Origin of the sequence: Komagataeibacter melaceti, from assembly GCF_003403295.1 — a bacterium.
GTDB classification, from domain to species: domain Bacteria; phylum Pseudomonadota; class Alphaproteobacteria; order Acetobacterales; family Acetobacteraceae; genus Komagataeibacter; species Komagataeibacter melaceti.
Genome location: NZ_QUWV01000071.1, coordinates 1 through 57671 on the forward strand (window position 1 = coordinate 1; position 57671 = coordinate 57671).

The 57671-nt window shown below is 61.1% G+C and carries 53 protein-coding genes; 15 read left to right on the forward strand and 38 right to left on the reverse strand.

What is annotated here, in order from left to right:
* Positions 1-370: 370 nt before the first annotated feature.
* The 4 genes from DY926_RS09190 to DY926_RS09205 all read right to left on the reverse strand — a co-directional run bounded on the left by DY926_RS09190 (position 371) and on the right by DY926_RS09205 (position 4783).
* Positions 371-961 carry a phosphatase PAP2 family protein gene (locus DY926_RS09190; RefSeq protein WP_116703101.1) on the reverse strand — a complete coding sequence of 197 codons (591 nt, stop codon included), beginning with the start codon at positions 959-961 and terminating at the stop codon, positions 371-373.
* A 239-nt stretch (positions 962-1200) separates the two neighbouring features.
* Positions 1201-2523: a c-type cytochrome gene (locus tag DY926_RS09195; protein WP_116703102.1), complete on the reverse strand. Its 1323-nt coding sequence runs from the start codon at positions 2521-2523 to the stop codon at positions 1201-1203.
* Positions 2516-4153: a GMC family oxidoreductase gene (locus DY926_RS09200; RefSeq protein WP_116703103.1), complete on the reverse strand. Its 1638-nt coding sequence runs from the start codon at positions 4151-4153 to the stop codon at positions 2516-2518. Before DY926_RS09200 ends, DY926_RS09195 begins: the two co-directional genes overlap by 8 nt.
* Positions 4154-4168: 15 nt before the next feature.
* Positions 4169-4783, reverse strand: a complete 615-nt coding sequence (locus DY926_RS09205) for a sorbitol dehydrogenase family protein (RefSeq protein WP_116703104.1) — start codon at positions 4781-4783, stop codon at positions 4169-4171.
* A gap of 371 nt (positions 4784-5154) precedes the next feature.
* Here DY926_RS09205 and DY926_RS09210 point away from each other — a divergent pair, with 371 nt between their 5' ends.
* The 9 genes from DY926_RS09210 to DY926_RS17530 all read left to right on the forward strand — a co-directional run bounded on the left by DY926_RS09210 (position 5155) and on the right by DY926_RS17530 (position 20332).
* Positions 5155-7533 (forward strand): heavy metal translocating P-type ATPase, encoded by a 2379-nt coding sequence (locus tag DY926_RS09210; RefSeq protein WP_116703105.1) that lies wholly within the window; start codon positions 5155-5157, stop codon positions 7531-7533.
* 63 nt (positions 7534-7596) lie between these two features.
* Positions 7597-8151, forward strand: coding sequence for a hypothetical protein (locus DY926_RS17000; protein ID WP_148707754.1), 555 nt, complete (start codon positions 7597-7599; stop codon positions 8149-8151).
* Between the two features lie 224 nt (positions 8152-8375).
* The gene (locus tag DY926_RS09220; RefSeq protein ID WP_408886047.1) at positions 8376-8906 is read left to right on the forward strand and encodes a YceI family protein; all 531 of its coding nucleotides are present in this window, start codon (positions 8376-8378) and stop codon (positions 8904-8906) included.
* A 622-nt stretch (positions 8907-9528) separates the two neighbouring features.
* Complete coding sequence (locus DY926_RS09225; RefSeq protein WP_116703107.1) at positions 9529-9744, forward strand: hypothetical protein; 216 nt, start codon at positions 9529-9531, stop codon at positions 9742-9744.
* Positions 9745-10460: 716 nt separating this feature from the next.
* A complete protein-coding gene (locus DY926_RS09230) occupies positions 10461-10679 on the forward strand; it encodes a hypothetical protein (RefSeq protein WP_116703108.1) in 219 nt (72 codons plus the stop codon).
* A gap of 54 nt (positions 10680-10733) precedes the next feature.
* Complete coding sequence (locus DY926_RS09235) at positions 10734-19298, forward strand: GH36-type glycosyl hydrolase domain-containing protein (protein ID WP_116703109.1); 8565 nt, start codon at positions 10734-10736, stop codon at positions 19296-19298.
* Positions 19299-19428: 130 nt separating this feature from the next.
* Positions 19429-19665 carry a hypothetical protein gene (locus tag DY926_RS09240; RefSeq protein ID WP_116703110.1) on the forward strand — a complete coding sequence of 79 codons (237 nt, stop codon included), beginning with the start codon at positions 19429-19431 and terminating at the stop codon, positions 19663-19665.
* A gap of 109 nt (positions 19666-19774) precedes the next feature.
* Entirely contained in the window at positions 19775-20113 is a 339-nt protein-coding gene (locus DY926_RS09245; protein WP_116703111.1) for a hypothetical protein, read from the forward strand.
* Between the two features lie 72 nt (positions 20114-20185).
* Positions 20186-20332 carry a hypothetical protein gene (locus DY926_RS17530; RefSeq protein WP_186336123.1) on the forward strand — a complete coding sequence of 49 codons (147 nt, stop codon included), beginning with the start codon at positions 20186-20188 and terminating at the stop codon, positions 20330-20332.
* A gap of 103 nt (positions 20333-20435) precedes the next feature.
* On the opposite strand, the gene DY926_RS09250 is transcribed toward DY926_RS17530, so the two are convergent.
* Positions 20436-20900, reverse strand: coding sequence for a hypothetical protein (locus DY926_RS09250; RefSeq protein WP_116703112.1), 465 nt, complete (start codon positions 20898-20900; stop codon positions 20436-20438).
* A 405-nt stretch (positions 20901-21305) separates the two neighbouring features.
* Between DY926_RS09250 and DY926_RS18060 the strand changes: the two genes are divergently transcribed.
* On the forward strand, positions 21306-21632 hold the full coding sequence (locus DY926_RS18060; protein WP_116703113.1) for a con-10 family general stress protein: 327 nt from the start codon (positions 21306-21308) through the stop codon (positions 21630-21632).
* Positions 21633-21856: 224 nt separating this feature from the next.
* Positions 21857-22390, forward strand: coding sequence for a DUF4142 domain-containing protein (locus tag DY926_RS09260; protein WP_116703114.1), 534 nt, complete (start codon positions 21857-21859; stop codon positions 22388-22390).
* A 131-nt stretch (positions 22391-22521) separates the two neighbouring features.
* Here DY926_RS09260 and DY926_RS09265 read toward each other — a convergent pair whose 3' ends face one another.
* Genes DY926_RS09265 through DY926_RS09285 form a run of 5 tightly spaced genes read right to left on the reverse strand, consistent with a single transcriptional unit; the run spans position 22522 to position 28056 of the window.
* A complete protein-coding gene (locus DY926_RS09265) occupies positions 22522-23616 on the reverse strand; it encodes a sulfate/molybdate ABC transporter ATP-binding protein (RefSeq protein ID WP_116703115.1) in 1095 nt (364 codons plus the stop codon).
* Entirely contained in the window at positions 23613-24416 is an 804-nt protein-coding gene (locus DY926_RS09270; protein ID WP_116703116.1) for a sulfate ABC transporter permease, read from the reverse strand. The genes DY926_RS09265 and DY926_RS09270 overlap by 4 nt, the downstream gene beginning before the upstream one ends.
* 14 nt (positions 24417-24430) lie before the next feature.
* Positions 24431-25300 carry a sulfate ABC transporter permease subunit CysT gene (gene cysT / locus DY926_RS09275; protein WP_116703117.1) on the reverse strand — a complete coding sequence of 290 codons (870 nt, stop codon included), beginning with the start codon at positions 25298-25300 and terminating at the stop codon, positions 24431-24433.
* Positions 25297-26322 (reverse strand): sulfate ABC transporter substrate-binding protein, encoded by a 1026-nt coding sequence (locus tag DY926_RS09280; RefSeq protein ID WP_116703118.1) that lies wholly within the window; start codon positions 26320-26322, stop codon positions 25297-25299. Before DY926_RS09280 ends, cysT begins: the two co-directional genes overlap by 4 nt.
* A gap of 57 nt (positions 26323-26379) precedes the next feature.
* Positions 26380-28056, reverse strand: coding sequence for an OprO/OprP family phosphate-selective porin (locus DY926_RS09285; protein WP_186336124.1), 1677 nt, complete (start codon positions 28054-28056; stop codon positions 26380-26382).
* Between the two features lie 522 nt (positions 28057-28578).
* Between DY926_RS09285 and DY926_RS09290 the strand changes: the two genes are divergently transcribed.
* From DY926_RS09290 to nadC, 4 genes are all read left to right on the forward strand, one after another.
* Positions 28579-29481, forward strand: a complete 903-nt coding sequence (locus DY926_RS09290; RefSeq protein ID WP_196778569.1) for an NUDIX hydrolase — start codon at positions 28579-28581, stop codon at positions 29479-29481.
* Between the two features lie 138 nt (positions 29482-29619).
* The gene (gene nadA, locus DY926_RS09295; RefSeq protein WP_116703119.1) at positions 29620-30600 is read left to right on the forward strand and encodes a quinolinate synthase NadA; all 981 of its coding nucleotides are present in this window, start codon (positions 29620-29622) and stop codon (positions 30598-30600) included.
* A complete protein-coding gene (locus DY926_RS09300) occupies positions 30597-32165 on the forward strand; it encodes an L-aspartate oxidase (RefSeq protein ID WP_116703120.1) in 1569 nt (522 codons plus the stop codon). Before nadA ends, DY926_RS09300 begins: the two co-directional genes overlap by 4 nt.
* On the forward strand, positions 32162-33016 hold the full coding sequence (gene nadC, locus DY926_RS09305) for a carboxylating nicotinate-nucleotide diphosphorylase (protein ID WP_116703121.1): 855 nt from the start codon (positions 32162-32164) through the stop codon (positions 33014-33016). Before DY926_RS09300 ends, nadC begins: the two co-directional genes overlap by 4 nt.
* Before the next feature lie 100 nt (positions 33017-33116).
* Here the strand turns inward: nadC and DY926_RS09310 are convergent, their stop codons facing one another.
* The 28 genes from DY926_RS09310 to nifA all read right to left on the reverse strand — a co-directional run bounded on the left by DY926_RS09310 (position 33117) and on the right by nifA (position 57509).
* Entirely contained in the window at positions 33117-33320 is a 204-nt protein-coding gene (locus DY926_RS09310; protein ID WP_116703122.1) for a TOBE domain-containing protein, read from the reverse strand.
* 237 nt (positions 33321-33557) lie between these two features.
* On the reverse strand, positions 33558-34445 hold the full coding sequence (gene modD, locus DY926_RS09315; RefSeq protein ID WP_116703123.1) for a ModD protein: 888 nt from the start codon (positions 34443-34445) through the stop codon (positions 33558-33560).
* Positions 34420-34707 (reverse strand): ferredoxin family protein, encoded by a 288-nt coding sequence (locus DY926_RS09320; RefSeq protein ID WP_456305931.1) that lies wholly within the window; start codon positions 34705-34707, stop codon positions 34420-34422. The genes modD and DY926_RS09320 overlap by 26 nt, the downstream gene beginning before the upstream one ends.
* Positions 34704-36014: an FAD-dependent oxidoreductase gene (locus tag DY926_RS09325; protein ID WP_116703125.1), complete on the reverse strand. Its 1311-nt coding sequence runs from the start codon at positions 36012-36014 to the stop codon at positions 34704-34706. Before DY926_RS09325 ends, DY926_RS09320 begins: the two co-directional genes overlap by 4 nt.
* Positions 36015-36024: 10 nt before the next feature.
* A complete protein-coding gene (locus DY926_RS09330; protein WP_116703126.1) occupies positions 36025-37119 on the reverse strand; it encodes an electron transfer flavoprotein subunit alpha/FixB family protein in 1095 nt (364 codons plus the stop codon).
* Positions 37120-37132: 13 nt separating this feature from the next.
* Complete coding sequence (locus DY926_RS09335) at positions 37133-37987, reverse strand: electron transfer flavoprotein subunit beta/FixA family protein (RefSeq protein WP_116703127.1); 855 nt, start codon at positions 37985-37987, stop codon at positions 37133-37135.
* A gap of 143 nt (positions 37988-38130) precedes the next feature.
* Positions 38131-38457, reverse strand: coding sequence for a nitrogenase stabilizing/protective protein NifW (gene nifW / locus DY926_RS09340; protein ID WP_116703128.1), 327 nt, complete (start codon positions 38455-38457; stop codon positions 38131-38133).
* A gap of 41 nt (positions 38458-38498) precedes the next feature.
* Positions 38499-39641 (reverse strand): homocitrate synthase, encoded by a 1143-nt coding sequence (gene nifV / locus DY926_RS09345; RefSeq protein ID WP_116703129.1) that lies wholly within the window; start codon positions 39639-39641, stop codon positions 38499-38501.
* A gap of 35 nt (positions 39642-39676) precedes the next feature.
* Positions 39677-40879, reverse strand: coding sequence for a cysteine desulfurase NifS (gene nifS / locus DY926_RS09350; RefSeq protein WP_116703130.1), 1203 nt, complete (start codon positions 40877-40879; stop codon positions 39677-39679).
* 13 nt (positions 40880-40892) lie between these two features.
* Complete coding sequence (gene nifU / locus DY926_RS09355) at positions 40893-41822, reverse strand: Fe-S cluster assembly protein NifU (protein ID WP_116703131.1); 930 nt, start codon at positions 41820-41822, stop codon at positions 40893-40895.
* Positions 41823-41866: 44 nt separating this feature from the next.
* Positions 41867-42187, reverse strand: coding sequence for a HesB/IscA family protein (locus tag DY926_RS09360; protein WP_025812239.1), 321 nt, complete (start codon positions 42185-42187; stop codon positions 41867-41869).
* A 207-nt stretch (positions 42188-42394) separates the two neighbouring features.
* Positions 42395-43012 carry a nitrogen fixation protein NifQ gene (locus DY926_RS09365; protein ID WP_116703132.1) on the reverse strand — a complete coding sequence of 206 codons (618 nt, stop codon included), beginning with the start codon at positions 43010-43012 and terminating at the stop codon, positions 42395-42397.
* Positions 43013-43037: 25 nt separating this feature from the next.
* Positions 43038-43322: a ferredoxin III, nif-specific gene (fdxB, locus tag DY926_RS09370; RefSeq protein WP_116703133.1), complete on the reverse strand. Its 285-nt coding sequence runs from the start codon at positions 43320-43322 to the stop codon at positions 43038-43040.
* Positions 43323-43324: 2 nt separating this feature from the next.
* Positions 43325-43534 carry a CCE_0567 family metalloprotein gene (locus DY926_RS09375; RefSeq protein WP_116703134.1) on the reverse strand — a complete coding sequence of 70 codons (210 nt, stop codon included), beginning with the start codon at positions 43532-43534 and terminating at the stop codon, positions 43325-43327.
* A 12-nt stretch (positions 43535-43546) separates the two neighbouring features.
* Complete coding sequence (locus DY926_RS09380; RefSeq protein WP_116703135.1) at positions 43547-44014, reverse strand: NifX-associated nitrogen fixation protein; 468 nt, start codon at positions 44012-44014, stop codon at positions 43547-43549.
* Positions 44015-44016: 2 nt separating this feature from the next.
* Positions 44017-44520 (reverse strand): nitrogen fixation protein NifX, encoded by a 504-nt coding sequence (gene nifX, locus DY926_RS09385; protein ID WP_116703136.1) that lies wholly within the window; start codon positions 44518-44520, stop codon positions 44017-44019.
* Positions 44492-45889: a nitrogenase iron-molybdenum cofactor biosynthesis protein NifN gene (nifN, locus tag DY926_RS09390; protein WP_116703137.1), complete on the reverse strand. Its 1398-nt coding sequence runs from the start codon at positions 45887-45889 to the stop codon at positions 44492-44494. Before nifN ends, nifX begins: the two co-directional genes overlap by 29 nt.
* On the reverse strand, positions 45890-47341 hold the full coding sequence (gene nifE / locus DY926_RS09395) for a nitrogenase iron-molybdenum cofactor biosynthesis protein NifE (protein ID WP_116703138.1): 1452 nt from the start codon (positions 47339-47341) through the stop codon (positions 45890-45892).
* A gap of 60 nt (positions 47342-47401) precedes the next feature.
* Positions 47402-48937, reverse strand: a complete 1536-nt coding sequence (gene nifK, locus DY926_RS09400) for a nitrogenase molybdenum-iron protein subunit beta (protein WP_116703139.1) — start codon at positions 48935-48937, stop codon at positions 47402-47404.
* A gap of 62 nt (positions 48938-48999) precedes the next feature.
* The gene (gene nifD, locus DY926_RS09405; protein ID WP_116703140.1) at positions 49000-50496 is read right to left on the reverse strand and encodes a nitrogenase molybdenum-iron protein alpha chain; all 1497 of its coding nucleotides are present in this window, start codon (positions 50494-50496) and stop codon (positions 49000-49002) included.
* A gap of 66 nt (positions 50497-50562) precedes the next feature.
* Positions 50563-51462 carry a nitrogenase iron protein gene (nifH, locus tag DY926_RS09410; protein WP_116703141.1) on the reverse strand — a complete coding sequence of 300 codons (900 nt, stop codon included), beginning with the start codon at positions 51460-51462 and terminating at the stop codon, positions 50563-50565.
* Positions 51463-51737: 275 nt separating this feature from the next.
* Complete coding sequence (locus DY926_RS09415) at positions 51738-52568, reverse strand: SIR2 family NAD-dependent protein deacylase (RefSeq protein ID WP_116703142.1); 831 nt, start codon at positions 52566-52568, stop codon at positions 51738-51740.
* Positions 52565-52786, reverse strand: coding sequence for a putative nitrogen fixation protein NifT (gene nifT, locus DY926_RS09420; protein WP_116703143.1), 222 nt, complete (start codon positions 52784-52786; stop codon positions 52565-52567). The genes DY926_RS09415 and nifT overlap by 4 nt, the downstream gene beginning before the upstream one ends.
* Positions 52783-53061, reverse strand: coding sequence for a nitrogen fixation protein NifZ (locus tag DY926_RS09425; RefSeq protein ID WP_116703144.1), 279 nt, complete (start codon positions 53059-53061; stop codon positions 52783-52785). The genes nifT and DY926_RS09425 overlap by 4 nt, the downstream gene beginning before the upstream one ends.
* A complete protein-coding gene (locus DY926_RS09430) occupies positions 53045-53863 on the reverse strand; it encodes a 4Fe4S-binding leucine-rich repeat protein (protein ID WP_116703145.1) in 819 nt (272 codons plus the stop codon). Before DY926_RS09430 ends, DY926_RS09425 begins: the two co-directional genes overlap by 17 nt.
* A 21-nt stretch (positions 53864-53884) precedes the next feature.
* Positions 53885-54079, reverse strand: coding sequence for a 4Fe-4S binding protein (locus tag DY926_RS09435; protein WP_025812209.1), 195 nt, complete (start codon positions 54077-54079; stop codon positions 53885-53887).
* A gap of 40 nt (positions 54080-54119) precedes the next feature.
* On the reverse strand, positions 54120-55595 hold the full coding sequence (gene nifB, locus DY926_RS09440) for a nitrogenase cofactor biosynthesis protein NifB (RefSeq protein ID WP_116703146.1): 1476 nt from the start codon (positions 55593-55595) through the stop codon (positions 54120-54122).
* Positions 55596-55745: 150 nt separating this feature from the next.
* Positions 55746-57509 carry a nif-specific transcriptional activator NifA gene (gene nifA, locus DY926_RS09445; protein ID WP_116703147.1) on the reverse strand — a complete coding sequence of 588 codons (1764 nt, stop codon included), beginning with the start codon at positions 57507-57509 and terminating at the stop codon, positions 55746-55748.
* Between the last annotated feature and the right edge of the window lie 162 nt (positions 57510-57671).

Sequence of the window (57671 nt, forward strand, 5' to 3'; positions counted from 1 at the left end):
CCCCCGCTTCAGGCCCCCCCCCTGAGGCGGGGGAGTTTTTTTATGCGAACACCCCGGTTTCCTGCGCCGGTTCAGGGTTAGAGGCTGCTTAAAAGCAACTTATTGATAAAAAATAATAAAAGTTTCTGGGTGCTGCTTTTTTTTCAAAAAGGCAGCGTTTTCTGAAGCTTTTTGAAAAAAGCTTCACCAAAAACTTCCTTATGATTACAGGGCGTTTCTTGGATTGGTTCTATTGCTGTTTTATCCAGAAAAGCAGCTGGAAATTCCCGGTATTCCATCTGGATCAGGAACGCGGTCGCACTATCCGATAGTGCTCCATTGCCCGAAAATGACCCAGACCAGACGTTAGCCTGCTACACCAAGGCAGACGTCACACCAGCCTGTCATGCATGAAGTGGCTTGCCGAAGCCGCCTGGGACAGGACCAGATGCCGGATTGCGGCTTCCGCCCCCAGATGCCAGCCATGGAACAGAAAGGCGCTCCCCACCAGCGCAGGCAGCAGGTAAACCCATAGCGCCCTGGGCACGGGACCACATTTGAAGCCCAGCACCACCGCCGCGATCGACCCGATCATGGCCCCGGTCACCACTTCCGATACCGTATGGGCATGCAGCACAAGCCGGGTATAGGCCATGACAGCAGCCACGAACATCAGGGGCAGCATGGTCAGGGTTGGCAGGCCGATAAACGCCTCCCGCCCCATCATGATCAGCAGGCTTCCATAGACAAGGCAGGCCGAGGCTACATGGCCACTGGGGCTGAAAACGCGGGCCTGCATGAATACGGCATAATACAGGCCCATGATTTTCAGGACCAGCATGAGTGCGAGTGTCAGCACCACCGTCACGAGCCAGACGGAGGCGCCACGCCGCCATTCCCGCCAGACCATAACGGCCGCCACAGTCGCAACGACTGGCAGAATATCGCCCTGATCAGCAAAATCGGTGATGAAACGTATCATAACGAGACGTAATTTCCTGCCACCTGATCGATTCTGCATATCATATGGGCAGTTACCCGGCCAGCACTATCCCGAATACGCGACAGGAGCAGAAACTGGGCAGGCCGGGCGGAAAATCACCTGAAACACCCCTCACCACAAACCGGGGCCATCAGTGCCATGCCGCCGCATGGTCCCGACAGGCCCACCGCCGCCGTCAGGGCGGGCGCAGGCCTGTCGGGTAACAGGTTACGGGTTGATCAGGGCGTTTTGGGTGTCTGCACGCGCTGTGCACCCACCTGCTCGGCCGTGACGCCATGGTCGCCGTTGCCGAAGGTTGCGGTCACATAATTGACCACGGCCGCGATTTCCGCATTGCTCAGGCGCTGCACGTCGGACTTTCCATCAAAGCCCGGCATATAGGCATGCACGCCATTCGCCGTGCGGTTCACACCCTCCAGCACGGTCATGATCAGGTTATCCGGGTGCCCGGAACCGACAACAGCGTTGTGGAACAGGGAAGGCACGTAGTGGTCACCCGTCCCCGCCCCGTTGTCGCCATGGCAGGATGCGCAGTTGGCGTCATACACCCCCTTGCCGTCCATCGGGTTGAGGTTGTCGATGCGGGTGAGTTCGCCCGAGCGGATATCGGGCGTATCGAGGGCCTGCCCGGCACGAGCGCGCGCCGGATGCTCGCCATCATCCTCCTTGGCCGGGACCTGAAGGATATAGGCCGCCAGGGCATGCAGGTCCTCATCGGTCAGGTGGCTGGAGCTATGCTCGATCACTTCCCCCATCGGGCCGGCGGCCTGGCTCAGGCCATCCACATGGCCGGTGCGCAGGTAAGCCACCAGGTCATCTTCGCTCCAGTCCCCGATCCCGGTGGTCTTGCTGGATGTGATGTCAGGCGCATACCACCCCAGCAGCGAGGCACCGGCCAGGTAACTGTCCGTCTTCTCGCTCAGCATGACGTTGCGGGGCGTATGGCATGTGCCACAGTGTTCCAACGCATGGGCGAGGTATTTGCCACGCCGCAGCTTGTCAAACGTCGCCGCATCGCCCGTTTCCGGCTCGCTCTCCCCTGCCACAAGGTTCCAGATCGCCATGGTGATGCGCAGGTTGGCCGGGAAATTGAGTGATGTGGCGGGCGGGGTTTCGGCCACGGGTTTCACGTCGTGCATGAACCATGTGTACAATGCCGTCACATCATCATCCGTCATGCCGGAATAGGAGACATAGGGCATGGCAGGATAGAGGCGGCTGCCATCGCGGCGGACGCCGTGGCGCACGCTTTTCTCGAAATCCTGCAGCGTGTATTTACCGATCCCGTGGTCGGGATCGGGCGTGATGTTGGTTGAAATGATATCACCCATCGGCGTGGTGATGCTCAGCCCCCCGGCAAAGGGCTGGCCACCGGGCCGGGTATGACAGGCGATACAGTCCCCTGCCGTGGCGACATATTTGCCGCGCGCCAGCAGTTCGGCCGAAGGTTCATCCGCCCGGGCGGGTGCGGTGGACAGGGCGGCAAGCATCGCCCCTGCCCCCAGGGCCGGCCACAGGATCTTGCGTGCAACATCAGGCATGGGAAAGTTCTTTTTTCAGCGTATCAGCAACACGCAGGGCGAGTGCCGCGACAGTCAGGGTGATATTGCCGGTCCCAACCGAGGAGAAGACGGACGAACTCGCAATAAACAGGTTTTCGTGGTCATGCGTGCGGCAGAAGCCGTCCACCACGGAATCCTTCGGGTCGGTTCCCATGATGGTGCTGCCCGCGGGATGGTCCTGCGGGAAGTAGCCCGGCGTCCACTGCTCGTCCGTGCCATGCATAAGGCCGATCAGTTCACGGAACAGGCCGCGGGTATGTTCGCAGCTTTTCACCGTATATTCAGGCAGCTTGTAATAGACCTCGGGGTGCGGAATCCCCAGCATGTCCTTATGCGTGCTGCTGAGGGTGAGGCGGTTTTCCGGGTCGGCCAGCCCTTCGTTATGGCTGAACAGCCGGACGGTGTGGGAGGCGAGGTAGCGGATCTGCTCCTCAAGTTCACGCCCGACATAGCCCTTGGAAATGGCCAGCGCGGTGGCCAGGTCCACCTGGTTGTCATCCACCATGTGCACCAGATAGGCGCCGCGCTCGTTACGCCAGCTTCCATCACGGAAATTGTCGATCACGTTGGTTTCAAGCGGCCCCCTGCCCGGCCACAGCGCCTTGTCACCACTGATGAAGGTGACCTGCACCCCCGTATGGTCCATCATGTTACGGCCCACATGGCCCGAACTGTTGGCAATGCCGTCGGGGCTCTGCTCATCGGCTGAGACCAGCAGGAGCTTCGCAGTCTCGATACAATGTGCGGCGATAACGAAGTACTTGCCGGTTACGCGGTGCGATCCCTTGTCGGGATCGTAATAATGCACGGCGGTGACGCGCTTGTTGGCGCTGTCCCGCTCAATCTTGTACACAACCGCGTTGGGGACGAAACGCGCGCCCGCCGCCTCGGCATGATAGACGGAATAGCTGCCGTTATACATTGCCCCGATCGGGCAGATGGGCATGCAGTTGTTATGCCCCTCGCAGGTCGGGCGGTTGTCATAGGGCCGGGTGTTACGCGCCTGCGGCTCATGCACCACGCGGTAGGGCGTCTTTTCACTGATCAGCTTGCGGAACTGCTGCGCCGCATATGAAATGGGCAGCGCCTCCATCGGGTAGGGCTGGCGGCGCGGTGAGCCGAGATCCTCACGCGCGGGGTCAGGACCGCAGACCCCCATCATCACTTCGGCCTGATAGTAGAACGGTTCCAGGTCGTCGTATTTCAGCGCCCAGTCGCGTCCCTGCCCGTAGCGGGTTTTCAGCTCGAAATCCGATGGCAGGTAACGCCATGCGCACCCTGCCCAATGCCATGTCGTCCCGCCCATCATGCGCAGGTAAACCTGCTGGTAGGCCTCGGCATCGGGGCCGGTGGTGTGCAGGTAATCGTTGGGCGTGATCTGGTTGGGGGGATGCAGCGCCCACGGCACGGAAGGAAACGGCCCCTGATAGGACGGCTTGTTTTCAAGGTTGCGGAAATTCTCGACAAAATGCTGCCGGTCCACACGCGGTCCCGCTTCCAGCACGATGACGGAAATGCCCGCCCGCACCAGTTCATTGGCAATGGAACTGCCCGCGACACCGGAGCCGACGATGACGACGTCGGCCGAGAGGTCCTGTTCAGATGGCATGGGGAAGCTCCGGGTTCAGGTGGGTTCTACAACGAATTTTGAAGGCGACAGGGCAGGTTCCCCCGTTGGAACCGCCACTTCCGGCGGGGTCTTGGTCCAGTAGAACGGACCACCCGCGGCGTAGGTCTTGGGGTAGATGGCATCGCTGGTGATGTCGAACATCAGGGCCGAGCGATAGACCACGACCTTCTGGTCAGCCACGCCGCGGTACCAGCCGGTCATGATTTCATGGATCACGTCCTTGAACACCGGATCGGCATGTTCGGCGGCGGTGGCCAGTGCGCGGGCGCTGCTGAAATTCCCGCTTTCCATAAGCGCATGCAGCTTGCCTATCTGATCACGGCGCTCCGGGACCGCGTGGATGATCCCGGCATACAGGGCCTGGCTGATCTGCGGGTTGAGGGTTTCCCGGTCCGTCAGGCGCTTGGAAAGGGCGAGGAAAAGCGGGGCGACCGTGTCCTCATCAACCGTGGCGGCAAGCCCCGGGTTCGCGCCCACGGCCACCGTGGCCAGCCCCATCGCGCCAAGCAGCATATCGCGGCGCGACATGCGCAATGCCTGGGCCATGCGCATGCTGTTGGGGGTGGCCAGATGAATACGGGTGGAAGAACATGACCGGTCTGCAGCCATATGGTGTCGCCTCTCATGTCTGTCCAGCCGGGATGCCGGAAAGAACAGGCATGGCTGAGCGGGATGCAGTAATTAAGCACTATGGATACCGCTACGTAACGTGTTGTCGCAACCTCTCCGGCCCCTATATTAGCGAATGGCTGGTTCACGTCTGGTGTGCGACAGCATGGGGGCCGACTTTGACATATTACGTAATGACATAATTCCGGATATATACTTCGTACGGCAATGAAACCCGCTTCTGTATCCATCACGACAATATCATCCGGAATTCAGGCCCCGGCCTCCCGTCAGGAAAATCGGCGTGACATTCTTGATAATACCTCACGGGGGTATAAAGTCAGGGCCGGATGCATATTAGGAGCGCGGCAGTGTCCCAGACCTTTGGCTTTCCTGTCGGCGGGATGAGCTGTGCGGCCTGCGCCGCGCGGATCGAAAAGATCCTCAACCGCCAGGATGGCGTGAAAGCCACGGTCAATTTCGCCTCGGGCCGTGTCCAGGTCATGCTGGAAAACCCTGCGGCCTCCATTGGCAATGTTGTATCAGCCATACGCAAGGCCGGTTTTACGGTGGCGGAACAAAGCGTGGACCTGTCCCTGACGGGCATGAGCTGCGCCAGTTGCGCCGCGCGGATCGAGAAGGTCCTGAACCGCCTCCCCCTGACACGGGCCAGCGTGAATTTCGCGGCCGAAAGGGCGCATGTCGTTTTCGTGCCCGGCATTGTCGAGCCGGACGCCATCATCAATCGGGTGGAAAAGGCCGGGTTCGGCGCGAAGCTGCTGGATAACAGCCTGAATAAGGATGAACACGCGCAGCGCGAACAGGCATGGCGGCGCGAGCGCAACGGCTTTCTCCTGACACTGGTGCTGTCGCTGCCTTTTTTCGCACAGATGGTGGCGATGCTGCTTGGCTTTACGGCCATGATGCCCGACTGGCTGCAATGCGCGCTGGCAACGCCGGTGCAGTTCTACTGCGCGCGCCACCTGTACCAGCGCGCCTGGAACGCGGTGCGTGGCGGCTCGGCCAACATGGATGTGCTTGTGGTACTGGGCACCAGCATTACCTATTTCTTCAGCACCGCCGTTATTGTGCTGGGCCTGAAGCAGCCGGTCTATTTTGAGGCCGATGTCGCCATCATCACGCTGATCTCACTGGGCAGGCTGATGGAAACCCGCGCCCGGGACCGGACCAGCGCCGGGATTGAAAGGCTGCTCCGGCTCCAGCCCCAGATCGCGCATGTGGAAAGCGATGGCGTGGTCATTGATCGCCCGGTGGCCGATGTGCGGGTGGATGACATCCTGATTGTCCGGCCGGGAGAAAGCATCCCGGTTGATGGCGAGGTCGTGGATGGTGCCTCCGACGTGAATGAGGCCATGCTGACGGGGGAAAGCCTGCCCGTACTGAAAAAGAACGCGGACAAGGTCTTTGGCGGCACGATGAACACCACCGGCGCCCTGCGCATCCGGGCCACCGGTGTCGGGGCGGATACGGCGCTGGCGCATATCGTGAACATGGTAGAACAGGCGCAGGGGTCAAAGGCCAGCGTGCAGCGGCTGGCAGATCGGGTTTCGGCCATTTTTGTCCCGGCCGTGCTGATCCTTGCGCTGCTGACCTTCCTTGTCGGGTGGCTGGTGACAGACAACGCGACGTGGAGCCTTGTTTCAGCCGTGTCCGTTCTGGTCATCGCCTGCCCCTGCTCGCTTGGCCTGGCCACGCCCACGGCCATCATGGTTGGCACGGGACTGGGTGCGCGTGCGGGCATCCTGTTTCGCAACGCCAATGCGCTGGAACGGGCGGAAAAACTGACCACCATCATCATGGACAAGACCGGCACCCTGACCGAAGGCCACCCCAGCGTAAGCGAGGTGCAGCCCGCACCCGGTATTGAGCCCGCGCACCTGCTGGCCATCGCCTACACGCTGGAGAAGGATTCCGAACACCCGCTGGCCCGCGCCATCAGTGATTACGCCGTGGCGGCGGGAACCAGAGCCCTGCCGGTTACGCAGTTCAGGGCCCTGCCAGGCATGGGGGTTACGGCGCAGGTGGATGGGGCGCCAATCCATATCGGCTCCCCCCGTTTCATGCACGAAGCGGGCATACCGCTGGATGATGCCAGCGTTACCCGACTGGAACAGGCAGGCAGGACCGTTATTGTGGTGGCGGCGGATGCCCGCGTGCTGGGGTATATTGCCCTGTCCGACCGCCTGCGCGCTGACGCGGTTGAAACCGTTGCGGCGCTGCATAAGGCAGGTATCAGAATTGTGATGCTGACAGGCGACAACCAGCATGCGGCCGCAGTCGTGGCGCAACAGGTCGGGGTGGACGACTATCTGGCAGGCGTGCTGCCCGGTGACAAGGCCCATAATGTAGAGAAATACCGTGCCGCAGGGCAGACCGTGGGCATGGTGGGTGACGGCATAAACGACGCCCCGGCCCTGGCGGCGGCGGATGTTGGTTTTGCCATTGGCGCAGGCGCTGCCATTGCGCTGGATACGGCGGATGTCGTGCTGATGAAAAGCGAACTGACCAGTGTGCTGGACGCCATTTCACTCTCGCGCGCGACACTGGCCAAGATCCGGCAGAACCTCTTTTTTGCTTTCATCTACAATATTCTTGGCCTGCCGCTGGCCGCCTTCGGCCTGCTCAACCCGATCGTAGCCGGGGCCGCGATGGCGATGAGTTCGGTATCGGTTGTCAGCAATTCGCTGCTTCTCAACCGCTGGAAGGCGCCCTCCACCCGCCGTGGATAGGCATGTTCTCCCTACGTACGCCATGAATATTTTAGCTATATTTTGATAAATATGATAACGAACATGCATTACGGATCGTTATCGGGGTTGATGAACCGCATCAGGCAGGTCGTGCAGTGGCACGAATATTGCTTGGAATTGTGGATACGCAGCAGAATCCGCCGCTATTCATTGCACGTTCACAACGTCGTTACCTTCCGGCCATTAGCGGAAATCAAAGAGACGGACAGCAGATATTTTCATTCGCGCATAAATCCTGACCAAAGAGGATCAGACATGCTTGATAATCCGTTCAAATCCGACATTGATTACAAGGAAGCCGCTGAACGTAGGGAAACCGACTATCAGGCATGGAAACTTTACGCCAGGCGGCTGGAAAAACAGTTGGCGGATGTAACGCGCAAACTGGCTGTCATGACCGCATCAGACACCGGCCACCGCGCACAGGTCCGGGCGATAAGCGAGATGCACCCCCACAGTCCGCTCCTGGCCGCAACGGATGCCACGTTCGAAAATGGCAACCCCAAGCCCCATATCCGCCTTATATTTGAAAAGTCATTTGATAACATGCTGCGGATCTACGGTGTGCCCGATCCGCAATCACATCGCCTGAACTGATAACGCCGCCCGCCGAACATGACCGGAAAATATGGGAAACCATATGTTTCCACCATCGTTGTTTTTCACCTCCGGGCCTCACGATAATGATGTTGCCAGCAGGCCAGCCCCTGCATGATCCAGCACAGGCGGAGTATCGTTACGTGAAACACGGCATCCTTTCACTACCGCTGGCAGTTGTTGCGCTGTCCCTGCCCACACATGGTCCGGCTGCGGCACAGGCCATGACCAACCCCACGCAGGTCCAGTCCGGTACCTATCATGTTGAGCCGGAACATACGCAGGTTGCCTTTACGGTCCTGCATCTCGGGTTCACCAATTATCTGGGCCTGCTCTCCCATGCTTCCGGCACGCTGGAACTTGATGCGCATGATCCGTCACGCACGAAGCTGTCCGTCACCATTCCCGTGGACTCCGTACAGACCACAAACAGCAGACTGACCGGGGAACTGAAGGGGGAACAGTGGTTTGACGCAGCCAGATTCCCCACCGCGACATTCACTTCCACCACAATCCGCCTGACGGGACAGGACGATGCCATTGTAACCGGCAACCTGACCCTGCATGGCGTCACGAAACCTGAAACGCTGCGGGTCCATTTCATCGGTGCGGGCATAAACGCGATGGATGGAAAATATACAGCCGGTTTCGAGGCCACGGCCACGATCAGGCGCAGCGACTTTGGCATAAAGATGTATGTGCCGCAGGTCAGCGATGACGTGCAACTGCGTATGTCAGGCGCTTTTGAGCGATAGGCGTGACGTGCTGAGCAATACCCCCGATCCTGTCGGCGGGATGATGCCTTAACTATCCCGGACGGGGAGAATTTCATGGCGGGACATCTGTACTGACTTCGGGTTCCGAACAAGAATATCCCCACGGGATAAATTACGAATTTAATCGTTTATTTCCCAAATATGACGCAGTCCTACTTCATCCACAGGGTCTACCTGCTGGATTCTGCGACCATTCCCTACTCTCAAGACTGTTCGCCGCCAACATGAATGGGTAAGCCCCGCGTAGGCTACGAGGAGACGGTGACGACACATATTTTAATAACATACTGTTTTATAATTATATAATTCGGAATCCTTTCGACAGAGGATCGTAGGTCCATCAAATTTAACTAAATTTTAAGCACAATAAATCATCACACTTTTTTTTAGTTATTATAGTTGACCGAAACCAGACAGAACCTATAATCCGCCCCGAACGCCCTTTCCGGCGTTTATCCAGCAGGATGAATTCACATGATGCGATGTAGCACCCACCCCGTCGCACCCATGGTGTTGACGACCAGCAGATAGAACAACCGGCGGAAATACTGCCGGAGCAACACCCGCAATGCGTATGCGGGCAGGTAAAGGCAGAACTCCAATGCTTGAATCCCATATTGTTGAAATTGACGGTACTTTCCTTGGCACCGTGATTCTGGAAGCCGACCGTGAAACACGGCGTTTCTATGCCGCGCATGACAGCGTGCGCGCCTTTCATAACCGCACCCTGCGCGCTCAGGATGAACTGACCCGCCAGGTTGCCCGCCTGTACCGACGCGCGCATGCGGGCATGCATGGTTTTACTGGCAGTAAATGATCCCCCCGGCTTCATCTGGCCCGGTCCTGCCGCAAACGCGATAAGGCAGGCCGGGCCAATGGCCATTCCATAAAAAACGCGGCATGAACGACGGTCCCGGTTACGGAGCAGACCCGACGTTCCCGATCCGCACGCCATCAACCGTCATCCCCGCAATGGTTGCTTATGCCGAAAGGCCAGCACCATCCGTCATTCCCGGCAGGATACGCAATATTGCGCCGTTCCCATGGATGCATCCATTTTGGGCAAATGTCCTGAACCGATCCGGGCATCTGCACAGATACGCCCACAGCCGACAGCATACAGAACACATCTGACCTGCATTCATTCCATAATTCCTGAATGATGGTGGTAATGACCCGCCGACACAGGACAACGTATCCTCCCCAGACAGTGTAAAGGATATGGCCTGCCGCGCGACATGCCACGGCAACGCCCATGTTCATCCATAACCATCACCCGGAATACCGGCGCAGTCGCCTGATATGCGAGCAGTTCTGGCGCGGCAGTCAAGCACTACCATGTCTGCACCGGGCACGTGGATATTTGTATCCATAAGTAAAGAAGATAAAAATATCCGTGCAACACTGCGTGTTCCGGCACGTTTACGCTGGGCCGTGACAATCCGGTTCCAGCAGGCCATCTGCCAGCCGCGTTTACCGCTCCGTCATGGCACTCGCTTTCTCCCCCCATTTCCGGACAGAGGAGAACAGAAAATGGATACATCCTTCCAAACGACCAGCTCCGCCCCGCAATCCGACCATTCGGACATGACGGGGGCTGGCGTTCCTTCCCGCGGTGGGGACACGCTCACCGCCATGCATCCGGCATGGCCGGGCATGACATCGCGCCCCACGGGAAACATGGCATCCCTGCTGCCACGCTCGGCCGATGTATCGGCGCGGCAGCCACGAAAAAGCCTGTTCCGTAAATAAAACAGCATCGGACCAGCCATTGCTGTTCCCGTGCGCCTGTAGCTGGAGCAGAGAATGGACGGGAACATTGCATCCTCGCTACCGACCGGCCACGCCTTCCGGGCGAAGCGGCGTTCATGGCTGGCGCGCCTGCTGGGTCATCCGCCAGAACTGACATGGCTGGATGATTTCGCGCCGGTACGGAGCGAGATTTTTGGCCTGGAACGGCTCGAAGCCCATGCCCGCAGCCTTGCCAGCGCCCAGACGGTCGCATCCCACACAGGGGGTGGTTACGGTCGCCCCCTGTCAAAACGGCTGGCGGAAAACGGGGCCTTCCTGCGTGCGGCCGACATACGCATTGCCGAGGCCATACAGAGCGGAAAGCAGTTGACGCCCGCCGCCCAATGGCTGGCCGACAACTACGCCCTGGTGGACATGCAGATACGCGAGACGGATCTGGACCTGCCACCGCGTTACTATGCCCGCCTGCCCAAGCTGGCCAATGGCCCCTTTGCCGGGCTGCCACGGGTGTTCGGGGCCACATGGGCGCTGGTGGCCCATACGGACAGCAACCTGCAGCCGGACGTCCTGCATCGTTACCTGATGGCTTACCAGAGCGTGGTGCCACTCACCATTGGTGAACTCTGGGCCGTGCCGATCACGCTGCGGATCATCCTGATCGAGAACCTGCGCCGGGTTGTCGCCGCGATCATGACCAACAACGCCAGCAGGCGGGATGCCGACAGGCTGGCGGACCGGCTCGACCTTTACCGCAAGGACCCCACCGCCGCCATTCCTGCCTTTCTGGCCACGGTGGACCCGTCCATCCTCACCAACGCCTTTACCGCGCAGCTTGCCCACCGTTCACGCGGGCTGGACCCGGAAAAGGACCCCGCTCTTGTCTGGCTGGGGCAACGCCTTGCCGATCGCGGCACCAGCATTGACAGCGCGGTGCGTGACGACCTGCAGGAACAGGGCACGTTCAACGCCACCATCCGCAACATCATCACCAGCCTGCGGCTGATTGCCGGGCTGGACTGGACGGAGGCATTTGACCGGGCGTGTCTCGTCAACGGGGTTTTTGCCAGCTACGACAGCTTCACGCAGGCCGATTTCGCCAGCCGTGACCTGTACCGCAAGGCCATTGAGGAACTGGCCCGGGGCAGCAGCCACAGTGAGGTGGCGATAGCCGAACTGGCCGTGACCATGGCGCGCAGGGCGCAGGAGATGGCCCCATCCGATCCACGCCGCGCTGACCCCGGTTATTACCTGCTCATGGCGGGACGCGGCGCGCTGGAAGCCGCAATCAACTTTCGCCCGTCATTCACACGCCTGCTGGGCCGTGGTTTCCGTGCGTATGGCATTACGGCGTACAGCACGGTGGTCATGCTGCTCAGCCTGCTCTTCCTTGCCCTGCCCCTGTGGCTGAGTGACGAGACGGGGGTGGATTACCTGTGGCTGCTGGCGGTGCTGGCCTTCCTGCCGGTTTCGGAAGCCGCGATCGCATGCGTCAACCGGGTGGCGCTGGAACTGGTGCATGCCACCCCCCTGCCGGGGCTGGAGCTGCTTGATGGCATTCCCGCCCGACTGCGCACCATGGTTGTCGTGCCCGTCCTGCTGACAACGGATGAAACGGTCAGCGCCCTGCTGGCGCGGCTGGAAGTACACTATCTGGCCACGCGCGATGACTCCGTCCATTTCGCGCTGCTGAGTGACTGGACCGATTATACACAGGCCGAAGCGCCGGATGACCAGCGGCTGCTGGACCGCGCGCTGGCGGGTATCGAGACACTCAACCGCAAATACGGCCCCGTGCCCGGTGGCATGCGTTTCTACCTGCTGCACCGCAAGCGCGTATGGAGCCGGAGCGAAGGGGTGTGGATGGGGTGGGAGCGTAAGCGTGGCAAGCTGCATGAACTCAACCGCCTGCTGCGCGGGGCCACGGATACGACATTCCTGCCCCCGGCCCATGACCTGCCGCATGATGTCAGGTACGTCATTACACTGGACGCCGATACACGCCTGCCGCTGGAAACCGTGCGCCGCCTGATCGGCAAGATGGCGCACCCGCTCAATACCCCGGCCTTTGATCCCGCATCGGGCCGGGTGCGGGAGGGGCACGGTATTCTTCAGCCCCGGGTCACACCCTCCCTGCCGGTCGGGCACCAGAGCACGCTGTTCCAGCGCATCTTCGCCAGCGCCAGCGGCATTGACGCCTATTCCGCCGCGGTATCCGACCTGTACCAAGACATGTTTGGTGAAGGATCGTACGCGGGCAAGGGCATATATGATGTCGACGCCTTCCACGCCGCCCTTGCCGGGCGGGTGCCGGAATCAGCCCTGCTCAGCCATGACCTGTTCGAGGGGATCTTCGCCCGCGCCGGCCTTGCAACGGATGTGGAGGTGGTGGAGGAATTCCCCACCGACTACCTTGTCGCAACCCAGCGCCTGCACCGCTGGACACGCGGTGACTGGCAGTTGCTGCCATGGATCACATCGGGCGCCCTGCGCCGCAATATTTCTGCGCACGCACGTATTTCGGGCATTGCGCGGTGGAAGATGCTCGACAACCTGCGGCGCACGCTCAGCATGCCGTTTGCGCTGCTCACACTCGTCACGGGCTGGTTCCTGCCCCTGCATACGGCGGTCGTGTGGACAGGGTTCATCCTGCTGACCATCGCAGTACCCGCCTTCCTGCCTGTCCTGCCCGACCTTGTACCGCGCCGGGAATGGATTACGCTGCGCAGTTACCTCAGTGTCATTGCCGCCACCAGCACCGAGGCGGCAATCACCACCTTTCTCAACATCACCTTCCTTGCGCATCAGGCTTTCATCATGGCCGATGCGATCACGCGCACGCTGGTGCGCGTATTCATTACCCGCCGCTACATGCTCCAGTGGGTGCCCGCCGCCCAGATCGCGGGGCTGCTGCGCTCGGGTCTGGCCGGATATTATGGGCGGATGCTGGCCGCGCCCCTGCTGGCGGGGGCAATTACGCTATGCGTTGCCCAGTGGGCGCCATGGAGCCTGTTTCTGGAACTGCCGGTCGCATTGCTGTGGTGCCTGTCACCCGCCGTGGCCATGTGGGCCAGCCGCACGCCGGTCATCGCCGCCCGCTCACGGCCCTCACGTACCGATATCCGCACGCTGCGCATGACTGCCCGCCGCACCTGGCGCTTTTTCGAGACGTTCACCACCCCGGCGGACCATATGCTGCCGCCTGACAATTTTCAGGAAGACCCCTCGCCCATTCTGGCGCGGCGCACGTCACCCACCAATATCGGCCTGTACCTGCTCTGCACCGCCAGTGCGCGGGATTTTGGCTGGTGTGGCCTTGCCGATACCGTGGCACGGCTGGAAGCCACCTTCGCCACGCTGGAAACCATGGCCCGCTACCGTGGGCATTTCTACAACTGGTACGCAACCGAAGACCTCAGCCCGCTTGAGCCGGTTTACGTATCCAGCGTGGATAGCGGCAATCTGGCGGGGCACCTGATCGCGCTGGCCAGCACCTGCCAGAAATGGCGCGACGGCACGGCATCAACCGATGCCTGGCGTGACGGCGTTGCGGATGCGCTGAACATCGCCATTACGGACCTGACATTCCGCAACGGCGCACGCCTGGCCAACACGGTGCCCGAACGGCAGTTGCTGCGGCTACTGACCGGGCTGAAAAACGCGGTCCTGTCCACCCAAGGCAACTCCGCCGGGGAACTGGCCACCCTGCACCGCCACGCAGCCCAAGTTGCGGAGCATGCCGCGCGGATGCACCCGAGCGTGCCCGAGAACGGCGGCGATGTCATTGCCGACCGGCTGTTCTGGACAGCTTCCCCCCTCCATACGCTGGAAAGCCACCTGCGCGACCTTGATGCCGATCTGTATGCCACGCTGCCCACCCGGCTTGACGCACTGGCGCACAAAGCGCGGACCATGGCGCAGGAAATGGACTTCCACTTCCTGTGCAATCCATCGCGCAAGCTCCTGTCCATCGGGTATCTGGTCGCGGAAGATACGCTGGATTCCAACTGCTATGACCTTCTGGCATCCGAAGCCCGGCTGGCGGTGTTCTTTGCCATAGCCAAGGGCGACATGCCCGCGCATGACTGGTTCCGGCTGGGCCGCTCGATCACACCGGTAAAAAATGGCGCGGCACTCGTTTCATGGTCCGGCTCGATGTTCGAGTACCTCATGCCCTCGCTGGTCATGCGCGCGCCGATGGGCAGCCTGCTCCAGCAGACGAACGCCCTGATCGTGCAGCGCCAGATCGCGTACGGGCAGGCGCGCAACATTCCATGGGGCATTTCGGAATCCGCCTATAACGTGCGCGATCTTGACTATACCTACCAGTATTCCAACTTCGGGGTGCCGGGGCTGGGGCTCAAGCGCGGGCTGGGGCTGGATACGGTGGTGGCCCCCTACGCCACCATGCTGGCGGCCATGGTTGATCCACAAAAGGCGGTGGCCAACCTGTACGTTCTGGAAAAAACCGGCGCGCTTGGCCGCTACGGGCTTTACGAATCCCTTGATTACACGCCTGACCGGGTACCCGACCATGGCACTGTCGCGATCATCCGGGCCTATATGGCGCATCATCAGGGCATGTCCATCCTTGCGGTGGCGGACGCCATCATGAACGGCATCATGCGCACCCGCTTTCATGATGACCCGATCATCGCCTCGGCCGAACTGCTGTTGCAGGAACGCGCGCCGCGCACCGGAGCAGTCGCCCGCCCGCTCCCGTCCGAAGATGATGCAAAACCCGTGACCCGCCCCGTCACCACACCGGCGGGGCGCTACCTGGAACGCGCGGATACGTCGCAGCCGGTCACGCACCTGCTCTCCAACGGGCGCTACACGGTCATGCTGACGGCGGCGGGGTCGGGCTACAGCCGGTGGAACGGGCTGGCCATCACGCGCTGGCGCGAGGATGTCACCTGCGATGATTATGGCACCTATATCTATCTCAGGAACCGCAGGACGGGACATGTCTGGTCCGCCGGGGCGCAGCCCGCTGGCAGGCGGCCTGATGAATATGCCGTCGCCTTCCATGAAGACCGCGCCGAATTCGGCCGCCGTGATGGATCACTGACCACCACGCTGGAAATACTCGTCTCGGCTGAAGATGACGCCGAGGTCCGCCAGCTTTCGGTGTACAACAGCGGCAGCGACGTGGTGGAAATCGACATCACGTCCTACGCCGAACTTGCCATGCTGGCGCAGGATGGTGACATGGCGCATCCGGCCTTTACCAAGCTGTTTGTCCAGACCGAATACCTGCCCGATTTCCGCACCCTGATCGCAACCCGCCGCCGCCGCACGCCCGATGAGGCGGAAATCTGGGTTGCCCATCTGGCGGTCTTCGAAGCCGGGAGCGAAATCGAGATTGAAACCGACCGCGCATCCTTTATCGGCCGCAGGCAGAGTGTGCACCAGCCAGCGGCCATATCGGGCCTGACGCCGCTTTCGGGCCATACCGGCACGGTGCTTGATCCTGCCTTTTCTATCCGGGTTCCGGTTTCCATCCGCCCCGGCACGCGGGCGCGCGTTGCGTTCTGGACCATGGCCGCCGCCAGCCGCGAGGCCCTGCTGGACATGATCGACAGGCACAAGGACCATGCCGCCTTTGAGCGCGTACGCACGCTTGCATGGACACAGGCGCAGGTACAGTTGCGGCACCTGGACATTCCCGCCACCACGGCGGACCTGTTCCAGCGGCTGGCGGGGCATATCCTTTTTGCCGGGCCAGCCCTGCGCGCGAACACCGCGGCCATTACCAAGGGGGCCGGCGCGCAGCCACTGCTGTGGGAACAGGGCATTTCAGGCGACCTGCCCATTCTCCTGCTGCGCATACGCGAGGCGTCCGATACCGGTATCGTACGGATGCTACTGCAGGCACATGAGTATTTCCGGCTCAAGCAACTGGCGGTGGATTTTGTCATCCTGAACGAACACCCGTCTTCTTACCTGCAGGAACTGCAGGTGGCGCTTGACCATATGGTGCATGCCATCCCACGCGGGGACAACAAAACCGGCTCCATACGCGTGCTGCGGGCCGACCTGCTGACCCCGGTCCTGCGCAATCTCATCGTGTCCATCGCCCGTGTGGTTCTGGTGGCTGATCATGACCTGGCGGAGCAGCTTGACTACGCGCAGGGAACTGCAACGCGCACCTTCCTGCCCGCGCTGGCAGCGCCCCCCGTGGCGGCTTCGGCCTTTGGCGTGCCAGCCATACCGGAGCTGGAATTCTTCAACGGCCATGGGGGCTTTGCCGAAAACGGGCGGGAATATGTGGTGGTCCTTGGGCCGGGGCAGAACACGCCAGCGCCATGGATCAATGTCATTACCAACGCGACATTCGGCTTCCAGGTCTCGGCCGAGGGCAGCGGCTATACATGGTCGGTCAACAGCCGCGAGCACCAGATCACGCCATGGTCGAACGACCCGGTCAGTGACCATGCGGGCGAAGTCTTCTATTTCCATGATGAAACCAGCGGCGCGCTGTGGTGCCCCACCGCCGCCGTGCGCCGCGACCGTGCCGCGACCTATGTGGCGCGGCATGGGCGGGGATATTCGCGGCTGGAGCGTATCGCGCACGGCATCGCCAGCACCCTGCTCCAGTACGTGCCCGTGACGGACCCGGTCAAGATTACGCGCATCCAGCTTCACAACCTGTCGGACCAGCCACGCACGCTGTCAGTTACCGCCTATGTGGAATGGGTGCTGGGCCGCGCGCGCAGCACGGCGGGCCCCTTTGTTTCCACCGCTATGGATGGGGAGACCGGCGCGCTGTTCGCCCGCAACCGATGGAATGCCGAATATGGCGACCGGGTCGCGTTTGCCGATATTGGTGGCTATCTCACCGCCTGTTCGGGCGACCGGAGCGCATTTATCGGCCGCAACGGCACGCTGGACCACCCGGAGGCATTCACCCGCGCCAATGGCGTGCAGGGCCGCACCGGTGCCGGACTGGACCCGTGCGGGGTGGTACAGACAATCGTGACGCTGCCACCAGGGGGGAAGGCTGAAATCACCTTCCTGTTGGGTGAAGGGGAAAACGAGGACGAAGCCCGCAACCTTGTCACCCGTTACCGTACGATCAACCCCGATCAGGTGCTGGATGCGGTCAGGCGGCACTGGGATGGTGTGGGTGGCACCATACAGGTCCACACGCCTGACCGGAGTATGGATATCATGCTCAATGGCTGGCTGCTCTATCAGGCGCTGGCCAGCCGCGTGCAGGCACGGGCCGGTTTCTATCAGGCAAGCGGCGCCTATGGCTTCCGTGACCAGTTGCAGGATGGCATGGCGCTGGCCCTGTCCTGCCCGGATCTGGTGCGCGCGCACCTGCTGCGCGCGGCGTCACGGCAGTTCGTGGAAGGGGATGTGCAGCACTGGTGGCTGCCACACACCGGCGCGGGCGTACGCACCCATATCTCCGATGACTGTGCGTGGCTTGCCTATACGGTGGCCCATTACGTCACCACATCGGGCGATACGGGCGTGCTGGACGAACATCTCGCCTTTCTGGAAGCGCCCCCCCTGCCCATGAGCGAACATGACCGTTTCATGGTCCCCGCCACCTCCGGGCAGGGTGGGTCACTGTTTGAACACTGCGCCCGCGCGCTGGACCACAGTATGGCTACGGGGGCGCATGGCCTGCCGCTGATGGGCACGGGCGACTGGAACGACGGCATGAACCATGTCGGCGCGGAAGGCCGGGGGGAGAGTGTGTGGCTGGGCTGGTTCCTGCACACCACGCTGATGACGTTCATCCCGCTGGCGCGCGCACGCGGCGATCACACCCGCGCCCAGCGATGGGAGGAACACGCCCGGGCGCTGGCCACGGCGCTGGAAGACACATGGGATGGGGACTGGTACCTGCGCGCCTATTTTGATGACGGCACGCCACTGGGTTCACATACCGCGGCGGAATGTCAGATCGACGCCATTTCCCAGTCATGGGCCGTGCTGTCGGGTGTGGCATCACTGGAACGAGCGGAGCATGCCATGCGCTCGGCCATTACACGGCTTGTGCGGCCGCATGACGGGCTGGTCCTTGTCCTCACGCCGCCGTTCGACACCATGGAGCCCGATCCCGGCTACATCCGTGGCTATCCGCCCGGCATACGTGAAAACGGGGGCCAGTATACCCATGCCGCCCTGTGGACGGTCATGGCCGTGGCCGCGCTGGGGGATGGGGACCGGGCACATGGCCTGTTCCACATGATCAACCCCATCAACCATGCACGCGACCCGGACGAAGTGGCCCGTTACCGGCTGGAACCCTATGTTGTCGCGGCCGATGTCTATTCCTGCCCGCCGCATGTGGGCCGGGGCGGGTGGTCATGGTACACCGGATCGGCCGGGTGGATGCAGCGCGTTGGAGTGGAGACCATTCTGGGCATCCGCATCCATGGCACGCAATTACTGATTGACCCCTGCATACCGCGTGAATGGCCGAAATTCGGGGCAAGCATCCGCTGGCGCACGGCCACCTACAGCATTACCGTGCAAAATCCGAACCAGGTGTGCCGTGGCATCAGTCATGTCAGCGTGGATGGCCGGTCCCTGACGGCCACCACAATCATAGAAATGGTGGATGATGGCGCATCCCATACGGTCACCGTCACGCTGGGCTGATGCCCGCCTTGGAAAAGCAGTTACGGGGTTTGTGGAAAACTGAAAAACTCTTTCCCCCATGTGCCGTTAGGTGCGCATGCACAGATAGCAGGCCCATTCTCGTGACCTCTTCCATAAACGGAGAAAGACGATGATCTGCCGCACATATGTCCATATACAGTCTCCCCCCTTTCCGCTGGCCCTGGCCGGCAACCCAACTGGCGGGCAGGAGCCAAAGGGAAGCGGGACGGGAAAACCCCGCGCGGGGGAAGACGAGCCGGAATCCACCCTCGATAACGATGAGCGGATCGAGGCCACCAGCCACAAGGGCACCGAGCAGAACCCCGAAAGCTGCAACGACCACCCGCCACGCCACCGGCAGGACTGATGCGGTCCTGCGGCAGGCAGCCCGCCGCAGGACCGCACGACCTGATGAAATGGTATGCAACCTTCGGACTTTCCGGGGCTTTAGGTCTGGACAGAAGGGAGACAAAGACATGGCAAACACATTACGTTCAACCCTGCTCGCGGCAATTGTGGCCAGTGTTCCGGCCATGGCCATGGCACAGTCCGACATGGGGAATGAACCCGCGCCGACCGCGAATTCAGCGGCATCCGAAGTGGGCCGGAACCCGCCTTCGGCAACCACGCCCAACGGCAAACGGGTGGAGCCGTCCGACAAGCTGTGGAACAACCCCCGCACCGTGTCCGAGCAGCCCGGAACCCAGCCGCCGCCCAACGGCAGCACGACGCACCATCATGACCATGGCAGCGAGGGACGCAGCTCACGCGGCGGCAACAAGACCCCCTCCCCCGCCGACAGAAGCGATGACTGACGCGGCGCCACATCCGTAAGGTGCCGCATCCCTCTGCCGGGAAACCAACATCCATACGAAGGTACCCCGATCATGCAGAACAGACCCGACCCCCTGAAGGACAAGCCCCCTACGCCCGAGGAAAAGCAGGCGGATGAAGGGCGTGACGAAGCTCTGGACGAGAGCTTTCCCGCAAGCGATCCCCCAGCGCAGGGACGGACGACCGGGCCGGACAAATAAACCCTCCGGCCCGACGCTTCCCACGTCAGTTTTCGGGATGGTTGCGCACGCCATTCCCTGACACGGCAAGGCCCCTTCCCCCCACGGGGATGGGGCTTCCTGTTCATTCACCCCCGACCTTCAGCTTTTCGCGTTCCGCATCCACGCTCATGCGCTGGAATGCGCCCAGCGCCAGCACGATCAGGGTCGCGACCACCAGCAGGCTGGCCGGATAGAGAATATCAGATGGTTCGCTGGTATTGCTCTCGAAAACCCCGACCAGCCCCTCAATGAAAACCGCGATGATGATTGTGGTGATGAACTTGGTCAGGCTTGCACGGGCTTCCCCCAGGCTTTTTTTGCCGCTGGTCTGGATAACCTCTTCTTCCACAAAATATTTCGCCACATCAAACACCGCCACGGCAATCACGACATAACTGATCGCCTGCAGGAGCGCGCTCCTGCCCGCATGTGCTGAATGTGAGAAGGCCGTAACCAGGTCCACCATCCCGAACACCAGAAGCATGAGCGCAAGCAGCATGAGCATGATACTGGCCGCTGCAAAAGCAAGACGTGACAGATATTGCATCCTCACCAATCCCCGTTTTCGTACAGATGCTGGCATGTATGGGCTGGCGTTCACCCCCTGCCATTTAAAATGGCAAGAAAAAATATGCGGCGGGTGAACCTGCGTCATAACACCGCCATGCAGTCATGCTACATTTTGGACCATACCGAAGAATATACAAGACAAAAATATTCCGCATTGCGAAATACACACCAACTTTATATTATGAATTCGATACGTACTTCATGAATGCGGGGAATATTTATTTTTATTCCTCCGCAAAACGGGAAACCCCGCACCGGGTGCTCCGTTAACCTATCCGCAGCGTGCAATGCCGGGATCGCTTTCTCACCACAACCCCACAGGCGGGGGGGTGAGAGATAACAAGGACCACCGGGCCGCTGCAATCCAGAAAGGTGAACGATCATGGTTTATCGTATCTACCCGCATGAAGATGCCAGAATTCCCGCAACAGCACCTGCCGGCACACGCGGCAGTGGTGGCCAGGGCGGCGGCGCCGAACACAACCCCGGCAACTTTGCCAATGACCCCCAGAAAGCATCCGAAGCCGGACGCAAGGGCGGCCAGCACAGCGGCGGCAATTTTGCCCGGGACCCGCAAAGGGCGGCCGAAGCCGGCCATAAGGGAGGACAGCACAGCTCGGGCAACTTTGCCCAGGACCCGCAGCGCGCGGCCGAGGCGGGCCGCAAGGGGGGACAGCACAGTCACGACCACGATGCCGACAAGGGCTGACTTCCGGTGGGCGGAACCTTTCAGGTTCCGCCCTGCCGCAATGCAGGACCATCTGGACAAAACACGGCTTTATGCAGGCATTGCGCTGCATACCATAAATGAAATTTGAAAATGGAATGAAAATATAATTCCGGGCTTCCTGCACCGGATTATGTATTCGTGCCTGTTTTTATGGTGCTTCGCTTCCTGTTGACGCCACCACCACGCATAGGGAGTCGTAACCAATGAATAAAATCATGATAGCCATGCTGGGGCTGGCAACCTGCATATCGGTGCCCGCCATGGCGCAGTCCATACCGGAAAAGAGCGGCATCAATTCCCTTATGGGCGTTGCCTCCCGCACGGCGGATTTTATCAAGATCGCCACGATCAGTGACCTGTATGAAATCCAGTCCAGTGAACTGGCACAGCAGAACCACAACCCGACGCTGAGCACCTTTGCCGCGCGGATGATCGAGGATCATAAAAAGATCTCCGCATCCCTTACGGATATTGTCCATAGCAACAACCTGCAGGTGGACCAGCCGACCGCCCTGGATGAAAATCACCAGAGCATGCTGGACAAACTCAAATCGCTCCACGGCAATGATTTCACCCTGCAGTACCGTTCGGACCAGATTTCAGGCCATGAAGATGCTGTATCTCTGTACCGGCGCTATGCCGAAGGCGGGGACAACCCGGCACTGAAGGCATGGGCCGCGCGCACCCTTCCCACGCTTGAAAACCACCTGAAGATGGCCCGCGCTCTGCCGCAGTAAAGCAGGGTGCCAGAACAGGCTATCAGTCATTCCAATACCGGGCATACATGGCCCCTGCCCCCGACCGGCATGGGCTTTCGATACGTGGCAGGCCACACCGCGCAACGTCCTGCGCATGATCTGGCTACACATTACGTGCGCAGCGCCGGTACCGCAGTTGCCGTTACCGCCACCGGCTGTATCCACGCATCGTCACGCGCAATACGCCCCGCCGATATGTCGAGCGCGCAGTTAACGACAATGGGAGCCGCCCCGTCCGGCACCACTGTTTCAAACCGCAGGCCCTGTATGCCCACACTGGTCGTGAAATCATATGTGCCCAGCATGCCGCGCGTCTGGCGCAGCCATGCCATCGCCCCGCCGCGTTCTGGCAGCAGGCGGATATCGGAGGGGCGAATAAGCACATCCGCCCTGCCGTCAGCACCAGTAGTGGCGAATGCGTGAATATCGGGCATGTCGGCTATGAACAGCCCATGTTCAACCCGGCCGGGAATACGGATCACATCGCCCGTGAATTCCATCACGAACGGGCTGGCCGGGCTTTCCTCCAGTTGCCGTGCGGTCCCGGCCTGCACAATGCGCCCATGGCGCATCAGCGCGATCGTATCCGCCAGTTCGGTCGCTTCCTGCCGGTCATGGGTGACAAGAATGGTGGTCAGGCCCAGCCGCTCATGCAGGTCACGCAGCCAGCCACGGATCTGCCTGCGCACAAGCGGGTCCAACGCGCCGAACGGTTCATCCAGCAGCAACAGGCGCGGCCCCGTGGCCAGCGCGCGCGCAAGTGCCACACGCTGGCGCTGCCCACCCGACAACTGGTGCGGATAGCGCCCACCCACGCCGGGAAGCTGCATGAGGTCCAGAAGCTCCGCCACCCGGCTGGCTATTTCCGCCCGTGTCGGGCGTGTGCGGCGGGGGCGGATGGACAGGCCAAAGCCGATATTGTCCGCCACACTCATATGCGCGAACAGGGCATAATGCTGGAACACGAAACCTATGTTCCGCTCCCGTGCCGCAAGGTTATCCACCCGCGCGCCATCAATGGACACCTGCCCGCCCTGATGCGGGTCCAGCCCGGCAATGATGCGCAGCAACGATGTCTTGCCCGCGCCCGACGGGCCAACCAGTGCGGTAAAGCTGCCATCGGCCACCGTGAGGGAGACATCATCGACAATGGGCTGCCCGTTCCGGGGGCTGACACGGATGATATGGTCCAGGTTCACGCTCATGCGGCTATTCCCATTCTGGCATGACGCCGTTCGACAATATTGCGGGCAATCACGACGGTAATGGCCATAAGAGCAAGGAGTGCGGCCATCGTGAACGCGGCCACCGTCTGGTAGCCATTGTACAGGGTCTCGATATGCAGCGGCATGGTTTCCGTCAGGCCGGGAATGTGACCCGACACAACTGACACGGCCCCGAATTCACCCATCGCCCGCGCGGTGGTCAGCAACACACCAGATACAAGCGCCAGCCGCGCGCCCGGCAGGGTGACATGCCACAGTACCTGCCATAACCCGGCACCCAGCATGACCGCCGCTTCCTCGGCTTCGCGCCCGTTATGCGCCAGCATGGGCATGAGGGTGCGCGTGACATAGGGAAAGGTGACAAACAGCGTGGCCAGCACCATGCCCGGTGGCGCGAACATGATGGGGTAGCCCCACTGCTCCAGCACCTTGCCCCACCATCCCTGCGTCCCGAAAACCAGCAGCCAGATCAGTCCCCCCACCACCGGCGAGACACTGAGCGGCAGTTCAACCAGCACGATCAGCAGCCCCCGGCCGGGAAAGCGGAACTGTGACAGCGTCCATGCCGCCATCACGCCAAAACCCGTGTTGATGACAACGGTCGCCGCCGTGACAAGAACGGTCAGGCGGATGGCCGATAACGCATCGGGATCGGCAAATGTTGCCAGCATGGTGCCCACACCGTGGGAAAGCGCCATGACGAACACCAGCACCGGCGGCGGAATGATCATGATGGCGACCAGCAGATAGACGATGCTGGCGAACATGAAGCGTGTCATCGTGATTGTCCCCCTCATGCCTGTGCGTGTGACAGGCAGCGGCGCAGCACGCTGATTGCTGCAAGGGAAAGCAGCGAGAGCACGACAAGCACAACCCCGATCAGCGTCGCACCGCGCGTGTCATATTCCTGCAGGCGGATAATGATCAGCAGGGGCGCGATTTCCGTATGGAACGGCTGGTTCCCGGCAATGAAGATGACGGAACCGTATTCCCCTATGCCACGCGCGAAAGCCATGCCGAACGCCGTGACCAGTGCGGGATAAAGCGCGGGCAGTATGACCCGGCCCACTACCTGCGCGCGGCTGGCGCCCAGCACTTCGGCCGCTTCCTCCACATCACGCGGCAGGTTGCGCAGCACGGGGGCGACCGTACGCACCACAAAGGGCAGGCCGATGAACATGAGGGCGATCACGATACCCGTCTGCGTATAGGCCACGCGCAGCCCCATGCGCGCCAGCGGTGCGCCGATCCAGCCATTGGCGGCGTACAGCGTCGCCATGGTAATGCCGACCACGGCGGTCGGCAGGGCGAAGGGCAGTTCCACCAGCATGTCGATCACGCGCCGGCCCGGAATGTCGGAACGCACCAGCGCCCAGGCCAGCAGCAGCCCCGGCACCAGGTCAGCCAGCGCCGCGATCAGGGCCGAGCAGAAACTGACCCGGAGCGCGGCCAGCATCCGCCCGTCACGCATGGCGCTGGCAACCGCGCGCGCGCCGTCATGGATGCCGCCGCTCCACGGGCGCACCATCAGCGCCGTGAGCGGAAGGATGACCAGAACACCCAGCCACAGCAGGGTCAGGCCCAGACCGATGCCGAAGCCCGGCAGCGCATCACGCCGCCGGGGCCACGCAAACCGCCCGGACAGGAGGCGCAGCGCCGTCATTTTGTATAAATGCCATCAAAGATGCCGCCATCGGCAAAATGGTCTTTCTGTACTTTCGCCCATCCGCCAAGGCTGGCGATGTCAAATGTATGCACATCCGCGAACCGCTCACGGTTTTCCGCCAGAATGGCCGGGTCAACCGGGCGGAAGTAATGCCGGGCGCCGATCTTCTGGCCCACGGGGCTGAACAGGAATTCGACATAGGCCTGTGCAATCTCCGTCGTGCCATGGGCCTGCGCATTCCGGTCCACCACTGCAACGGGCGGCTCCGCCAGGATCGTGACGGGGGGCACGACAATATCGAACTGCTCCGGCCCAAGCTCCCGCGTGGCCAGCAGGGCCTCGTCTTCCCACGCCAGCAGGACATCACCCAGACCGCGCTGGACAAAACTGTTTGTCGCCCCACGCGCGCCCGTATCGAGCACCGGCACATGGCCGAACAGGGATTTGAGGTACGCACGCGCCGTATCCGGCGTTCCGCCGGGCTGCCTGAGCGCCCAGCCCCACGCGGCCAGATAATTCCAGCGCGCCCCGCCCGATGTCTTGGGGTTGGGGGTAATGACCTGCACACCGTCACGCAGCAGGTCGGGCCAGTCGCGGATGTTCTTCGGGTTCCCCTTGCGCACCAGAAAGACGATGGTGCTGGTGAACGGCGTGGAATTATGCGGCAGGCGCTTCTGCCAGTCCGCCGCCAGCAATCCGTTCTGGGCAAGGATATCAATATCATATGCCAGCCCGAGGGTTACGATATCAGCAGGCGCGCCCTCCAGCACCGAACGCGCCTGCGCACCCGACCCACCGTGGGACGTGCGGATCTGGACCGGGCTGCCACCATGTGCCTGCGCCCATGCGCGGGAGAAATCACGGTCGATTTCCTGATAGAGTTCACGCGTCGGATCATAGGAAACGTTCAGCAGCGTGGACGCAGCCCACGCCCGTCGCGGCCGGATAAGCGGGGCGGCACCCGCCGCAAGGGCAAGACCGAAAAACCGGCGGCGGGTGGGAGAGAATATGTCAGACATGAAGATCGTCCCTGATTTCTGTAATAGATGCCCGGCACCGGGCGGCCCGTGAAAAGTTCAGAAAGAAGCCTGGATGCGCCCGACAACGGCATTGCCATCCCGGCCCAGCACGTTAATGGCCTTGTTCGACCCGCCGGTGCTCCGGCTGATGATGAAACGCTCATAATCAAGCATGAACCGGATATGGCGGTTGGGGTACCAGTTCAGGCCCGCCTCCCACGCGGTCTGCTGGTTGCCGTTGATGCCTGTCCCGCCCTGATTGGGCACGTCATCCAGATCCGTGACACTCCACCGCCCGGACAACTCAAGCGCGCCCCAGTGGTTGTGTGCGGGGTCAAAGTCCTTTTCGACACCTGGGGTCGTGAAAGCGGCGATCTTGGAGTTATATCCACGCGGTTTCCCGAACAGCGTGTAATTGGCCGCGACATACCAGCCGTCAAAACCCAGTGAGGGCAGCGGGTCCGTGCCCGAATGATCGCGCTGGACGCCAACGTGGTAGTACTGCCCCTTCAGCAGGAAGCGCCGCCAGCGAAGCGCCAGTTCCGGCCCCGCCGCCCAGATCTGGGCCACATCGGTCAGGGCCCCCGAACTCAGGAGAGAGGTCTCGCCCAGCGGGATTTCGGTATTGTCACTGAAGGTGTACTGACGCCCCTTCGAACTTTCATTGACCTTGAACGCGGTGGTGGCGCTTCCCCCCACATAGAGGTCAATATCCTTGCTGACATAGGGTCGCCCTGCCACACGCAGCACGCCGCCGGTCTGGCTGTCCGTGATTGTGGTGTCCTTGCTACGATCCCCGAATTTCTGGCCCGTGAAATAACCGGCCACCAGCCAGCGGTCTTCGTAATGCTCACCGCCAATGCTGAAGCGGGCCACGCCACCGGCAATGTTGCGCACCAGATCCACGATGGTCGGGCGTTCGAGGAATTCGAAAGCCCCCGAACGTTCTGCACTTTCCTCATCACCGCGCGGCTGGAAGTAACCAACTGTAAGCGTGGTATGGTTGAAGCCGGTATAGTTCAGGTTGGCCTCGAACAGCCCGACCGTGCCATCGACGGAGCTGGAGCCGAAATCAGGCGTCACGTTCGCAACCCAGTCCTTGTAACGCCATGTGAAGTACAGCCGCAGCCGACGGGCGTTTTCCGTCAGGTTATTGAAATTGCCCTTGGTCTCCCCCGGTTTCGGGCCGCTACCCACAAAGCCGCCAATATCTTCCTGCGCCAGCAGGCCTACGGAAAAGCTGTACGCCTTGTCATCGGATGCAATAGTCGGTCGGCCAGACGGAAAGCCGATGCGCATGCCACCGATATGCACGCTCTCATCCTGTTCCGATGCCGCCTTGAATTCGGCCCAGGACGGGATCGGCCCCTCGGACAGGGCGGTGCGGGTTTCGGCATCGGTGCGCGGACCATGCGGGTGGGACGCACCTTCGACATCCCCGATCACAGGCAGCGGTCCCGACCACGGGGCAGGCTGCGCGGCGGCGCGGGCCACCTGCTGGCGCCTGCTGGCCAGGCTGGATGAACGCAGCGCGCCCGGTCCCTCATCACGCACGATCCGCGCCTTAAGCTGCTGGATCTCGCCCGACATCTGCCGGCGCATTTCCAGCATTTCGCGACGCAGCGCGATGATTGACTCATCCTGCGAAGCCGCCATGGCCAGGGAGGGGCAGATGGTCGCGGAAATCACGGCACTGAATGTTAGGATATGTCGACTGCCCAGTTGCACGACCATCTTTTTCTTTCCCACTTATGGCACGCTCATAAATCACGTCATATGACGGTGATTGTCGTATTGACTGCGTTACATCGTGGTTAATCCATCATAAACCATCAGGTCAATGGGTAGTTTAATCTCATTGTGCGATTTTTGTGTGTTTAATATGGATTGGGCGATTCAGATGCGTATGTACCACACCAAAATCCACGATCATTATCGTAAATTTTAGCCCGGCATAATGATTTTGTTTTTATTTTCTGAATGTTATGAGAATACCCCCTAATGTTTCCGGCCTTCTTGCAGCGATGAAAACATCAGGCGTGGCATTTCTCGGCAGAGGGGAAAACAGCCTAATCCCCATGACCCCGCCATATATCCATAAGCACGATAATTTATCGTTATTTAAATTACAAACTCTAGCGTGAAATATGTCGGCGACACCCCGCCAGCACCATGCGGGCACGGGAATCTTTTCTGCGCATACCCGATGGAAATCTCTCCTCACGCCGGGGACAGGCGTGATACGGTGCCGCCGGCATGACGACCCAGATAATGATCGAACTGATCGCCGTTCTTACCGCTGCGCGGGATGACAGCCCGCTGGTCATGACAATTGACCATGGGCGGTCGTTGCCATCGGGGCCGCTTGAAAGCACGCACCGCTCCCTTCAGGCCGGGGTCCGCGCGTGGGTGGAGCGCCAGACCGGGCACCCGATCGGCCATGTGGAACAGCTCTATACCTTTGCCGATCATGACCGCACGCTGGCCATGCCACAGGGCAGGATGATCGCCATTTCCTATCTCGCCCTGACCCGGAGCCATGCGGGTGAGACCGGGTGGCGGAACTGGTACGACTATTTCCCGTGGGAAAACTACAAGGCCGAGGAAGGCCGGACCTGTCGTGCCTTGATCGAACACAAGCTCCAGCAATGGGTGGCCGGGATGGAAAACCCCGCCACGCGCATGCGGCAGAAGCAGCGCTGCGCGAGCCTGTTCGCCATTGGCAACCTGTCGGCATGGAATGACGAACTGGTGCTCCAGCGTTACGAACTGCTGTACGAGGCGGGACTAGTGGTGGAAGCTGGCTGCCCCCTCGAACACGCCGTGCCGGGGCTGGCGATGTATCATGACCACCGCCGCATCCTGGCCACCGGCATGGCCCGGCTGCGTGCAAAGATACGTTACCGCCCGGTGGTATTCGAGCTGATGCCGGAAGAATTCACGCTCCTGCAGCTCCAGCGTATGGTGGAAAGCCTATCGGGTATCCATATACATAAACAGAACTTCCGGCGCCTGATCATGCAGCAGCAACTGATTGAGGAAACAGGCGCAATGGAGGAACGGACTGGCGGACGGCCTGCCCGGCTGTTCCGTTTCTGTGGGGAAGTCAGGCAGGCGCGGCAGATCACGGGCACCAAGGTTCCCCTCGCCCTGCCCTGACACCGGGTAGCAGACCTCACGAAAATCCTGATTGACAAACGGGTGGTTTCCCTCTGGAAGTGTCGGGGCGGCTCCTGCCGGACGGCTTATACTCAATATGAGCATAAATCTTAGGCGGGAATGGAAGGAAAAATGGCCATGAACCAGATCGCGTTGAAGGACAGGACAGACGGGCTGTATGACCGGGTGCGTCATCTGGTCCCTGAAATGGAATGGGAGACCTTTGTCGAGGATATCCGGGCGATTGAAGTCCTGAAGCGTGAGCGTAACGCCGTCATTCTGGCGCATAATTACCAGACGCCGGAAATCTTCCATTGCGTGGCCGACATCCGGGGCGACAGCCTTGCCCTGGCACGCGAGGCGCAGGATACGCAGGCCGATGTGATTGTCATGGCCGGTGTCCATTTCATGGCGGAAACGGCCAAGATGCTCAATCCGCACAGCACCGTCCTGATACCGGACATGCATGCGGGCTGCTCACTGGCGGATTCCATCACCGCGCAGGATGTGCGCATGCTGCGCGCGCTGCATCCGGGTGTGCCGGTTGTCTCGTACGTCAATACCTCGGCCGAGGTGAAGGCCGAGACCGATGTGTGCTGCACATCGGGCAACGCAAAACGGGTGGTGGAAAGCCTGGGCACGGACCGGGTCATCATGATCCCCGATGAATATCTTGCCCGCAATATCGAGGCGGAAACCGGTATCAAGATGATCACCTGGCCCGGCCACTGCGAGGTGCATGAACGCTTCACCCCGCAGGAGATCGCCCGCATGCGCGCCGACCATCCCGGTCTGGTCGTCATCGCGCATCCCGAATGCCCGCCGGAAGTGGTTGCCGCGTCCGACTTCAGCGGTTCAACCGCCATGATGGGTGATTTCGTGCGCGAACATGCCGGAAGCCGTATCCTGCTGGTGACGGAATGTTCCATGAGCGACAACCTTGCGGTAAAATACCCGCAGACATCGTTCGTGCGCCCGTGCAACATGTGCCCGCACATGAAGCGCATCACCCTGTCCAACATCCGGCAGGCGCTGGAAAACATGACGCATGAAGTCACGCTGGACCCGGAACTGGCCAGCCGTGGCCGCCGCGCTGTTGAACGCATGCTGGCGATATGACCCGCCACCTCCCCGCGCTGGAACAGCTTGCCGGTCAGCCGCTTATTGTCGGTGCGGGGCTGGCGGGGCTCATGACGGCGCTGTCCACCACGCGCCGTTGCGTCGTGTTGTGCGCGGGGCGACTGGAAGATGTGACCCCTCCCCCCGGTTCAAGCGTACTGGCGCAGGGGGGCATGGCCGCCGCCGTTGGTCCGGATGATTCACCTGCGCTGCATGCGGCAGACACATTGCAGGCCGGGGCCGGACTGTGCGACCCGCAGGTTGTGGACCGCATTACCCGTGATGGCCCCGCCATCATTACACGCCTGACGGATCTGGGCGTAAAATGGGACCGGCAGGCCGATGGCAGCCTGCAACTGGGGCTGGAAGCCGCACATTCCCGCCGCCGCATCGCCCATGCGGGAGAAGACGCCACCGGTGCCATGATCATGCGCGCCCTGGTGGCCCGCGTGCGCCAGACACCACGCATTACCGTAATCGAGCATGCCCATGCGCGTGATATTGTCATGCATGACGGCGCGGTTGCGGGCCTGCGGCTGGCCGTATCAGGCCGGGAACTGACCCTTCCCACAACGGCGGTCGTGCTGGCGACCGGCGGGGTGGGCAGCCTGTTTGCCGATACGACCAACCCCGCAGGCGCAACCGGCAGCGGGCTTGCCATTGCCGCGCGGGCGGGGGCGGTCCTGGGCAATATGGAATTCGTACAGTTCCATCCCACCGCCCTTTCCGCCGGAAAGGAGGGGCAGAGGCTCTGCCTGATCAGCGAGGCCGTGCGTGGTGAGGGCGCCATCCTGGTTGATGAAACCGGCGCACGGTTTACCGAGGAACTGGCCACGCGCGACACCGTGGCACGCGCGGTCTGGCGGCACATGATGCAGGGGCACAGGATATACCTTGATGCCCGCAAGGCGGTCGGCGCTGACTTTCCCCACCATTTCCCGGCCATCTTCGCGCTGTGCCAGTCCCACGGGATTGATCCGGTCACCCAGCCCATACCTGTGCGCCCCGCCGCCCATTATCACATGGGGGGCGTGGTGGTGGACATGCAGGGCCGCACCGGCATTACCGGCCTGTGGGCAGCGGGGGAAGTCGCCTGTACCGGCCTGCACGGCGCAAACCGGCTGGCCAGCAATTCGCTGCTTGAGGCCGCTGCCTATGGATCATGGATCGGGCAAGCCCTTGATGGCTGCACCTTGCCCGCGCCGCCCTCCGTCATGCCGGTTGCGGATATGGAAACCGTGCGGCCTGCCCCATCCCAGCCTTACCGCCGGATCATGAGCCATTATGCCGGTGTCATCCGCACGGGTGATGGGCTGCTTGAAGGACTGCAACGCCTGTCAGCCGATATGCGGACGGATGCCGGCCTGATCTGCACGACCATTCTTTATGCCGCCCTGCAACGCCATGAAAGCCGGGGCGCGCACTTCCGCAGTGATTTCCCTACATCGCGTGATGCAGGCGTGTCCTCAGGCTTCACCCTGCCGGAACTGCGGACCCGGATCGCCAGCATGGTGGATACCGGCATACGCTCCAGCCTGCCAGAACATGAGAGAACGCCCACATGATCCATCCCCTGCCCGACATCATGCTTGAACCACTTGTGCGCGCCGGGCTTCTGGAAGATCTGGGCCGTGCGGGCGACCTGACAACCGATGCCGTCATAATCGATACCAACACACCCGTGCGCGCGGCCTTTGTTGCCCGGCAGGATGGTGTCATTGCCGGACTGGACATGGCCCGCCTGTCCTTCGCGCTCATGGACCCGCGCATTACGTTTGAACCACATGTATCCGACGGGAGTGCGGTCACGGCCGGTACGCGTCTTGCCACCGTGGCGGGGCCCGCGCGTGGCATCCTGTCGGGTGAGCGGGTCGGGCTGAATTTCCTCTCGCATCTCAGCGGTATCGCCACGGCCACCGCGCAACTGGTTGAACTGGTGCGCCCCTACCACGCCAGGATTACCTGCACACGCAAGACCATGCCCGGCCTGCGTGCCATACAGAAATATGCGGTCAGGGCTGGTGGTGCGAACAATCACCGCTTCGGGCTGGATGACGCCATCCTGATAAAGGACAATCATCTGGCTTTTGCCGGTGGCATCCGCCCCGCAGTTGAACGGGCCCGGGCCAATGCGGGGCATCTGGTCCGTATCGAACTGGAAGTGGATACGCTGGAGCAGTTGGCCGAGGGGCTGGAAGTCGGGGGGGTTGATGTCTTCCTGCTTGATAACATGCCGCCCGACATGCTGCGCGAGGCCGTGCAACTGGTGAACGGTCGCGCGGTGACCGAAGCCTCCGGCGGCATTACGCCCGAAACCATCATAGCCGTGGCGCAGAGTGGTGTTGACCTGATTTCGCTCGGCTGGCTTACCCATACCGTGCGGGTTCTGGATATCGGGCTGGATTATCAGGCCTGATATGATGGAGCATATGGCGCGCCGTTAAGACGCCTCCCCCGTCGGTTCCGGCAGAAAAAATACCCCACCCATGCACCGACACGGGTGGGGCCGTTACCTTTTACACACCGACCATGACGTCAGATGCCTTGATGATGGCGGTTGCGGGTTCACCGACCTTGAGCTTCATGTCCGCCACGGATTCATTGGTGATGGAGGCCGTGATGATCTTGCCGCCGATATCAATGCTGACATGCGAGGTCGTCGCGCCCTTGATGATTTCAACAATCTTGCCAGCAATCTGGTTACGTGCGCTGATTTTCATTTTTCAACTCTCTCCAAATATTCCAACTATATCCCGATATTCATATCCGGATATTATGTAATGAGATATTAATTACATTGCACAGCATATTCTATCAATACAAATTTTGCGCAACAACCAAGCCGCGATCAGATTTTAGATGCCTCATGCACCCTGAATATATAAAATATTGATAATAATAACCTCTTTAACTCACTACAACCAAATATAGTCAGGCGGAAATGGACATATACGCAATCATGCCGGTTTTATTGTAACCTGCACATCGCGTGGTTTCGCCGCATAGGGCGCGGATGTCACGATAATATCGGCACCCGCCCTTACGTACTGTTCCACATTCCGCGCATTGATGCCGCCTGCCGCCACAATGCGGGGGGACAGGCCAGCGGCCGCCAGACTGGCGCGAAGCTGCTGGATGGCTTCGGGTGCGAATTTTTCCAGTTGCAGGGCCTCGGCCCCCGCAATCGCCGCCGCCATGGCGGATTCCATGTCACAGACCTCGATCACGATCCGCCGTTCCGGCGCATTGGCACGCAGGCGGGACACGGCCTGATCCAGCCCTTCACACGGGTCCATGAACGCCAGATGTTCGGCAAAGACCAGAATGGTGTCGGACAGTCCCGTCCGATGCATGATCCCCCCGCCCGCCTGCACCGCACGGACCGCCACCGCCCGCGTAAGCGGTGGCGCCTTGCGCGAACAGGCAATGGCCACGCCAGCGGGGGGCGCATTGTCTCCGGCGCGGGCGGCACGAACGATATCGTTCGTTTCCGTTGCGATCCCTGCCGCCCATTCCAGCAATGTCTGGGCGACTTTCCAGCCCATATGCAGCGCACCAGCCGGGCCGGACGCCCGGAGCAGAAGCTGCCCGGGCGCCACGCGCGTGCCACTTCCGGTCGTGATTTCGGCGTCCGCCCCCAGGCGTGTCAGCAATGCGGCCACATCTTCCGTGCAGCACGCAACCTGCTCATGCCTGGCGGCAAATGTCATGACGCCCGGTTTCCGGCCGATCCCCAGCGCCCGCGTTGTCAGGTCCCCAAAGGGCACATCTTCCGCAAGCAGCGTATCAAGCAGGGTATTGGCCAGCGGGGCCAGACATTCATCCGAACTTGAACAGGACGCCATAGCCGCCTCGGGGATAGTTCCATTTGATATCGCCTGACTTCGCGCAGACAACACGGCAGGTGCCACATTCCATGCAGCCATCGGCCGTGATCTCGACCTGACCCTGTTCGTTCTGGCTGTAGCAGCCCGCCGGACAGACCCGCGTCATAGCCACCAGTTCGCGCGACGGGACTTCGTGCGGACGGATCTCGATATGCGGACGCCCCACATCCACAACATACCTGTTCTGGAACAGACGGTTTTCTACCCGATCGTCACTCATCGCCATGCCCTCGCCAGTTTGAATGCATCCCCCAGCAGGCCAGTCAACCCGCGGGCCTGCCGCGCACTACGCAGAATGTCGGATTCCTTGGACTTCTTGTCCTTCCCATCGACACGGAACCATGTCTGTGCCGAGCGGTTCAGCAACCGTGGATACAGGTCCATGATATGGCGGCCACCCTGTTCCAGCATGCGTGGCACATTTTTGTATTTCTTCATGTCCTTCATCACGAAGGAGTCCTCAAGCTGCCTGACATAGGTCTGCAGGTTGTCGCGCGTGCAGGTCATGCATGAGCCGAGGATGTTCGCCACCACTTCCCCCGCTAGGCGGCCGGTGGTCATGGCCAGGTTGGAACCTTCACGATGCACCGCATTGACGAAATGCCCCGCATCCCCCACCACAATCCAGCCATCACCCACCAGTTCGGGCACGGCGCGGAAGCCCCCTTCGGGGATCAGGTGTGCTGCATATTCCTTGATTTCCGAACCCTCCAGCAGGGCCTTGATGCTGGGGTGGTTCTTGAAACGGTCAAGGATGCCATGGGGTGTGGCCTCGCCACTTTTGGCGAACTCGCTGACCAGGCATCCCACACCGACCGAGATTGATTCACGGTTGGTGTACAGGAAGGCAGTGCCAACCATGCCATCCGTAATCGTGCCCATGGCCTCGATCACGACACCTTCCTCACCCTTGAGGTTGAAGCGGGCATCAATCACTTCCTGCGGGAGGAAGTGCATTTCCTTGACCGCCAGCGCCACATCCTCGGGGCGCAGTTCCCGGCGCAGCCCCGAACGCTGGCCGACAAGGCCGTTCACGCCTTCGGCCAGCACCACCACATCGGCAAAGATGCCGTTGCCATCGCGGTCCGTCTGCACGCCGATCACCCGTTTGTTCTCATCGGTGATCAGGCTCGTGACCGTTGTCTCGAACAGGACGGTCACACCGATTTCACGCACGCAGCGATTGAACCACTTATCAAACTGCGCACGGATGATCGTGTAACGGTTGGGCCTGTCCTCGTTGTAGTCATCGCTGCGGTGGTGCATGCCGGTATGCCCGGCGTCATCCATCATCCAGATCCGCTGTTCGATCACGTGCCGTTCCAGCGGCGCTTCGTCGCGGAAATCGGGGATGATCTTTTCCAGCGCATCGGAATACAGGATCGCGCCCTGCACGTTCTTGGAACCTGCATACTCCCCGCGTTCGATCTGCAGGACCTTCAGGCCCCGCTGCGCCATCGTATAGGCCGCGGCATTGCCTGACGGGCCCGCACCGACGACGATGGCGTCAAAATGCTCGTGAGTCATCACTCTCTCCTCAACCCGCAAGCCGGTTTACGCTCAGGCGCTGCCTGAAGGCATTGGTCAGTGCCGGCAGAAGCGTAATCGCATCCGCCGTGATCCCCACATGCGCGAAATCGAAAATCGGCGCCTGCGGGTCGGTGTTGATTGCAACAATAAGGTCCGCGCCCTCAACGCCCACACGGTGCTGGATCGCGCCGGAAATGCCAGCGGCAATGTACAGGCGCGGACGGATGGTCTTGCCGGTCTGGCCGATCTGCCGTTCCGCCGGAATCCAGCCTTTCTGCACCAGCGGGCGCGAACCACCCCAGTCCCCGCCCAGCGCGTTGGCCAGGTCACGCACAAGCTGCACGTTCTCGCTGGTGCGCAGCCCAATGCCGCCTGCCACGACAATATCGGCAAAGGCAAGCTGGGCCGCTTCATTAGCCGTATCGGGCAGGAAGTCGAGCACCTTGGTGATGATGTCTTCTTCCTTCAGGTCAACCGTGAACTCGACAATCCGCCCGCTGCGCCCTTCCTGCGCGACCGGCATCGCCATGACACGGGGACGCACCGTCGCCATCTGCGGGCGGTAGTTCAGCGTATGGATCGTGCACAGGAGCGACCCGCCGAATGTCGGCCGCGTGGCGGCAAGCGAACGCTCACCATCAATGGCAAGCTCGGTGCAGTCCGCCGTCAACCCGGTCTTGAGCGTTGTCGCCACCGCACCGGCCAGATCACGACCCAGAACCGTCGCACCCAGCAGCATGATTTCAGGCTGGTACTTCTCCACCAGCGCCGTCATGACCCGTGTGTAGGGTTCATTGCGGTAATCCGCCAGCACGGGGTTATCAATGATATAGGCAAGGTCCGCACCGTAGGAAAAAGTGGTCCCGGCCACTTCTTCCAGCGCATCGTGCCCACTGCCCGCGATGACGGCTGCCAGTTCGACTTCCAGCTTGTCGGCGAGCTTACGCCCTTCCCCCAGCAGTTCCAGCGAGACGGGATGAATCCGGCCATGCTCGAATTCAATGAAAACCCACACATGCTTGTAGGAGCGGAAATGTTCGGGCAGTTCCCGCTTCATGTTGGCGCGGCCGCTTCCGGCTGGCCGTGAAGTCTGATTGCTCATGCCAGTCTTTCCTTCAGTGTCCGGCCGCCTGCCGGAGCAGGTCGTCCTGCAATGCGGGCTGGCGGGTGAATATCTGGTTGATCAGCGCATCGGCCATGGCGACGGGGGACTGATCCGTCGTGGCAACCATCTCGGCCTTTTCCTCACGCGCGGTAGGGGCGAAGACCTTCTTGACCACCGTGGGCGAGCCACGCAGGCCACACAGGCTGACATCGGGTATGCCCACGGTGGCAGCGTTCCACTTCACCACCTCCGCCCGGGCGGCGCGCAGTGCGTCCGCCTGCGTTCCCCGGCGGATTTCGTTCGAGCCTTCCATCATCGTGACCATGACGGGCAACTGAGAGCGCAGGACCTGCACCCCATGGTCTCCACGGCGGCGGACCAGTATCTGCCGGTCCGTCAGGTCCATGTCGTCAATACCGGACACATAGGTCAACTGTGACAGGCCCAGACGGCGGGCGATGCCGGGACCGACCTGGGCGGTATCGCCATCAATGGTCTGCTTGCCGCAGAACACGATGTCAGGCGCGCCCCATGTCTCACCCGCCTTCAGGATCAGGTTGGACAGGGCATAGCTGGTCGCGAGCGTATCGGACCCGGCGAACACACGGTCCGTCAGCAGGACCGCACGGTCCGCGCCGTAGGTCAGCGCCTTGCGCAGGCTGTCAACAGCCATTGGCGGCCCCATGGTCATTACCGTGACCTCACCACCGAACCTGTCACGCAGGCGCAGCGCCTGCTCCAGACCGAACAGGTCGTAGGGGTTGATGATTGTCGGCACACCTTGCCGCATGATCGTATTGGTCACAGGGTGAACGCGGATCTGCCCGCTGTCCGGAACCTGTTTGATACAGACAAATATTTGCATTTCCACGAGCTCCCTCGGCGTGCCGTGCACGTCCTGTCCCCCCGGGGCGCAAAAGGCGTGCCAACCGCGGACCCGCTGCAAACAACGGGCAATTGCATTACGAACGCCCCCGCCGGAGCGGCGCGACACGATTACGTCGGGTTTTACTCCCCGCTTTGTGTCAACTCCGACAGGCTGACAAAAGCACCGGACGGGCGGATGGCGTCCCGATGCACCTTGAACACACGTTCCGTAATGGGGGTCGAGCGGGTGAAGTCATCATAGGCACGCTGAAGCTGCGCACGGCACAGCGCACGGCACGCGGCATCATCACCACCCTGTTCGATATCGGCACCATTGAGATAGGTACCCATGCGGCGCAGGATGTGCAGCCGGGCCACATTGAGCACCTGCGGGTCGTACGGCACGTCAAGCACGCGAAAAAAATCCTCAGCCGCCGAAAGCTGGCGCAGTTCGTCCAGTATTCCCATCGTCCTGTTCCCCTGTGGGCCGTGCCCCGTATAGGTTCATCTCACCGTGTCTGGTTACAGCCCGACATGGCGGCGTATAATTCCGCAACTTCATTCAGTGCGACGTTACGCTTGGCAGTCGCGGCACGCTCACGCACGGATGCCAGCATGCCCACAACCAGTGCGTCATCCGCCTCAAGCCCCAGCGTTTCCAGCGCATGGCGCATGGCGGCCCGCCCGGAATGTTTGCCCAGCACGATTTCGCGCCGTCGGCCAAACTGCATGGGGTCCAGTGCTTCATAGGTGCCCGTGTCACGCAGCAGCCCCGAGACATGGATACCGGATTCATGGCGGAACACGCTGTCACCTACGATCGCCTTGTCCACCGGGACCGCACGACCGGAGGCCCGTGCGACAAGTGCTGCAAGCCCGGGCAACTGCACCGGGTCAACGCCGCTGTGGCACCCGAGCAGGCGCGGCGCGCCGACCACGACTTCCTCCAGCGCGGCGTTACCCGCCCGCTCCCCCAGCCCCAGCACGGTGACACTGGCGCCATGCGCGCCACCGCGAATGGCAGCCAGCGTGTTGGCGGTCGCCAGCCCCAGATCATCATGGCCATGGAATTCGATCTGCAGCCTGCAGCTTTCGCGCAGCCGGGTCATGACTTCATAGACGCCAAACGGCTCCATGATCCCCAGCGTATCGGCATAACGGAAGCGGAAAGCCCCCGCCTGCTGCGCAATACCGACCAGATCCAGCAGGAAGGATATATCCGCGCGGCTGGCATCCTCGCCCCCTACCGACACGGCAAGGCCGCAATCACTGGCATGCGACACCACATCATAAACCATATCCAGCACCCGACGCGGCGACGTGCGGTACTTGGCCATGATCTGGCGCATGGAGGTCGAGACCGACAGGTGGATGCTGTCCAGCCCGGTACGCCGGGCAACCAGAATATCTTCATGGCGCATCCGGCACCACGGGATGACACGGGCGCGCTGCACCGTGTCACCAATGGCGGCGATGATGGCGATCTCGTCATCGCCCATGGCCGGAACACCCGCCTCGATATCATCCACGCCGGCCTGATCAAGCGCGCGGGCGATTTCGAGCTTTTCCGCAGCGGTAAACGCAACACCAGGTGCCTGTTCACCATCCCTGAGGGTGGTGTCATTTACGATCAGGCGTGTGCAGTCTGACATATGGCGTCCCCTCTCTTGCCCCGCGGAACGCGGGATCAGGCATAGGTCGGCGCAAAACCGGACTGGCCAGCATTCTTGCCATCCCAGAACGGGGACATTTCCCGCAGCCTGGCGATAATGCCCGGCATGACTTCCAGCACGTGATCCACGTCTTCATCCGTATTCTCGCGTGAGAACGAGAAGCGGATCGCGCCGTGGGCTGCGGTGTAGGGCACCTTCATCGCCCGCAGGACATGCGATGGCTCAAGCGAGCCGGACGTACAGGCCGAACCTGATGACGCCGCGATGCCCGCCTTGTTCATGAGCAGCAGGATCGCCTCGCCCTCGATATACTCGAACGCAACATTCGCGGTGTTGGGCAGGCGGTTTTCCACATCCCCCGCCACGAACGAATTGCCGATCCGCTGCAGCAGCCCCTGCTCCAGCCGGTCACGCATGGCACGTACGCGGGTGTTTTCATCATTGATGTGCTGCTGCGCCAGTTCCGCCGCGACACCAAGGGCGACAATGCCGGGCGCGTTCTCGGTGCCCGCGCGCCGCCCGCGTTCCTGATGGCCGCCACGGATCAGCGGCCGCAGCCGCACGCCACGGCGCACGTACAGCGCCCCGATCCCCTTGGGCGCGTGCAGCTTGTGCCCGGACAGGGACAGCATGTCGATTGCCGTCTCCTTCAGGTTCATCGGGATCTTGCCAACAGCCTGCACCGCATCGGTATGGAACAGGGCACCAGCTTCATGGGCGAGTTCGGCCAGCATTTCCACCGGGAAGATCGTGCCGGTCTCGTTATTGGCCCACATGATGGAGGCTATGGCGGTGCGCGGTGAAAGTGCCTTGCGATACGCCTCGACATCCAGCCTGCCGCGCGCATCCACGCCGATATAGTGCACCTTGATGCCCCGTGACTTTTCCAGCCACGCGCACAGTGCCAGCACGGCCGGGTGCTCCACCGCGCTTGTCACGATCTCGTTGCGGGCACCCTGTGTTTCCAGCGCGGAAAGGATGGCCGTGTTGTCGGATTCCGTACCGCCGCCGGTAAAGACGATTTCATGGTCGAACTGCGCGCCCAGCAGGGCCTGTAGCTGCCGCCGCCCCTTCAGCACGGCCCCCCCCACTTCCGAACCGAAGGCATGCATGGAGGATGCATTGCCGAACTGTTCGGTAAAGAAGGGCAGCATAGCCGCAACCGCAGCCGGATCGACACGGGTAGTTGCATTATTGTCGAGATAGACCGCCTTCATCTTGCCCACTCCCTTACTTCCCGGCCGGAACCGGAATAACGCGCACCGGCATGCCCAGCCGTTCGGCCAGACGCCCCTGGATGCCCTGAACGGTCACCGCCGCAAGCTGGCAGTTGACGCATGCGCCGGTCATGCGGACCATCACGCGGTTGTCCTCCACATCCACCAGTTCGCAATCACCGCCATCGTTGCGCAGTGCGGGGCGCAGTTCCTCCAGCACTTCCTCGATCACGCGGATCTTCTGCACGGTCGTCATTCTGGAACTGGCGGGGGCGGGAGGTGCGACCGGGGATTTGCGCTGCTGGCGGCCGGGCGCCACCGGCACCGCCCCCATGACAAATGCCTGCGCGGGGTCAAGCAGGCCCTCGGCCACCATCTCGGCATTGGTTTTTTCCAGCACGGCTTCCACACCCTCGACACAGGTGCCGCAGCTTCCTGTCGCCTTGGTGAAATGGGCCACCTGCTCCATGCTGGTAAGGCCGTTATTGCGCACGGCCCGCTCGATCATGCCTTCATCAATGCCAAAGCACTTGCACAGCAGCGCGCCTTCCTCATGGTCGTCTTCCCAGACCTCGCCACGATAATTGGCCACCGCCGCGCGCAGGGCCTCGTACCCCATGACGGAGCAGTGCATCTTTTCGGGCGGAAGGCCGCCGAGGAAATCGGCAATGTCCTGATTGGTGATCTTCAGCGCCTCATCAAGCGTCTTGCCGATGATGATCTCGGTCAGGGCGGAGGACGATGCGATTGCCGAACCGCACCCGAAGGTCTGGAAGCGTGCATCGGTAATCCGTTCGGATTCCGGGTCCACCTTGATCATGAGCTTCAGCGCGTCGCCACAGGCAATGGCGCCCACTTCCCCCACGCCGCTGGCATCTTCCAGCGTTCCCGCGTTTTTCGGGTTGAAGAAGTATTCCTGTACTTTATCAGAGTATTCCCACATGGGGCACGCCTCCCGTTACCTGGTGAAATCGCCTGGCACGCGTATTAACTGAAGGATTTTCCGCACGAGCATTTGGATGCCGCATTCGGGTTGTCGAACGAGAAGCCGGACTGCTCCAGCGTCACGACAAAATCGACGGTCGTGCCGTCCAGATGCGGCATGCTCTCCGCATCGACGAAAACCTTCACCCCATCCATTTCCATGATCACGTCGGACGGCTCGGGCGCCGAGACCAGCCCCATCATGTATTTGAAGCCCGAACACCCACCGGATTCAACCATGATGCGGATGCCATCAACCGGGCCGGCTGCCCCCGCGATTGCCGAGCGAACGGCGTCACAGGCACTTGGCGTCAGCTGGATCATCGCGAACTCCTCTTTCCACGAAAGGTTTGTCTGGAAAGACGCAAGCGTCGTGCCAAGAACGGATGGCGGGGATTGACCATTCCACCGTACGGAATCTGTACGGTTTGCAACTTTGTCGGCTTCCTGACGTGTCCGGACGCGACAAATAAAAAATCCCGGCACGGGGCCGGGACTGGAATTATACTTTTATGCCATGCGAATGATTTTTCAGGCGGCCTTGCCCGCCGCTATGCGCGCCAGCAGGCTTTCACCATCCTCCTCGCCAAAGCACTGGTCAAAATCGTCACATTCATCACAGACGGGGGTGGTGCAGATACTGTAGCCTTCATCACGGCAGATGAGGCGGAAGAAGAATTTCTTCCATTTCATGTCCGCACTGTTGCGCCGCGCCAGTGGCTCGAAATGACGTTCCAGCAGCCACGAAAGCTCGCGCCTGTGCCGCAGCCCCAGATCCTGCCACAGGTGGTTGGGCTCCATTGCCCGGCGCGCGATCAGGGCCGCGAGCAGTTGCCCCCATGTGGCATCATCCGAACAGTTGCCCCGGCGCAGCAGGTCACGCAGCGCCGCCTCCGTCGCATCCATCTCGGGCGCGGGCATTTCAGCCAGACGCTCGAAACGCTCCTTTGCACCGGGCAATGTCCTGCCGACCAGTTCAACCATGTCGCGACCGCCCAGCCCGGTCAGTTGCGCCAGCGGGACCGACCGCTCACGCGCCTGAACGAGGGAAAGGGCGAGAATGGAGGCAACAACATGGGCATCGAACTGGTCACACTCGCCCCCCGCGCTACCGGCCATAAGCCAGCCGTAGATGTCCGTGGCCTGCATTGCTTTTCCATCCCTTCGGGTTCTGTCAGCCTGCCCCGTGCGTCTGGCAATCGGTGGGGCACACCCGGGCGCATGCGCCACAGCCTATGCAGGCACCGGCGTCCGCCATCACCATCACGCGGCGTTCAACGTCACCATCATCCTCGTCTTCGTCGTCAACCACGTTGCCCTCATCATCAATCCCGCGCAGGGTCATGACGCCACGGCCACAGACCTTGAAGCAGCGCCCGCAGCCGATACACACCGCCGGGTTGATCGAGAGAAGGTAATCCGGCTGCCAGGGCCGGCCATCACGCGTTACGCAGTCCATATTCATTCCCCTGCCGCTGCCTCGGCGGCCTTCAGCGCCTCGCGCTTTGCCGTCAGGTCCGCATAGGCCTGATGGGCCCGGGCCGCGACGGCCGTGATTGTCTGCCAGTTGACGGGCAGGTCCTCAGCCAGATCATGCAGGTCCATCTTGGCCTGGGTTGCCCGCGCGGACAGCTTTTTCAGTTCCGCCTTCATCTCAGCAATCTGCATCATGCCGTCCCTCCGTTATGCCCGTGCGACTTCTGGAAATTCCTCGATCTGGCTGATCGCCTGACGAACCGCCTTTTCCCCTTCACGCGCCAGCGCCGACAGGTTTTCAAACCCGAAGCGGTGCACGTCACGCAGTGACTTCGCCAGAACGACCAGCCTGCCGGTGGTCAGGATCACGCGGCCAAACCCCTCATGGCTCATCTTCATCATCGGTGACGCCATAAGCCCGGTCTCCTGCTCGATCGCGAGGCCCACGGCCTGATAGAAGGTCTCGACACGCGCCAGCGTATCGGGGTCCGGGTCGCTGATCATCGGCATGGCGCGGCGTTCTTCCTTCGTAACGATGTAATCGTCCAGCAGCGCCGTATCCTTCTTGCGCTCCCATGCGCCGTACATGTCTTCCGCCCGGATACGCCCGACCAGCGCCTTCATGAACGGCGTCGCCATGGGGTCATCAATGGTTTCATTACCTGTCTGCGACATCGTCAGTCTTCCTCATCCAGAAAATCCATGGAGCGTGGTGTCGCTGCCCCCATGGCCTTGCGCAGCCATGGCGGGGGGTTGCCGGACATCATGGTCTGCACACGTTCGATAACGGACGGTATGCTCTGCGCCGTGGGCAGCTTGACCGGGTGGATGCGCGCGCCCACCACCTTGGCTGCGGCCGGTCCGCCAATCGCCAGCACGAAAAGCAGGTTGCAACCGGTCAGGGCCTCGACCTTGGGGCCGATCCTGTCATCCCCTTCAACCTTGTGCGCGCCAGATTCGTCCGACACTTCATCAAAGCCCACGGCCTCGACAAAATGCGCCTCGTCCGGGGTTACGTCCCATACGGCAAACCGGCGCGCCGAGCCGAAATGCGCGTTCAGGGACTTCATATCCTGCGTCGCGATCGCGATACGCAGCCGGGGCACGGGTGCAGTCTCGGCTTTACCTGCGCCACCATCGGCTGGCGCGGGATCAATGAGCTGCAAGTGACGCGCTGTCATGCACAATCTCCTCGTTGAAAGGGGCAGGCCGCGCGGGCGCGAAATCGTCCGGCTTGTGTTCATGCATCTGCCCCATGAACAGGTTGGCGACACGGAAAATGAGGTCCCGCGTGCCGCAGTACCCAACCGTGTGCATATGAGCCGTGCCCAGCCGGTCAAAAATGGGAAAACCCACCCGCAGCAGGGGAATGCCCAGCCGCCGGGCGGACTGTCGGCCATGGCTGTGGGTTACCAGAAGATCCGCCCCGCCAGCGGCACGCACCGCATCCTCCATATCCGTCAGATCGCCAATGATGACGCGCTCCGTCGGGATCTGGGCCAGGTTGGGGGAATTGGCGGTGGACGCCACGGCGGCCACGATTTTCGCGCCCATGCTGGTAAAGAACTGCGACAGGCTGAACAGCAGGTCCGGGTCCGCCGCAATGGCGATCCGCTTGCCACCAAAATGGAAGTGCCCGTCCAGCATCGCATCCAGAAGCTGGCTGCGCTGGCGGCGGTAGCGCCCCGGCACCGCCCGGCCCGAAATATGTGAAAGCAGGGACAGCAGGCGGTCATTGGGCGCCAGCCCCGTCAGGGTGGAAAATACCGTTACCGGCACACCGGTCAGGCTGCACAGCAGGTCGGCGGGCTGGCGCATATGTTCGCCAATGGCGATGGTATGCACGGCGCGCGCCATCTGCGCCACTTCCTCCAGCCTTGCGCCACCCTGCGTTGTTGCGCACCAGTCCTCGGCAATGTGCCCGTCCAGCGAGCCGGACAGGTCCGGCAGGATAACCGGGTACAGCCCGAAACTTTCAATCAGGTCACGCAGGTACTCGATGTCGGCAGGCGTCTGGTTGACACCCGGCAGGACATTGACTTGCTGGAAGGATGTCACGGCGGGCGACCATGGCGCCACCACGCCATCAATGACCGCACTGACTGCTGCGGCCCATCCATCCTCCAGGGCACCTATGTAATCAGGGGTGGAGGCGAATACGACGGACGTGTCCGCCAGTTCGGGCTGTCGCGCAAGGATCAGCTTCAGGTCCCCGGCATAATCCTCGCCCCGCGTTTCCACCAGCGCGGTGGAGGCTATGCCGATAAAACGCGGTTTCATCCGGCGCTGCAGGTTCAGCAGGGCTTCTTCCATATTGCCCGCCGCACCCAGAATGGTCGCGACTTCATCCATCGCGGTTGTCTGTAGCGGGATGGCCTCCTTGTAATGCCGGACAAGCAGCACGAGCGCGAAGGACGTACACCCCTGCGACCCATGCAGCAGCGGCACCGCCCCCTCTATGCCCAGATAGCCCAGCGCAGCACCCAGTGGCGTGGACGACTTGAGCGGGTTGATGGAGACGGGCTTACGTGACTTGATGATTTCAGCCATCTATCCCTCCCTTGCCAGGGGTGTCAGGCGGGGCACGTTATCGTCCAGCCAGTCTTCCGTTTCACCTTCCTCCCACGGCGCCAGACGCCGCACTTCCGCCCAGACCGGATTGGACAGCGAACGGTCGAGTTCCTGCACCAGCGTGACCATGCCGTCATATCCGGCATAGGCTTCATGGCGTTCCTGATTGATGTCGAGCCATGGCACCCGCGCCTTGAGTGCGACAAACTGCGTGCGCCCGCCCGATAGCAGGATGTCGGCATCACCCCGGCGGAGCTGGGCATACATCTCACGCGGGGGAATGCTTTCGACCATGTGCGCATCCCCGCCCATGATGTCTTTGATTTTCTGCTTGTCGTTATCGGTGGATTTGCGGACCGAGGTGCCGACCACCACCATCCCCATCTCCTGCAGGGCGGATACGATCGACCATGATTTGACGCCGCCCGTGTAAAGCAGCACGCGCTTGCCAGCCAGGCGCTGGCGATAGGGTTCGATCCGCGCCCATGCCCGCGCTTCCTCCGCCGCAATCAGGGCCTCGGTCCGGGCAATCAGGTCTTCGGGCGCGCCGCGCGACACCAGCAGTTTCGCCACCGAGCGCAGGGCGGTGGAGGTGTCGCTTATGCCGTAAAATGACCCCTCAAAATAAGGGATGCCCCAGCGTTCTTCCATCTTGCGTGCGACATTGATGAGTGCGGTCGAGCACACCATCATGTTCACTTTCGCACGGTGCGCGGACGCCACTTCGCGATACCGGGCATCGCCCGTCACACAGGCATGCACACGGATGCCAAGAGCCTCGAACAGGGGCCGGACCTGCCACAGTTCACCGGACAGGTTGTATTCACCTAAAATATTGATGTCGAAAGGCGTGCTGACTTCCGGCTCCATCGTACCGATCACATGATCGAGCAGGGCCTCGCCCGCCAGCTTGTTGCCCAGATTCTTGGACCCCACAAATCCCGGCGCATCCACGGGTATGCAGGGCGTGCCGAGTTTGTCGGATGCATAGGCGCATACCGCGCCGATATCATCACCGATCAATGCGGGAACACAGGTGGAATAAACGAAAACGGCAGGTGGCGCGTAGCGCGCGATCACCTCCTTGATGGCTTTGTACAGTCTTTTTTCGCCCGTCCCCATGACAATATCCATCTGGGACAGGTCGGTCGTCACCCCCAGCCGGTACAGCCTTGGCCCGGAACTGGCCGCATGCCGGTTGTCCCAGCCATTGCCTTCACACGCCAGCGGACCATGAACGAGATGGACCACATCCGTAATTGGCTGAAGCGCGATCTTGGCGCCATCAAACGCGCAGCCGCCCGCAGCCGCACCCGGCGTCAGCGGTTTGGAGCAACCTTTCTTGCGTTCCTTCTCACCTTTTGCCGCGTTCTTGTCGCAGCCCGGCTCGTTGAACAGTTCGGCAACCTTCGCCTTCAAAGCGTCGCTCATCGTCCTCTCCAACCTGTTTTCCCGCGCATCCGGGCGGCACATAGCCGCCCGGCGCGAACATTAGCGTGTCAGATCAAAGGAATAATCCGTCACGCCGGGGTCCATCGTCTCGTCGTCCAGCTTGTCGAAAATCTTGTCCAGCAACGTCACCAGAACACGCAGCGCGCCCTGATAACCCCATACCGGGAAGCGGTGATGATGATGCCGGTCAAAGATCGGGAACATGAGGCGGATCAGCGGGGTATTGGTGTCACGCTCCAGATACTTGCCATAGGAATTGCCGATCAGCAGATCGACTTCCTCGGTGGCCAGCAGCGAACGCATGTGCCACAGGTCCTTGCCGCCCCATGCCTTGCAGCCAGCGCCAAAGGGCGAGCTGTCGAACAGGGCCTGCATCTTTTCTTCCCAGGCCTTGCTGCCGTTGGTGGCCAGGCAGTGCTTCGGCTCGCCACCCGTTTCCATGATGAAGCGCGCCATGCCGTACACGAAGTCGGGGTCACCGTAGATCGCGTAGGTCTTGCCGTGCAGCCAGGACTGGCTATCGGCCATCGCGTCAATCAGGCGGCCACGCTCCATTTCCAGTTCCTGCGGGATGGGCTTGCCCGACAGTTCGGAGATGGTCTGGAGCAGTTCGTCAGTTCCCGCCACACCCAGCGGGTAATGCAGGGCCGCCGTCTTCTGGCCAAAGCCCGCGCAGTATTCAAGGGTCTTGGGCGTGCAGTATTCCTGCAGCGAGATCGTGGCCGCCGCGTTGACCGCGTCACGCGCCGCTTCGATCTTGGTGCCGCCGTCATACATGCGGAACTCACCATCCGACGGGGTATCGAACTGGTCCGACACATCCGACAGGATCGTGTATTCCACACCCATCAGGCCGAGGATGCGCTTGAGTTCACGGTTGTTACCCACCGCAAAACCGTCAAAACCCGGAATGATGTTGATGGAGGTGTTGGGAACGGCAGTCCTGCCCTTCCAGAAATGCTCGAGGATGCCCTTGAGCATGTTGTCGTAGCCGGTGACATGGCTGCCGACGAATGCCGGGGTGTGGGCGAAAGGAACGTCGTATTCCTTGGGTACCGAGCCCTTTTCCTTGGCGGTCTGGATAAAGGCATGCAGGTCATCGCCGATGACTTCCGCCATGCAGGTGGTCGAGACCGCGATCATCTTGGGGTCGTACAGCTTGTAGGTGTTGGCCAGGCCATCCACCATGTTGTTCAGGCCGCCGAACACCGCCGCATCTTCCGTCATGGACGAGGAAACCGCCGAGGAGGGTTCCTTGAAATGCCGTGACAGGTGCGAACGGTAATACGCCACGCAGCCCTGTGAGCCATGCACGAAGCTCATGGTCCGTTCAAAGCCGGACGCCACGAAAACCGCGCCCAGCGGCTGGCATGCCTTGGCCGGATTGACCGACAGCGACGTGCGGGCAAAGTTCTTTTCACGGTAGTCCCAGCTTTTGGTCCAGTCCGCGATTTCGGTTACTTTCTCAGCCGGAGGCATATTCTCCAGCTTCGCCTTTTCGGCCAGCATCTGCTTGTATTCCGGTTCCCGGAACAGCGGCGCATGGTCGAGGATCTTATCAACATTTTGAGGCATGGTAATGGGAATCCTTTCACATACCCGCGTGCGCCATACGGCACGCGGGCCGCTTTATGGCCTCAGGCAGCTTTTTTCCACGGAGCCTTGAACATGCTCCAGACAGGATTGTTGATGGCGAGATCCATGTCGCGCGCGAAGATGGCGAACCCATCATAGCCGTGATACGGACCCGAATAATCCCATGAATGCATCTGGCGGAAGGGAATGCCCATCTTCTGGACGGGGTATTTTTCCTTGATGCCCGAGCCGACCAGATCGGGACGGATACCTTCAATGAACTTTTCCAGTTCATAGCCGGTCACGTCATCATAGATCAGCGTGCCTTCCTTAACGTAATGACCGGTGCGCTGGTAATCATCGTTATGGGCGAACTCATAACCCGTTCCGGTGATTTCCATGCCCAGATCGTTATAGGCATTGACCACGTGACGCGGGCGCAGGCCGCCGACGTACAGCATGACCTTCTTGCCCTCGAGGCGCGGACGGAACTTTTCAAGGACCGCATCGACCAGCGGCTGGTACTTCGCAATGACGCGCTCGGCACCTTCCATGATCCTGTCATCAAACAGCGCGGCAATCTTGCGCAGGGAGGCCGCGATCTGCGACGGGCCGAAGAAGTTGTATTCCACCCAGGGGATACCGTACTTCTCTTCCATGTGGCGGCAGATGTAGTTCATGGAACGGTAGCAGTGGATCAGGTTCAGCTTCGCCTTGGGCGCGCGTTCCATTTCCGCCAGCGTCGCATCACCGGACCAGTTGCCGACCACGCGCAGGCCCATTTCCTCAAGCAGGATACGCGAAGACCATGCATCGCCACCGATGTTGTAGTCACCGATCACGTTGACATCGTACGGCGTCGTCTCGAATTCCTCGGGGCTGTCGTTCTTGTCGAACACCCAGTCCCGGATCGCGTCATTGGCGATGTGATGGCCGAGTGACTGGGAAACGCCACGGAACCCCTCGCAGCGGACCGGCACGATGGTCTTGCCGATTTCTTTTTTCTTCTTGCGCGAAACGGCTTCGATATCGTCACCGATCAGGCCGATCGGGCATTCGGACTGCACCGAAATTCCCTTGGCCAGCGGAAACAGGGTGTCGATCTCGTCAATGATCGTTTCCAGCTTCTTGTCACCGCCGAACACGATGTCCTTTTCCTGGAAATCGGACGTGAACTGCATGGTGACGAAGCTGTCAACACCGGTATTGCCGATGTAGTAATTGCGGCGCTGCGACCATGAATACTGGCCACATCCGACCGGGCCATGGCTGATATGGACCATGTCCTTGACCGGACCCCACACCACGCCCTTCGAGCCAGCATAGGCGCAGCCGCGGATGGTCATGACACCCGGGATGGACTTCACATTCGACTTGACCGCGCAATCGCTGAGGACTTCGCCCTCGGCGGAATCGGCCTTTTCTTCCTCGGTCGGCGCCTTGGCGACACTGAGGTGCTTCTGCCGCCGCTTTTTGGCCTTGTCCGGGTACGCTTCCAGCACTTCCGCGATCAGGCGGGCGTGGAACTCGCTTTCGTTAACGTCTTTGTCCAAACTCATTTTCTTGGTCCCCTTCGTGGAAGCGGGAAACGATGTCCGGCAGTCTCCCGCCGGACATCCTGACAATCAGAGCGAAGCCGCGGCGGAGGCCTTGGCCTCCCTGGCTGCCAGTTCGGCAAGCGCCTGCTCGTCGGATTTCATGATGCCGAATTCCAGCAGCATGTCTTCCAGCTCTTCCATGGTGATCGGGGTCGGGATCGTGCCCTGGCCCGAATTCGCATGCACCTTTTCCGCCAGCGTGCGGTATTCGCCCGCCTGCTTGGAATCCGGCGCATACTGGATCACGGTCTGGCGGCGCAGTTCCGCATGCTGCACGATATTGTCGCGCGGCACGAAGTGAACCAGCTTGGAGTTCAGGCGCTTGGCCAGCGCGTCGGCCAGATCATATTCACGGTCGGTCTGGCGTTCGTTGCAGATCAGCCCGCCCAGACGCACGCCGCCGGAATGGGCGTATTTCAGGATGCCCTTGGCGATGTTGTTGGCGGCGTACAGGGCCATCATCTCGCCGGACATGACGATGTAGATTTCCTGCGCCTTGTTTTCACGGATCGGCATGGCGAACCCGCCGCAGACCACGTCGCCCAGCACGTCGTAGGAGACGTAATCAACGTCGTCATACGCGCCGTTTTCCTCGAGGAAGTTGATCGAGGTGATCACGCCGCGTCCCGCGCAGCCGACGCCGGGTTCCGGGCCACCGGACTCAACGCACTTGATGCCCTTGTAGCCCAGCTTCAGAACGTCTTCGAGTTCAAGGTCCTCGACCGAACCGGCTTCCGCCGCCAGGCTCAGGACCGTATCCTGCGCCTTGGCGTTCAGGATCAGACGGGTGGAGTCCGCCTTGGGATCGCAGCCGACGATCAGGATTTTCTGGCCCATTTCGACCAGCGCCGCGAGGGTATTCTGAGAGGTCGTCGACTTGCCGATACCTCCCTTTCCATAAAAGGCGATTTGGCGAAGCTTGCTCATGATATCGTCCTGTTTTCCGATAAATCGCATGACTGCGGACTCTTAGGCCCGCCAATAAGGACATCCGCAAACAGCGTGCCATCATGGGAATAATAAAAAGAAAGGCTGCTTTACTCAGTAACCGACAGTTTTTTGACCGGTTTGTCGCGCTTCGTACAAAGGCGACAATAAAACGGGACCGATCCTGCTTTACTCCACGACCATAAAAAAACCGCTGCGCAGGGAACATGCGCAGCGGCTGGGCGGAAGATATCCGGGGGCGGGAAAACGTGAACTCAGGCCACCAGCATCTCCGCCATCGCATCCAGCGAGATACAGACGGGCCGGATGCCATTGATCTCCAGAAAACGCAGTTCATTGCGTGACATCACTTCCGGCTCCACCACCGCGTAATAGGGGCCGGCGGAGCGTTTCATGATCTGCCGGGCATAGATGCGCAGCATCTGGTCATCAAAGCGACAACCGAGGAACACAAAGCCACATTCGGCACGCCGGAACCTGACAATCTCCGGTATGGGTGTCTGAATGTCGATTTCCGTCAGGACCTCGACATAATCGGAATCCGCAATCAGGTAGTTATGGGCAGGTGTGACCGAACCATGCGGTTTGTACAGGATGGTTTTCCAGCCCCGTGCTTCCCCGACCGGCACTTCCTGACCGGCCGCGTCATAGGCGCGGAACCACTGGAACTCACCAATACCCGCGCGGGTGATACCCTGAATTTCACCCCATGCATCCGGCGGGCAGCCTGCTTCAAGTGCCGTGCGCATGGCGCCGTCGTACCAGGTATCAACAATCAGGGGCGGGGCGTAGGCGGCCAGCATCTCATGCAGGCCCACGGGCTGCACCGGCTCGGCATACGCCTTGTCCATTAGCGCCGTAAGGGTGGAACGGTGGCGGCGGCTTTCAATATACTGCGCCGCCGCCCACGGGTTGCCGCGCGCCCGCTTGGGCAGGGCGACCTGCCGGCCCAGAAACGCCGCCAGATCGGCCGGGCTTGCGGGTACATCGCCCGGTGGCCGCAATTCGCTAACCCCCGTGCCCAGATACGGGATCAGCCGCCCCGCACGCAGGCCCGCGCTGATTTCGTGGGTGACGTCACTCATGTACCCTCCCCTTCCTCGCTCAGCTTGCGGGCATTGACCGTAATCGGCAGCCGGGGCTCCGCATCCATTTCCGGCAGTTCAAGCACCCAGCCATTCTTGAGCCTGATCCATCCGCCCCACAGCGCATCATGCTGCTGGGCAATGACGGGCTCTTCCAGATCCTTCTTGGGTACGTAAATCGACAGTCCACGCGTATCCCGCCGCACCATGACCTTCATTTTACTGCCTCTGCTTCCAGGTTGAGTTCGCGCGCGCGCATGCCGACCACGGTTCCACGGTCGATAAATTCGACGGCATAAATGTAATAGCGTTGAAGAAAGACACCGATGTCGCGCACGTAACCGACATCGCCCTTGTGAACCAGCATTTCCCCGATTTCGCGGCCCGCGAATGTCCCGTCATTTTTTACGTAACGGGTCGCGCGCACTTTCGTGCCGGGCATGAAAACGGGCTGCCTGCGGATCTCGACTTCTTCCTCACGTCCCAGTCCCATCGGGGTGTTCCTTCCTGACATCTTCAGACAGACGACACTTGATCAGATCCTGAATGAGCGGTTCATCGTCATCGGCAAGTTCATGCAGCATGTCGGATGGCAGCCGCTCGATCGCGGTGTAACGCACGCGCAGGTCTTCATCGGTGGCCAGGATCGCAAGCAGCGGCGTCGCCACGCGCGTTGCCACAATCTGGCGCACCGTCGGTTCGGGATCAGCCAGCATGGACGAAAGATAGGCCGGTGCGATGCGGCGGGCGACCCACCGGCGCACATCGGCATCCACGTCCCGCACGGCTGTCAGCAGCATTTCCGGCACAAGGCGGCGCACCACCATAAGCCGGACCCCTGCGTCCTCATCGGCCAGAAGCCCGATCAGGTCCCTGCCCTCCAGCCTGCTGGCCAGTGCGATCCTGACGCGGCGGTCGGGATCGGTGGACAGGGGCAGGATACGTGCAACCGGCAGGCGCAGGACCGCCCCGACCCTGACCTCCCCTTCCGGGTCGTCCAGCATCGGGGGAAGCCGGAATATGGTGCAGTACCGCACCGCGATGGCCCGGACTTCATCATAGGGGTGATCGAGGTATTCATCCGCCACCGACGGGTTATGGCGGAAGAACCTGTCCACCCGCCGCGCCCGGCGGTCGCGCACGCAGCTACGCCCCCGCTGGCACCGGCCATCGCGATGCATGGGTTCATGCCGGCAGTCGCGACAGCGTACCTGATGCCCCTGCCAGTCCACGGCTTCGTGCGTGAAATCGGCAGGGGCGCGAGCCGTGTCGTGTGTCGGCGTGTCCTCACTCATGCGACAGCCCCCCGGAACAGGTCAGGCCGGGATGCAGGTATTGGGAACCGGGCAGACTTCCGCGCACTGGGCCACGTCAAAATGCCCTTCACATTCCGTGCACTTCTTGGGGTTGATGACGTACAGGTCGTTCTTGAGCGTGATCGCGCCGTTGGGACATTCGAATTCGCAGGCACCGCATACCGTGCACTGGGATGTAACAATCTTGTAGGCCATGGGTCTTTCTCCTGTGGGTTATATTGAAAAAATCCGGTTTTCAGGCTGTCTGCCGGATTTCCGTTCCGAATTTGGCGGAATACCAGCCGGTAATCCCGGCCTCGATCCAGTCATGCGCGTAGTCATGGCTGACCTCGATCCCGGCTTCGTTGAGGCTATCACGCGGGCAGTCCCCAACCCTGGCGCACAGCACGGCGCGCACGCCTTCCAGCGCCTCGATCGTGCTGTCCAGCGTCGCGTCCTCGCCCCAGCCACCTTCGCAGTAATTGTCCACCTTGCGATGGCCGGTGAAGGTGATCCCCGCTGCCGAGACCTCGTAGATCTGGAATTCACGGGCATGGCCGAAATGCTGGTTGATCCGCCCGCCACCCTTGGTCGCAACCGCCACCAGCACCGGGGTCTCCGCATCGATCCCGGCCAGCATCGCCCCGGCGGCCTCGCGCTGCTTCATGTGCTCGCCGCGCTCCTGCGCCACGACCTCACGATAGCTTTCCCGGCGTGACGGGTCGTAGGACACTTCATCGGCCAACTGGTCCATCGTGAATTCCTGCCCGCGGTCCTCACCCAGCAGGCCGACTGCATCTGCCCGGCACTGGCGGCAATGCCGCATGAGCTTGGTCCCGTCGGACAGGCGGTCCTGCAGGGCCTTGAGTTCCTGCGCCTTTGGCCCACGCTGCCCGGTCAGGCCGAAATGCGTGCCATGCGCGGGGTCGGAAATCAGCGGCATGATGTTGTGCAGGAAAGCGCCCTTCGCCTTGACGACGCGGTTCACCTCGATCAGGTGTTCGTCATTGATACCGGGGATCATGACGGAATTGATCTTGGTCAGGATGCCGCGCGCAGTCAGCATCTCCAGCCCGAGCATCTGACGCTCATGCAGGATTTTCGAGGCGTCCAGACCCGTCCAGCGTTTATTCCTGTAGAAAATCCACGGATAGATCTTCGTCCCGATTTCCGGATCAACCATGTTGATCGTGATCGTGACATGGTCGATGTTCATTTCCGCGATTTCATCGACATGGTCAGGCAGGGCCAGGCCGTTTGTCGAGAGGCACAGTTTGATGTCCGGAATATCCTGTGACACCTGTGCAAAGGTTTCGCGCGTCTTTTTCCAGTCGTAACAGGCATCACCCGGCCCGGCGATGCCGAGGACGGAAAGCTGCGGCACCTCGTTGGCCACCGTAATGACCTTGCGCCGCGCCTGCACGGGCGTCAGCTTTTCCGATACGACACCGGGGCGGCTTTCATTCGCGCAGTCATATTTGCGGTTACAGTAATTGCACTGGATGTTGCATGCGGGCGCCACGGCCACGTGCATGCGGGCGAAATAATGATGCGCCTCCTCCGAATAGCAGGGGTGATCCTTGACCTTTTCCCATATTTCCGGGGGCAGGTCGGACGGACCATCGGAACTTCCGCAACTGGATGAAGAACATCCGCCCTCACCGCTCAGGGCCGAACGCATACCCTGCGCATCCTGCGGTGCAAGCATATCCAGACTGATGAGCTGTGCCATTGCCATTCTCCGGACTGACTTTCGCTAATCAGGTCCGGCGCAAGAAGCATGCCATCGCGGGGATGGCGGGTTCCGGTGCCCCCGCAACCCCCCGCGTCAGGAGAGCGACAGGAATGTGTCAACCACGACAATTCCGACACGCATTTCCCGTCAGAATTTTTTAATGGAAATCCCGTTCTTGCGCAGGGCATAGCCGATCTGGCGCGGGGTCAGGCCCAGTATGCGCGCGGCCTTGGCCTGCACCCATCCCGCCGTTTCCATAGCCTCGATCAGTTCTTCGCGCTGCGCGCTCCATTCTCCCTGCGCAGCCGAACAGACCGAGGAGGACGGACAGGTCGCCGCCGGGTCAGGGGCCGATGACGCGGCAGGGGCTGCAACGACTTCATCAACCGGCAGGGACGGCACGGGCGGCGGTGGGGCCGGAACAGTGTCCTTATCCACCGTGCCGGTGCTGTCCTGCGCCAGTTGCGGGCCGGGTAATGAGGACGCAGGTGTAGGATTGCGCCAGAAAATGGAGGAAAGGCATCCATCACTCCGGCAGGCGAAATCCTGCGCGGTAATGACATCTCCCTGCGCGAGGGTTGCCGTCCTGCGAATACAGTTTTCCAGTTCACGCACATTGCCGGGGAAGTAGCACGCAGTCAGCACATCCACGCCGGTGGGATCAATGGACAGGTCGGTATGGTTGCTTTCGTTAAAGCGACGGAGGAATTCCTCGGCCAGCAACGGAATATCGGACATGCGCTCACGCAGGGCGGGCAGAAAAATGGGGATCACACTCAGGCGGTAATACAGGTCGGCACGGAAGCGCCCCTTGCTGACCGCCTCTTCAAGGTTACGGTTTGTCGCCGTCACGATGCGGACATTGACCTTGAGCGTACGCGTGCCTCCCACACGCTCGAATTCCCCATCCTGAAGCACACGGAGCAGCTTGGCCTGAAAACTGGGTGAAATCTCACCGATCTCATCCATGAACAGCGTGCCGCCATCAGCCAGTTCAAAGCGCCCCTTGCGCTGGTTGAGTGCTCCAGTAAACGCCCCCTTTTCATGCCCGAACAGTTCGGATTCCAGCACACTTTCAGGCAGGGCGGCGCAATTCAGTTTAACGAAAGGCTTGTTCTGCCGGGGGGATGCCATATGGATGGCGCGGGCAAAAAGCTCCTTGCCCGTGCCGGACTCACCACGCAACAGGACGGTGACGTTACTGCGGGCCACGATCTCGATTTTCTTGAGCACGGCGCGCAGGGCCGGGCTGTTGCCCACAATGCCGAAATCATTCCCGCTTTCCTCCCCTTCCGTCAGGGCCTTGCGTTCATGTGCGACATCTTTCATCAGCCGTTCACGGTCACGCTGCACCAGGCGGTGCAGGCGCAGCATCTGCCCCATAAGCCCCGCGACCATGGAAAGCAGGCTGACATCAATACTGCCGACAACTGAATCCTGTGCAATCGCGGGCCGGTCCAGAATCAGGACACCAACCACCTGTTCACGGCTGATGATGGGCACGCCGATGATCCCGATGCGACCGGGGCCGACCTCCCACGCCGGGGCCCTGGCAAAACCGTATTTCATATCCAGCGCCACATCCGGTACCAGCAATGGTTGCTGGCTGGTAACGATCTGCCCGATGGCCTGTTCGGGCATGCTGCCGACATAGGTTCTGGCGGCAACGGGATCGGCATAGGTGCTGATGACCGTATCGTTGTTTTCCGCCTCATCGAACAGGACAACGGCGGCGTTGTTCATATCGACAAAGTTTTCAAGAATGGTCAGGACGCTTTTGATGATTCCGGAAGTTTCCGTTGGCGCACACAAAATTTTTGAAATTTCATGCAGCCCGAATAAAGCGCGTTCCGCCCATGTTGACTGGCCTGCCATGTTGACGGGCCGACAGGGAATGTGATCCGCAGGCATGTCTATTGCCTCCCCCCACTTCTCCAACTGCACCCAGATATGCTCCTTCGGGATGCATAGACATGACACCCCGGCACAGGAGTTACAACCTTCATTTTAAAAATATGAAACATATCATCCCAGAATTCGATAACAAATTTCTTAGATTTTCTATTTCCATTA

Bases quoted from the DNA above. Each gene is read 5' to 3' on its own strand.
- DY926_RS09190 (WP_116703101.1), bottom strand. From the start codon at position 961: ATGATACGTTTCATCACCGATTTTGCTGATCAGGGCGATATTCTGCCA.
- DY926_RS09195 (WP_116703102.1), bottom strand. From the start codon at position 2,523: ATGCCTGATGTTGCACGCAAGATCCTGTGGCCGGCCCTGGGGGCAGGG.
- DY926_RS09200 (WP_116703103.1), bottom strand. From the start codon at position 4,153: ATGCCATCTGAACAGGACCTCTCGGCCGACGTCGTCATCGTCGGCTCC.
- DY926_RS09205 (WP_116703104.1), bottom strand. From the start codon at position 4,783: ATGGCTGCAGACCGGTCATGTTCTTCCACCCGTATTCATCTGGCCACC.
- DY926_RS17000 (WP_148707754.1), top strand. From the start codon at position 7,597: ATGCATTACGGATCGTTATCGGGGTTGATGAACCGCATCAGGCAGGTC.
- DY926_RS09220 (WP_408886047.1), top strand. From the start codon at position 8,376: ATGACCAACCCCACGCAGGTCCAGTCCGGTACCTATCATGTTGAGCCG.
- DY926_RS09225 (WP_116703107.1), top strand. From the start codon at position 9,529: ATGCTTGAATCCCATATTGTTGAAATTGACGGTACTTTCCTTGGCACC.
- DY926_RS09230 (WP_116703108.1), top strand. From the start codon at position 10,461: ATGGATACATCCTTCCAAACGACCAGCTCCGCCCCGCAATCCGACCAT.
- DY926_RS09235 (WP_116703109.1), top strand. From the start codon at position 10,734: ATGGACGGGAACATTGCATCCTCGCTACCGACCGGCCACGCCTTCCGG.
- DY926_RS09240 (WP_116703110.1), top strand. From the start codon at position 19,429: ATGATCTGCCGCACATATGTCCATATACAGTCTCCCCCCTTTCCGCTG.
- DY926_RS09245 (WP_116703111.1), top strand. From the start codon at position 19,775: ATGGCAAACACATTACGTTCAACCCTGCTCGCGGCAATTGTGGCCAGT.
- DY926_RS17530 (WP_186336123.1), top strand. From the start codon at position 20,186: ATGCAGAACAGACCCGACCCCCTGAAGGACAAGCCCCCTACGCCCGAG.
- DY926_RS09250 (WP_116703112.1), bottom strand. From the start codon at position 20,900: ATGCAATATCTGTCACGTCTTGCTTTTGCAGCGGCCAGTATCATGCTC.
- DY926_RS18060 (WP_116703113.1), top strand. From the start codon at position 21,306: ATGGTTTATCGTATCTACCCGCATGAAGATGCCAGAATTCCCGCAACA.
- DY926_RS09260 (WP_116703114.1), top strand. From the start codon at position 21,857: ATGAATAAAATCATGATAGCCATGCTGGGGCTGGCAACCTGCATATCG.
- DY926_RS09265 (WP_116703115.1), bottom strand. From the start codon at position 23,616: ATGAGCGTGAACCTGGACCATATCATCCGTGTCAGCCCCCGGAACGGG.
- DY926_RS09270 (WP_116703116.1), bottom strand. From the start codon at position 24,416: ATGACACGCTTCATGTTCGCCAGCATCGTCTATCTGCTGGTCGCCATC.
- cysT (WP_116703117.1), bottom strand. From the start codon at position 25,300: ATGACGGCGCTGCGCCTCCTGTCCGGGCGGTTTGCGTGGCCCCGGCGG.
- DY926_RS09280 (WP_116703118.1), bottom strand. From the start codon at position 26,322: ATGTCTGACATATTCTCTCCCACCCGCCGCCGGTTTTTCGGTCTTGCC.
- DY926_RS09285 (WP_186336124.1), bottom strand. From the start codon at position 28,056: ATGGTCGTGCAACTGGGCAGTCGACATATCCTAACATTCAGTGCCGTG.
- DY926_RS09290 (WP_196778569.1), top strand. From the start codon at position 28,579: ATGACGACCCAGATAATGATCGAACTGATCGCCGTTCTTACCGCTGCG.
- nadA (WP_116703119.1), top strand. From the start codon at position 29,620: ATGAACCAGATCGCGTTGAAGGACAGGACAGACGGGCTGTATGACCGG.
- DY926_RS09300 (WP_116703120.1), top strand. From the start codon at position 30,597: ATGACCCGCCACCTCCCCGCGCTGGAACAGCTTGCCGGTCAGCCGCTT.
- nadC (WP_116703121.1), top strand. From the start codon at position 32,162: ATGATCCATCCCCTGCCCGACATCATGCTTGAACCACTTGTGCGCGCC.
- DY926_RS09310 (WP_116703122.1), bottom strand. From the start codon at position 33,320: ATGAAAATCAGCGCACGTAACCAGATTGCTGGCAAGATTGTTGAAATC.
- modD (WP_116703123.1), bottom strand. From the start codon at position 34,445: ATGGCGTCCTGTTCAAGTTCGGATGAATGTCTGGCCCCGCTGGCCAAT.
- DY926_RS09320 (WP_456305931.1), bottom strand. From the start codon at position 34,707: ATGAGTGACGATCGGGTAGAAAACCGTCTGTTCCAGAACAGGTATGTT.
- DY926_RS09325 (WP_116703125.1), bottom strand. From the start codon at position 36,014: ATGACTCACGAGCATTTTGACGCCATCGTCGTCGGTGCGGGCCCGTCA.
- DY926_RS09330 (WP_116703126.1), bottom strand. From the start codon at position 37,119: ATGAGCAATCAGACTTCACGGCCAGCCGGAAGCGGCCGCGCCAACATG.
- DY926_RS09335 (WP_116703127.1), bottom strand. From the start codon at position 37,987: ATGCAAATATTTGTCTGTATCAAACAGGTTCCGGACAGCGGGCAGATC.
- nifW (WP_116703128.1), bottom strand. From the start codon at position 38,457: ATGGGAATACTGGACGAACTGCGCCAGCTTTCGGCGGCTGAGGATTTT.
- nifV (WP_116703129.1), bottom strand. From the start codon at position 39,641: ATGTCAGACTGCACACGCCTGATCGTAAATGACACCACCCTCAGGGAT.
- nifS (WP_116703130.1), bottom strand. From the start codon at position 40,879: ATGAAGGCGGTCTATCTCGACAATAATGCAACTACCCGTGTCGATCCG.
- nifU (WP_116703131.1), bottom strand. From the start codon at position 41,822: ATGTGGGAATACTCTGATAAAGTACAGGAATACTTCTTCAACCCGAAA.
- DY926_RS09360 (WP_025812239.1), bottom strand. From the start codon at position 42,187: ATGATCCAGCTGACGCCAAGTGCCTGTGACGCCGTTCGCTCGGCAATC.
- DY926_RS09365 (WP_116703132.1), bottom strand. From the start codon at position 43,012: ATGCAGGCCACGGACATCTACGGCTGGCTTATGGCCGGTAGCGCGGGG.
- fdxB (WP_116703133.1), bottom strand. From the start codon at position 43,322: ATGGACTGCGTAACGCGTGATGGCCGGCCCTGGCAGCCGGATTACCTT.
- DY926_RS09375 (WP_116703134.1), bottom strand. From the start codon at position 43,534: ATGATGCAGATTGCTGAGATGAAGGCGGAACTGAAAAAGCTGTCCGCG.
- DY926_RS09380 (WP_116703135.1), bottom strand. From the start codon at position 44,014: ATGTCGCAGACAGGTAATGAAACCATTGATGACCCCATGGCGACGCCG.
- nifX (WP_116703136.1), bottom strand. From the start codon at position 44,520: ATGACAGCGCGTCACTTGCAGCTCATTGATCCCGCGCCAGCCGATGGT.
- nifN (WP_116703137.1), bottom strand. From the start codon at position 45,889: ATGGCTGAAATCATCAAGTCACGTAAGCCCGTCTCCATCAACCCGCTC.
- nifE (WP_116703138.1), bottom strand. From the start codon at position 47,341: ATGAGCGACGCTTTGAAGGCGAAGGTTGCCGAACTGTTCAACGAGCCG.
- nifK (WP_116703139.1), bottom strand. From the start codon at position 48,937: ATGCCTCAAAATGTTGATAAGATCCTCGACCATGCGCCGCTGTTCCGG.
- nifD (WP_116703140.1), bottom strand. From the start codon at position 50,496: ATGAGTTTGGACAAAGACGTTAACGAAAGCGAGTTCCACGCCCGCCTG.
- nifH (WP_116703141.1), bottom strand. From the start codon at position 51,462: ATGAGCAAGCTTCGCCAAATCGCCTTTTATGGAAAGGGAGGTATCGGC.
- DY926_RS09415 (WP_116703142.1), bottom strand. From the start codon at position 52,568: ATGAGTGACGTCACCCACGAAATCAGCGCGGGCCTGCGTGCGGGGCGG.
- nifT (WP_116703143.1), bottom strand. From the start codon at position 52,786: ATGAAGGTCATGGTGCGGCGGGATACGCGTGGACTGTCGATTTACGTA.
- DY926_RS09425 (WP_116703144.1), bottom strand. From the start codon at position 53,061: ATGGGACTGGGACGTGAGGAAGAAGTCGAGATCCGCAGGCAGCCCGTT.
- DY926_RS09430 (WP_116703145.1), bottom strand. From the start codon at position 53,863: ATGAGTGAGGACACGCCGACACACGACACGGCTCGCGCCCCTGCCGAT.
- DY926_RS09435 (WP_025812209.1), bottom strand. From the start codon at position 54,079: ATGGCCTACAAGATTGTTACATCCCAGTGCACGGTATGCGGTGCCTGC.
- nifB (WP_116703146.1), bottom strand. From the start codon at position 55,595: ATGGCACAGCTCATCAGTCTGGATATGCTTGCACCGCAGGATGCGCAG.
- nifA (WP_116703147.1), bottom strand. From the start codon at position 57,509: ATGCCTGCGGATCACATTCCCTGTCGGCCCGTCAACATGGCAGGCCAG.